This window comes from Methylobacterium ajmalii (assembly GCF_036448855.1).
Lineage (GTDB): Bacteria > Pseudomonadota > Alphaproteobacteria > Rhizobiales > Beijerinckiaceae > Methylobacterium > Methylobacterium ajmalii.
The window spans coordinates 56,567-112,617 of record NZ_JAZFXT010000021.1 but is presented as its reverse complement, the minus strand read 5'-3'; the positions used below and the strand labels follow the sequence as shown (position 1 = coordinate 112,617).

General features: G+C 71.9%; 51 protein-coding genes and 1 pseudogene (2 of these 52 running past the window's edge). 11 read left to right on the top strand and 41 right to left on the bottom strand.

The features are described 5' to 3' along the window. The 4 genes in view from V3T34_RS08185 to V3T34_RS08170 are tightly spaced (at most 14 nt apart) and all read right to left on the bottom strand, a layout consistent with a single transcriptional unit that may run on beyond the window. A protein-coding gene (locus V3T34_RS08185; RefSeq protein ID WP_305076609.1) for a dihydrodipicolinate synthase family protein crosses the window boundary here: on the bottom strand, positions 1-706 show its 5' portion. 212 nt of this gene lie to the left of the window's left edge; 706 of the gene's 918 nt are visible here — the first part of the coding sequence; it begins with the start codon at positions 704-706; its stop codon lies beyond the left edge, outside the window. Between the two features lie 14 nt (positions 707-720). Continuing rightward, positions 721-1,848 (bottom strand): iron-containing alcohol dehydrogenase, encoded by a 1,128-nt coding sequence (locus V3T34_RS08180; RefSeq protein WP_060850145.1) that lies wholly within the window; start codon positions 1,846-1,848, stop codon positions 721-723. After that, the gene (gene pdxA, locus V3T34_RS08175) at positions 1,845-2,885 is read right to left on the bottom strand and encodes a 4-hydroxythreonine-4-phosphate dehydrogenase PdxA (protein ID WP_305076608.1); all 1,041 of its coding nucleotides are present in this window, start codon (positions 2,883-2,885) and stop codon (positions 1,845-1,847) included. The genes V3T34_RS08180 and pdxA overlap by 4 nt, the downstream gene beginning before the upstream one ends. Then, positions 2,882-3,973, bottom strand: coding sequence for a four-carbon acid sugar kinase family protein (locus tag V3T34_RS08170; RefSeq protein WP_305076680.1), 1,092 nt, complete (start codon positions 3,971-3,973; stop codon positions 2,882-2,884). The genes pdxA and V3T34_RS08170 overlap by 4 nt, the downstream gene beginning before the upstream one ends. Before the next feature lie 517 nt (positions 3,974-4,490). Here V3T34_RS08170 and V3T34_RS08165 point away from each other — a divergent pair. Further along, positions 4,491-4,973 (top strand): annotated as a pseudogene (locus tag V3T34_RS08165) (glyoxalase superfamily protein); the annotation flags it as partial. Between the two features lie 122 nt (positions 4,974-5,095). Here V3T34_RS08165 and V3T34_RS08160 read toward each other — a convergent pair. From V3T34_RS08160 to V3T34_RS08105, 12 genes are all read right to left on the bottom strand, one after another. Further along, positions 5,096-5,842, bottom strand: a complete 747-nt coding sequence (locus V3T34_RS08160) for a FadR/GntR family transcriptional regulator (RefSeq protein WP_091887358.1) — start codon at positions 5,840-5,842, stop codon at positions 5,096-5,098. A 122-nt stretch (positions 5,843-5,964) separates the two neighbouring features. Further along, entirely contained in the window at positions 5,965-6,543 is a 579-nt protein-coding gene (locus V3T34_RS08155) for an amino acid synthesis family protein (protein WP_305076607.1), read from the bottom strand. Next, complete coding sequence (locus tag V3T34_RS08150; RefSeq protein WP_305076606.1) at positions 6,540-7,394, bottom strand: UPF0280 family protein; 855 nt, start codon at positions 7,392-7,394, stop codon at positions 6,540-6,542. The genes V3T34_RS08155 and V3T34_RS08150 overlap by 4 nt, the downstream gene beginning before the upstream one ends. Before the next feature lie 3 nt (positions 7,395-7,397). Then, positions 7,398-7,865, bottom strand: coding sequence for a MarR family winged helix-turn-helix transcriptional regulator (locus V3T34_RS08145; RefSeq protein WP_305076604.1), 468 nt, complete (start codon positions 7,863-7,865; stop codon positions 7,398-7,400). Further along, positions 7,862-9,364, bottom strand: a complete 1,503-nt coding sequence (locus V3T34_RS08140; RefSeq protein ID WP_305076603.1) for a 6-hydroxynicotinate reductase — start codon at positions 9,362-9,364, stop codon at positions 7,862-7,864. The genes V3T34_RS08145 and V3T34_RS08140 overlap by 4 nt, the downstream gene beginning before the upstream one ends. Further along, entirely contained in the window at positions 9,361-11,049 is a 1,689-nt protein-coding gene (locus tag V3T34_RS08135; protein WP_305076602.1) for a hydantoinase B/oxoprolinase family protein, read from the bottom strand. The genes V3T34_RS08140 and V3T34_RS08135 overlap by 4 nt, the downstream gene beginning before the upstream one ends. Beyond that, positions 11,046-13,082, bottom strand: a complete 2,037-nt coding sequence (locus V3T34_RS08130) for a hydantoinase/oxoprolinase family protein (protein ID WP_060850152.1) — start codon at positions 13,080-13,082, stop codon at positions 11,046-11,048. Before V3T34_RS08130 ends, V3T34_RS08135 begins: the two co-directional genes overlap by 4 nt. 237 nt (positions 13,083-13,319) lie before the next feature. Then, complete coding sequence (locus V3T34_RS08125) at positions 13,320-14,033, bottom strand: ABC transporter ATP-binding protein (protein ID WP_060850153.1); 714 nt, start codon at positions 14,031-14,033, stop codon at positions 13,320-13,322. Continuing rightward, a complete protein-coding gene (locus V3T34_RS08120) occupies positions 14,033-14,815 on the bottom strand; it encodes an ABC transporter ATP-binding protein (RefSeq protein ID WP_305076601.1) in 783 nt (260 codons plus the stop codon). Before V3T34_RS08120 ends, V3T34_RS08125 begins: the two co-directional genes overlap by 1 nt. Next, entirely contained in the window at positions 14,812-16,701 is a 1,890-nt protein-coding gene (locus tag V3T34_RS08115; protein WP_305076600.1) for an ABC transporter permease, read from the bottom strand. The genes V3T34_RS08120 and V3T34_RS08115 overlap by 4 nt, the downstream gene beginning before the upstream one ends. Before the next feature lie 40 nt (positions 16,702-16,741). Then, positions 16,742-17,995, bottom strand: a complete 1,254-nt coding sequence (locus tag V3T34_RS08110) for an ABC transporter substrate-binding protein (RefSeq protein ID WP_305076599.1) — start codon at positions 17,993-17,995, stop codon at positions 16,742-16,744. Between the two features lie 161 nt (positions 17,996-18,156). Beyond that, the gene (locus V3T34_RS08105) at positions 18,157-18,294 is read right to left on the bottom strand and encodes a hypothetical protein (protein ID WP_305076598.1); all 138 of its coding nucleotides are present in this window, start codon (positions 18,292-18,294) and stop codon (positions 18,157-18,159) included. 165 nt (positions 18,295-18,459) lie between these two features. On the opposite strand from V3T34_RS08105, the gene V3T34_RS08100 reads away from it, so the two are divergent. Next, entirely contained in the window at positions 18,460-18,735 is a 276-nt protein-coding gene (locus V3T34_RS08100; RefSeq protein ID WP_091887344.1) for a hypothetical protein, read from the top strand. A gap of 110 nt (positions 18,736-18,845) precedes the next feature. Here V3T34_RS08100 and V3T34_RS08095 read toward each other — a convergent pair whose 3' ends face one another. The 19 genes from V3T34_RS08095 to V3T34_RS08005 all read right to left on the bottom strand — a co-directional run bounded on the left by V3T34_RS08095 (position 18,846) and on the right by V3T34_RS08005 (position 41,331). Continuing rightward, complete coding sequence (locus V3T34_RS08095) at positions 18,846-19,388, bottom strand: helix-turn-helix domain-containing protein (RefSeq protein ID WP_305076597.1); 543 nt, start codon at positions 19,386-19,388, stop codon at positions 18,846-18,848. Further along, positions 19,334-19,975, bottom strand: coding sequence for a PAS domain-containing protein (locus V3T34_RS08090; RefSeq protein WP_305076596.1), 642 nt, complete (start codon positions 19,973-19,975; stop codon positions 19,334-19,336). Before V3T34_RS08090 ends, V3T34_RS08095 begins: the two co-directional genes overlap by 55 nt. Positions 19,976-20,719: 744 nt before the next feature. After that, complete coding sequence (locus V3T34_RS08085; RefSeq protein ID WP_305076595.1) at positions 20,720-21,715, bottom strand: PAS domain-containing protein; 996 nt, start codon at positions 21,713-21,715, stop codon at positions 20,720-20,722. Positions 21,716-21,872: 157 nt separating this feature from the next. Further along, the gene (locus V3T34_RS08080) at positions 21,873-25,127 is read right to left on the bottom strand and encodes an ATP-binding protein (RefSeq protein ID WP_305076594.1); all 3,255 of its coding nucleotides are present in this window, start codon (positions 25,125-25,127) and stop codon (positions 21,873-21,875) included. Further along, entirely contained in the window at positions 25,124-25,804 is a 681-nt protein-coding gene (locus V3T34_RS08075) for a hypothetical protein (protein WP_305076593.1), read from the bottom strand. Before V3T34_RS08075 ends, V3T34_RS08080 begins: the two co-directional genes overlap by 4 nt. A gap of 16 nt (positions 25,805-25,820) precedes the next feature. Next, positions 25,821-26,807 carry an endonuclease domain-containing protein gene (locus tag V3T34_RS08070; protein ID WP_305076592.1) on the bottom strand — a complete coding sequence of 329 codons (987 nt, stop codon included), beginning with the start codon at positions 26,805-26,807 and terminating at the stop codon, positions 25,821-25,823. 140 nt (positions 26,808-26,947) lie between these two features. After that, positions 26,948-28,132 carry an L-dopachrome tautomerase-related protein gene (locus V3T34_RS08065; RefSeq protein WP_305076591.1) on the bottom strand — a complete coding sequence of 395 codons (1,185 nt, stop codon included), beginning with the start codon at positions 28,130-28,132 and terminating at the stop codon, positions 26,948-26,950. 76 nt (positions 28,133-28,208) lie between these two features. Further along, positions 28,209-29,537, bottom strand: a complete 1,329-nt coding sequence (locus V3T34_RS08060) for an LLM class flavin-dependent oxidoreductase (protein WP_305076590.1) — start codon at positions 29,535-29,537, stop codon at positions 28,209-28,211. Between the two features lie 80 nt (positions 29,538-29,617). Continuing rightward, positions 29,618-30,853 carry a cystathionine gamma-synthase gene (gene metB, locus V3T34_RS08055; RefSeq protein ID WP_407942683.1) on the bottom strand — a complete coding sequence of 412 codons (1,236 nt, stop codon included), beginning with the start codon at positions 30,851-30,853 and terminating at the stop codon, positions 29,618-29,620. A 152-nt stretch (positions 30,854-31,005) separates the two neighbouring features. Next, on the bottom strand, positions 31,006-31,854 hold the full coding sequence (locus V3T34_RS08050; protein WP_305076589.1) for an NADPH-dependent oxidoreductase: 849 nt from the start codon (positions 31,852-31,854) through the stop codon (positions 31,006-31,008). A gap of 35 nt (positions 31,855-31,889) precedes the next feature. Continuing rightward, positions 31,890-32,834 carry a type II secretion system F family protein gene (locus tag V3T34_RS08045; protein WP_305076678.1) on the bottom strand — a complete coding sequence of 315 codons (945 nt, stop codon included), beginning with the start codon at positions 32,832-32,834 and terminating at the stop codon, positions 31,890-31,892. A gap of 103 nt (positions 32,835-32,937) precedes the next feature. Further along, complete coding sequence (locus V3T34_RS08040) at positions 32,938-33,906, bottom strand: type II secretion system F family protein (protein ID WP_060850165.1); 969 nt, start codon at positions 33,904-33,906, stop codon at positions 32,938-32,940. A gap of 61 nt (positions 33,907-33,967) precedes the next feature. Further along, positions 33,968-35,428: a CpaF family protein gene (locus V3T34_RS08035; RefSeq protein WP_060850166.1), complete on the bottom strand. Its 1,461-nt coding sequence runs from the start codon at positions 35,426-35,428 to the stop codon at positions 33,968-33,970. 149 nt (positions 35,429-35,577) lie between these two features. Then, positions 35,578-36,822 carry an AAA family ATPase gene (locus V3T34_RS08030; protein WP_060850167.1) on the bottom strand — a complete coding sequence of 415 codons (1,245 nt, stop codon included), beginning with the start codon at positions 36,820-36,822 and terminating at the stop codon, positions 35,578-35,580. Positions 36,823-36,969: 147 nt separating this feature from the next. Beyond that, positions 36,970-37,689, bottom strand: a complete 720-nt coding sequence (locus V3T34_RS08025) for a CpaD family pilus assembly protein (protein WP_060850168.1) — start codon at positions 37,687-37,689, stop codon at positions 36,970-36,972. Between the two features lie 110 nt (positions 37,690-37,799). Beyond that, positions 37,800-39,302 (bottom strand): type II and III secretion system protein family protein, encoded by a 1,503-nt coding sequence (locus V3T34_RS08020; RefSeq protein ID WP_091887321.1) that lies wholly within the window; start codon positions 39,300-39,302, stop codon positions 37,800-37,802. A gap of 59 nt (positions 39,303-39,361) precedes the next feature. Beyond that, positions 39,362-40,174, bottom strand: coding sequence for a Flp pilus assembly protein CpaB (gene cpaB, locus V3T34_RS08015; RefSeq protein WP_091887319.1), 813 nt, complete (start codon positions 40,172-40,174; stop codon positions 39,362-39,364). Between the two features lie 238 nt (positions 40,175-40,412). Continuing rightward, the gene (locus V3T34_RS08010) at positions 40,413-40,919 is read right to left on the bottom strand and encodes an A24 family peptidase (protein WP_305076588.1); all 507 of its coding nucleotides are present in this window, start codon (positions 40,917-40,919) and stop codon (positions 40,413-40,415) included. Between the two features lie 247 nt (positions 40,920-41,166). After that, positions 41,167-41,331, bottom strand: coding sequence for a Flp family type IVb pilin (locus tag V3T34_RS08005; RefSeq protein WP_060850171.1), 165 nt, complete (start codon positions 41,329-41,331; stop codon positions 41,167-41,169). A 267-nt stretch (positions 41,332-41,598) separates the two neighbouring features. Here V3T34_RS08005 and V3T34_RS08000 point away from each other — a divergent pair, with 267 nt between their 5' ends. The 3 genes from V3T34_RS08000 to V3T34_RS07990 all read left to right on the top strand — a co-directional run bounded on the left by V3T34_RS08000 (position 41,599) and on the right by V3T34_RS07990 (position 43,490). Then, positions 41,599-42,102 (top strand): pilus assembly protein N-terminal domain-containing protein, encoded by a 504-nt coding sequence (locus V3T34_RS08000; protein ID WP_082742895.1) that lies wholly within the window; start codon positions 41,599-41,601, stop codon positions 42,100-42,102. Positions 42,103-42,186: 84 nt separating this feature from the next. After that, positions 42,187-42,819 (top strand): TadE/TadG family type IV pilus assembly protein, encoded by a 633-nt coding sequence (locus tag V3T34_RS07995; protein ID WP_082742896.1) that lies wholly within the window; start codon positions 42,187-42,189, stop codon positions 42,817-42,819. Then, on the top strand, positions 42,816-43,490 hold the full coding sequence (locus V3T34_RS07990; RefSeq protein WP_305076587.1) for a TadE/TadG family type IV pilus assembly protein: 675 nt from the start codon (positions 42,816-42,818) through the stop codon (positions 43,488-43,490). The genes V3T34_RS07995 and V3T34_RS07990 overlap by 4 nt, the downstream gene beginning before the upstream one ends. A gap of 34 nt (positions 43,491-43,524) precedes the next feature. Here V3T34_RS07990 and V3T34_RS07985 read toward each other — a convergent pair whose 3' ends face one another. After that, positions 43,525-44,055: a retropepsin-like aspartic protease family protein gene (locus V3T34_RS07985; protein WP_091887310.1), complete on the bottom strand. Its 531-nt coding sequence runs from the start codon at positions 44,053-44,055 to the stop codon at positions 43,525-43,527. 301 nt (positions 44,056-44,356) lie between these two features. Here V3T34_RS07985 and V3T34_RS07980 point away from each other — a divergent pair, with 301 nt between their 5' ends. From V3T34_RS07980 to V3T34_RS07955, 6 genes are all read left to right on the top strand, one after another. After that, the gene (locus tag V3T34_RS07980) at positions 44,357-45,049 is read left to right on the top strand and encodes a 50S ribosomal protein L25/general stress protein Ctc (RefSeq protein ID WP_060850175.1); all 693 of its coding nucleotides are present in this window, start codon (positions 44,357-44,359) and stop codon (positions 45,047-45,049) included. A 90-nt stretch (positions 45,050-45,139) separates the two neighbouring features. Further along, positions 45,140-45,751 carry an aminoacyl-tRNA hydrolase gene (gene pth / locus V3T34_RS07975; RefSeq protein ID WP_305076585.1) on the top strand — a complete coding sequence of 204 codons (612 nt, stop codon included), beginning with the start codon at positions 45,140-45,142 and terminating at the stop codon, positions 45,749-45,751. 79 nt (positions 45,752-45,830) lie between these two features. Further along, entirely contained in the window at positions 45,831-46,928 is a 1,098-nt protein-coding gene (ychF, locus tag V3T34_RS07970; protein WP_091749321.1) for a redox-regulated ATPase YchF, read from the top strand. Next, complete coding sequence (nfi, locus tag V3T34_RS07965; protein WP_060850178.1) at positions 46,928-47,593, top strand: deoxyribonuclease V; 666 nt, start codon at positions 46,928-46,930, stop codon at positions 47,591-47,593. Before ychF ends, nfi begins: the two co-directional genes overlap by 1 nt. 52 nt (positions 47,594-47,645) lie before the next feature. Further along, positions 47,646-48,644, top strand: coding sequence for a MaoC family dehydratase (locus V3T34_RS07960; protein ID WP_305076584.1), 999 nt, complete (start codon positions 47,646-47,648; stop codon positions 48,642-48,644). 796 nt (positions 48,645-49,440) lie between these two features. Continuing rightward, positions 49,441-49,560: an enoyl-CoA hydratase-related protein gene (locus V3T34_RS07955; RefSeq protein WP_305076583.1), complete on the top strand. Its 120-nt coding sequence runs from the start codon at positions 49,441-49,443 to the stop codon at positions 49,558-49,560. 417 nt (positions 49,561-49,977) lie between these two features. On the opposite strand, the gene V3T34_RS07950 is transcribed toward V3T34_RS07955, so the two are convergent. The 5 genes from V3T34_RS07950 to V3T34_RS07930 form a co-directional block, all read right to left on the bottom strand. Continuing rightward, positions 49,978-50,427, bottom strand: a complete 450-nt coding sequence (locus V3T34_RS07950) for a Zn-ribbon domain-containing OB-fold protein (protein ID WP_305076582.1) — start codon at positions 50,425-50,427, stop codon at positions 49,978-49,980. A 4-nt stretch (positions 50,428-50,431) separates the two neighbouring features. Then, positions 50,432-51,598 (bottom strand): thiolase domain-containing protein, encoded by a 1,167-nt coding sequence (locus tag V3T34_RS07945; protein ID WP_305076581.1) that lies wholly within the window; start codon positions 51,596-51,598, stop codon positions 50,432-50,434. Between the two features lie 2 nt (positions 51,599-51,600). Beyond that, positions 51,601-52,515, bottom strand: a complete 915-nt coding sequence (locus V3T34_RS07940) for an SDR family oxidoreductase (protein WP_060850181.1) — start codon at positions 52,513-52,515, stop codon at positions 51,601-51,603. A 265-nt stretch (positions 52,516-52,780) separates the two neighbouring features. Next, positions 52,781-54,229 carry an acetyl-CoA acetyltransferase gene (locus V3T34_RS07935; protein WP_305076580.1) on the bottom strand — a complete coding sequence of 483 codons (1,449 nt, stop codon included), beginning with the start codon at positions 54,227-54,229 and terminating at the stop codon, positions 52,781-52,783. 519 nt (positions 54,230-54,748) lie between these two features. Beyond that, positions 54,749-56,051, bottom strand: partial view of a long-chain-fatty-acid--CoA ligase gene (locus V3T34_RS07930; protein ID WP_060850183.1) — the 3' portion only. The gene runs 326 nt beyond the window's last position; only the last 1,303 of its 1,629 coding nucleotides appear in the window; its start codon lies beyond the right edge, outside the window; the stop codon is at positions 54,749-54,751.

The window sequence follows — 56,051 nt, the reverse complement described above, 5'->3', positions numbered from 1 at the left end:
TGGCCGGATCGGCGTGGTGGTCGAAGACGAAGCGCAGGTCGCGGGCGCAGAGGTTGGTGGTGGCGGTGATCGCGCCGGCGCCGCCGACCTTCAGGAGCGGCAGCATCAGCGGGTCGGCCCCGGCCAGCACCGAGAAGCCCGGGAAGCGCTCGATCAGCGCCGTCATGTGGGCGAGGTCGCCGGACGAATCCTTGATGCCGGTGACGATGCCGGGAAAGCGCTCGCGCAGGGCCGCGATGACCCCGTGCGGGATCGCCACGCCGGACATCTGCGGGATGTGGTAGAGCACCACCCGCAGACGATCGTCGCCGACGCCCTCGATGATCCGCGAATAGGCCGCGACCAGGCCGTCCTCGGAGATGCCCTTGTAGTAGAACGGTGGCAGCAGCACGACCGTGGCGACGCCGACCGACAGCGCGTGGCGGGTGAGCGCCACGCTCTCGGGGATCGCCGCGACGCCGGTGCCGGGCATCAGCTGATCGGGCGCGACGCCGCCGGCGAGCGCGGCCTCGAGCAGGCGCATCCGCTCGTCGGACGAGAACGAGTTCGCCTCGCCGGTGGTGCCGAGCAGCGCGACGCCGGTGCAGCCCTCGTCGACCAGGTAGCGGCAATGGGCGGCGAAGGCCGAATAATTCGGGTTGAGATCGGAATCGAGGGGCGTGAGGGCGGCGCAGAAGACGCCGCGCGGGAAGACGGGATCGGTCATGGGATCGGCGCTCCTCAGCCGGCGGCGTGGTAGAGGGCGAGGATCTGCTCTTGGCTGATCTCGCGCGGGTTGTTGTCGAGGAGCCGGCGGATGGCGTGGGCCTCCGCCGCCATGGCGGGCAGATCGCCGGCAGGCACCCCGTGGGCCGACAGGCGCATGGCGATGCCGAGATCGGCGCACCAGCGCGTCGTCGCCTCCACCACTGCCGCCTCGTCGTCGCTCTCCGGCAGGCCGAGGGCCGCCATCACCTGGCGGGTCTTTTCCGGCACCGCCGGCGCGTTGAAGGCCAGCGTGTGCGGGAAGATCACCGCGCAGGCGAGCCCGTGCGGGATGTGGTGGCGGGTGCCGAGCGGATAGGCGACGGCGTGGCCCGCCGTGGTGTTGACCGGCCCGAGGCAGAACCCGCCGTAGAGCGAGGCGAGCGCCAGCCCGGCCCGGGCCTCGCGGTCGCCCCCGTCGCGTACCGCGCGGGGCAGGAAGCGGCCGACGAGGCGGATGCCCTCGAGCGCATAGAGGTCGATCAGCGGGTGGGCCTTCCTGCTGGTGAAGGCCTCGACGCAATGCGCCATGGCGTCGACGCCGGTGGCGGCGGTGACCGCGGCCGGCACCGTCATGGTGAGGTCGGGATCGATGACCGCGGCGTCGGCCAGCATGAAGCGGCTCTGCACCGCGAGCTTGTTCTGCGTCGCCGGATCGGTGACCAGTGCCCGGGTGCCGCCCTCGCTGCCGGTGCCGGCGGTGGTGGGCACCTGGATCAGGCCGATGCGGCGGCCCCGCACCTTCTCGGGGCCGACGACCTCGTGCAGGGTCTGGCCGCTGCCCGGCAGCACCGCCACGAGCTTGGCGAGATCCATGGCGCTCCCGCCGCCGAAGCCGACGACGAGGTCCGGGTTGATCTCCTCGGCGAGCGCCAGCGCCCGCTCCAGGTTCGGGATGTCGGGCTCGGGCTTCACCTCGCCGAACACCCGCACCTCGCCGGGCAGGTCGAGAAGGTCGACCCGGGTGGCGTTGAAGGCGTCGGCGACGACTAGGATGGTGCGGGCGCCCATCGCGCGGGCGCGGCGGCCGACCTCCGCGACGGTGCCGGAGCCGAAGGCGATGTCCGGGCGGACGATCTCGATGGGGGTGGAGAGAGGGTTCACGCGGCGTTCCTCTGGGTGATCGCGCCGTTGGCGGCGAGGCGCTCGGCGTATTCGATGGCCTCGATCAGGCTGCGCTCGTTGGCGATGCCGCGCCCGGCGATGTCGAAGGCGGTGCCGTGATCGACCGAGGTGCGGATGATCGGCAGGCCGAGCGTGATGTTGACGCCCGACAGGTCGACCCAGCGGCCGGTCTCGGGGTCGACCTCGAAGCCGAGCAGCTTGACCGGGATGTGCCCCTGGTCGTGGTACATCGCGACCACCGCGTCGTACTGGCCGGCCCGGAGCTTGACGAACACCGTGTCGCCCGGGACCGGGCCGACGATGTCGAGGCCGTCGGCCACCTTGCCGGCGATCACCGGCGCGCTGACGTCGATGTCCTCGCGGCCGAACAGGCCGCCCTCGCCGGCATGCGGGTTGAGCGCCGCGATGGCGATGCGGGGCTTCTCCAGCCCGATCCCCTTCAGCGCCGCATGGGTGAGGTCGATGACGAGGCGCAGCCGCTCGGGCGTCAGGCGCTTGGGCACGTCCTGGAGCGCGACGTGGGTGGTGACGTGGCTCACCCGCATGTTGCCGTGGGCGAGCATCATCACCGAGCCACGCACGCCGGTGAGGTCGGCCAGCATCTCAGTGTGGCCGGCGTAATGGTAGCCGGCGAGGTTCAGCGCCTCCTTGTTGAGCGGCGCCGTCACGATGCCGCCGATCGTGCCGGCGAGCGCGAGATGCACCGCCCGCTCGATCGCCTTGAAGGCGAAGCGGCCGCCATCGGCGCTGAGCCGGCCCGGCTCGATCGGCGCCCCTTCCGCGTCGGCCTGGAGGCAGCAGAGCGCCGGCCACTCGCCGTCGCCGGAGACCTCCGGGATCTCGACGCCGAGGCCGAGCGCGGTCTCCGCCCGCTTGAGCGCCGGGTTGCTGCCGATGACGACGAGCTTCAGATCGCCGGAGGCCAGGCGGTCGCGCAGCTTGTGCGCGGCCTTGACGATGATCTCGGGGCCGATCCCGGCGGGATCGCCCATGGTGATGGCGAGGTGACGGGTCACGCGACGGTCCTTTCGTGAATGAAGCCGTTCTCGCGCAGCAGGTCGCGCCAGACGGCGGGCGTGCCGAACGCCCCGGATTTCGAGATGATGGCGGTACCGTCCCACAGGCCGCCCCGCATCCGCGAGCGCGGCAGGCCCGGGGCGACCTGGCCGGTGACGACCAGGGCCTCGGTCCGCAGCGCGAGGCAGAGCGCCTTCAGCGTCTCGCCCCCGGCGACGATCAGGGTGCCGGGCGGCGGCAGGGCGCGGGCGAGGCACCCGAAGGCGGCGGCGATGCGGGAGGCGGCCTCGTCCCGGGCGGTACCCGGGGCGAGCGCGAGGCTGACGAGGGCGACGCCTCCCGCGCCGAGCCGGTCGGCGACGGCGCCGGCATGGTCGCCGTCCGCGCCCAGGACCAGCCGGTGCTCTGGGCAGGCCGCGAGCTGGCCCTCGGTCTCCGGCCGGTCCGAGCCGAACAGACCGAGGACCGGGCCGTGCAGGCCTCCGCCGGCGGGCGCGGGCGTGGAGCGCGCGAGCGCCCCGGCGAGACCGCCGCTGCCGCACCACAGGACCGGCGCGCCTTTCCCGAGCGCGGCGATCCGGTCGAGATCGTCCTCCTGCGCCGCGTCGTAGACGGCGACGCCCTCGACGAGCCCGTCCGCGACCACGGCGCGGCGGGCCGGCACGCCGACCGCCCGCAGGGCCTCGGCGATGTCGCCCGAGACCGCCTCCCACCCCTCGCCCCGGCGGGCGAGCTGGCGGCCGTCCAGGGTACGGCGGCCCTGGTAGGGGAAGGCCGGGGCCACGATCGCGTGACGCCATCCGCCGAGGCAGGCGGCGAGCTCCGCCGCCCAGGGCCCGCGCAGCAGGCTGTCGAGCTTCTTGAAGGCGAGGTCGGCGCCTGCCAGCATCGGGGCCGCTCCGGCGGCGATCCGGGCTGCCGCGGCCGCGTCGCGCTCGCGAGTGCCGGTGTCGAGGGCGAGGCTGCCGCTCGAGGGGAGGGCGGCGCCGACCCATGCGACCTCCACCGGCCCGACGAGCCCGGTGAAGCCTGCCGCCGTGTCGAGGGTGCCGGTGAGGTCGTCGGCGAGGAGACGCAGGATCGGCATCGGGCTCATGCGCGGCCGACCGCCCCTGACAACCTGACAACATCGGCGAGCACCCCGATCGAGCCGGGCCGCACCAAAAGGCGGGCGGCGCCGACGTGGCGACCGAACCGATCGACGGCCGAGGACGATCGGGCGTCACCTGGAAGCAGGACGTGAGCGCGTCCAGCCGGGGCGATGAGCCGATCCGCCAAGCCGCCAGCCTCCTGCATGCCCGTCCCTCCCGTTCGGCGCCCAGACAGGCACTCGATTTGTTGTAAACTTGTAATGCGGTACGGGAGTCGGGGTGGGGTTGTCAAGCGGGACTCCCGCGGCGGGTCGCGAGCGCTCCCGATTGCCACGGCGGCGCGGCCCTGGCAGATTCGGCGGCGGCAGGTGCCGCCAGCCGTTCGCGTCCCTCGGGGATACGGTGAAGGCACCACGTTCGGATTCTCTCCGGCAGTCCTTCTCGGGACGCTCAGCCCGGCGACGGATCGGCAATGCGAGCCCCGATGACCCGTCGCCGGCGCAGGAGACGGCCATGCCGACAGGCGACCCACCGACCCGCGACCAAGCGAAGACGATGGCCAGGCGACTGCGATCCGCCCTGGCGAGCCGCCGGATCGACCTCTCGCACGCCGACAGCCTCGAACTCGTCGCGGCTTCTCTCGGCCTGCGCGACTGGAAACCCGCCGCGGGCCTCCTCGACGACGACCGGCCGGACCGCATCGCCTTCCATCGGACGAGTCCGATCCTGCGCATCTTCGACGTGGCGAAGGCCCGGGAGTTCTACCGCGATTTCCTGGGCTTCGCGGTGACGCTCGAGCACCGTCACGAGCCCGGCCCGCCCCTGTACATGGCCGTCGCGCGGGCCGGCCTGGAACTCCATCTCAGCGAGCATCACGGCGATGCCAGCCCCGGCTCGACGGCGTTCGTCCGGATGACGGGATTACGGGATTTCCACGCGGAACTGATCGCGAAGAACGACGGCTACGGCCGGCCCGGGCTCGAGCGCCTGCCCTGGGGCGACCAGATGGAGGTGCACGACCCGTTCGGGAACCGGATCCGGATCTGCCAGCAGCACGGACAGGCGACAGGATGGCGGCCGCGGCAGTGCCCTCGGCGGCCCGGCCGCGCCTGCTCCGCCTACAGCGACAGGTCGAGCATCCGCCCCTCGAACAGCCGGTCGCGCGAGGAGCAGATGTGGCGGTGCATCCGGTCGCGGGCGGTCTCGGAATCGCCGTCGCGGATTGCCGCGAAGATGGCGCGGTGCTCGTCGAGCACGCCCTGCAGGCCGGAATTGGGGCCGAGCAGCGCGAGGCCGTGGATCTTCATGCCGACCGCGATGTGGGATTGCAGCGCCTGGAGCGAGGCGCCGTAATAGTGGTTGTTCGAGGCCTCGGCGATGGCGAGGTGAAAGGCGAAATCGGCGTCGTCGCGGTGCTGCTGCTGGCGCGTCGCGGTGTTCATCAGGTCGAGGGCGGCGAGGATGCGCTCCAGCGCCGGACCGTTGCGGCGCAAGGCGGCGTAGCGGGCCGCCTCCGGCTCGATGGTGAGGCGGAACTCGTAGCAGCGCTGGATGTCGGCGATGCTCTCGACGGGGGCGTAGCCCAGAGCCGGGGCCCGGCCCTGGCTGCGCACGAAGCTGCCCGCGCCCTGGCGCGAGACGATGACGTTCTCCTGCCGCAGCCGCTCGAGCGCGGCGCGGACCACCGGGCGCGAGACCTTGTAGCGGGCCGCCAGCTCGTTCTCGCTCGGCAGCTTCTGGTTCTCGCCGTAGGTGCCGCCGGCGATCTCGGACAGGATGCCGTGATAGACCCCCTCGGCGAGGCCCGACGCCCTCGCCTGGCCCTGCGGCTCGGCCCCGACGGCCTCCTGCACTGCCGATTCCATCGCGCCCGCGCCCTCCTCACCCGTTCCTGACAACCTGTATGCCGCCCTTCGCGGCGCGGGCGCAAGCTTGTTAAATGTTGTCAGGGGCGCGGAGGGCGCCGGGGGTCAGCGCTGCCCGTCCCTCAGCGCTGCCCGTCCCATTTTGTGATGGCCTCCTTGGCGAGCCCGCCGACCCGGGCATGCGGGCGCCCGCCGGTGGTCATGGCGAGCGCGAACAGGATCTCGTCGGCGCGCGGCCCGTCCGCCAAAGCCACGGTGACGCCGTCGAAGTGGGAACGGACATAGGCCGCGTCCTTGTGATGGATCGGCACGTCGAGGGACGCGCCCATGCCGCCGACCTTCGTCATCGACGGCACGATGGCGAGCGCCTGGCCGAGCAGCTCGCGCATCGCGTAGCCGCCGGGGACGTGCCAGAGCGCGCCGTGCTCGAGCTCGCCGGACGCGCCGACGAGCGAGCCCTTGCCGTAGGCCTCGATGCGAGCGGGATCGCCGCCGAGCGCGTCGAGGAGCTTGCGGGCGCACTCGACGCCGAGGGGCTTGAGCGCATCCATCATCGGGGTGATCTCGGCCTCGTAGCGGCCGGCGAAGGGGTTCCGCACCAGGCAGGCGACGGACCCTTTCAGGATCGGGGTGTCGAGGGCGGGGCCGCCGTCGTGGCGGACCTCCTCGACGGTGACGACGATCTTGCGGACCTCGATCATGGGCGGATCTCCCTCGGTTCTTCGAGAAGCACGGACTGGCCCTGCAGCATCAGGGCGGCGGAACGGATCAGGCCGGCGGCGCGCATCGCCGCGGCGCGGGCCCGGCCGGCCTCGAGGGCGGCGGCGATCTCGTCCGGGGACAGGGCCGGCACCGCCACGGTGACGAGGCGGGGCCCGAGGTCGGAATCGGGGTCGAGGTCGCGGGCCGGCGCGCGCTCCACGCCCGGATGCCCGGGCAGGTCGACCGCGTTGGCGATCAGCGTCGCGGCGGCATCCGCCGTGGCGGCGTCGCGGGCGAGCACCGTCACCGAATCGGCGAGCCCGAGGGAGAAGGACCGGCCCTGCCGCCCCGAAGTGGCGATGCCGCCGATGCCATCCCGATGGCGCAGGATCACCCGCCCGTTCACCGCCGGCACCGGGCCGCGGGAAAAATCCGCCGCGACGCCGATCGCCAGGGTCTCGTCCTCGGTGAGGTGGAGCGCGATGTCGCCGCCGTCGTTGACGAAGGCCTTGTCGAGGGGCGCGGCCTCGCACATCGCCGCGAGGATCTCGTCGGCGACCGCGCCCGCCACCGCGGCCATCGGGGTGATGAAGCCTCTATGCGGCCGGCAGGCCGCGACCATCCGGCGGGCGATCGCGCCCTCGACCCGCGGCCGATCGCTCATGGACTTGCGCAATTCCGGCAACTCGCCGACGAGCTCGCCCAGCACCGTCGCGAAGCGATCGACGGCGGCGCGGTGCGCCTCGGCCACCGCAAAATCCGCCCCGAAGGCGCGCAGCACCAAGTCGATCGGGCCGTGCTGCAGATGCAGCCGGCCATCCGCCAGGAGCTGGTGTGCCGGGCCGTCCATCCTTCAGCCGAGCCGGGCGAGGAGGCGGACGAGGTCTGCGGCCTCGTCGGGGGAGAGGGGATCGAGGGTGCGGGCCGTCACCTCGCCGCCGCGGCTCTTCATCGCCTCGATCACCCCGATCCCCTCGTCGGTGAGCGCCAGCACCACCAGGCGGGCGTCGGATTCATCCGCCTTCGGCTGCACGAAGCCGCGGGCGGCGAGCCGCCGGGCGACGCCGAACATCGTCGCCGGATCGACCCCGACATGGCGCCCGACCTGGTTCTGCGAGGTCGGCCCGAGATCGTGGAGCTTGCACAGCACGGCGTACTGCACCGGCGTGACGCCGAAATCGCGCATCACGGTCTCGAAGATCGCGGAGGCGCGCTGGTGCGCCCGCCGGATCAGGTAGCCGATCTGATCCTCGACCCGGTAGGTGCGGATCGCCTCCGCGTCGATCGTCGGGGGGGCCTCGCGCCGTCGGGGGGCGGTCATGCGACCGCTCCGGCCGGCCAGGGATGATCGGGATTCCACGGATCGATCCGGGCGGCGGGTCCGACCTCGCGCAGGATGTCCGTCATCGCCACCACGTCCCCATCATGCCCCCCGAGCCTCGTATAGAGATCGCGCGGCAGGGTGAACTCGATCGGCGCGACGATCGCCGGGGTCGGCACCGAGCCGAAGGCGTTCTTCGGCAGCCGCGTCACGTCGGCCATCACCGTGATCCCGCCGCCGGGCCAGACCGTGACCGGCGCGCCGCCCATCGTCACCCGCGTCTCGCCGGCGGCGACCGAGCGGGTGAGCAGCACCGGATTCTCGGTGACCCCGGCCCGCAAGGACCCGCCGGCCCCGGCCATGAACAGGACCGTGCAGAGCGAGGGCTCGCAATTCTCGCCGATCCGGTCGACCACCTGGCGCACCGGCGCCGGCATCTCGGCCGGGACGGGCTTGAGATCGTCGTCGAGGACGACCCAGAGGGCGTGCTCGCCGGTGGTCGAGGTCATCAGGAGCCGCAGGCCCGGCCAGGCGGTGGCGGGATCGATCGCCTGGATGATGGCGAGCGGGTCGGCGATGTCGGTCCCGCCCCAGCCGATGCCGGGATTGGCGACCTGGAAGTAGCGCCCCGGCGTCGAGCGCCGGCCCTTCACCCGGATGCCGGCCGGGCGCATCCCCAGCACCTTGCCGGCCTGGTGCTCGGTCAGCACGCCGGTGATGTGATCGTCGACGACGATCACCTCGTCGGCGTGGCCGAGCCATTGCCGGGCGAAGATGCCGACCGTCGCCGAGCCGCAGCCGACCCGCATGCGCTGCTCCGGCGCGCCGTCGACGATCGGCGCGCGGCCGGCCTGGACCACGACCTCGTGGCCACCCTCGATCGTCATCGTGACGGCGTCGCCCGAGCAGAGGCGCAAGAGCGTGTCGCAGGTGACGGTGCCCTCCTTCTTCGAGCCGCCGGTGAGATGGCGCACCCCGCCGACCGAGAGCATCTGCGAGCCGTACTCGGCGGTGGTGACGTGGCCGACCTCCTCGCCGGCGACGCGGATCGCGGCGCGCTCGGGTCCGAGATGGCGGTCGGTGTCGATCTTCACCTTCACGCCGCAATAGCTGAAGATGCCCTCGGTCACGACCGTGACGGTCTCGACGCCCGCGTGCTCGCTCGCCACGATGAAGGGGGCGGGCTTGTAGTCCGGGTAGGTGGTGCCGGCGCCGATGCCGGTGACGAAGGTGCGCGAGGGATCGAGCACCCGCCCGTCCCACTCCGCCGCGCCGAACGGGACGAGCTTCTGGCCGGCTTCCGCCGCGTCGTGCAGCAGCACGACCGGATCGGTGCGGACCAGATGACCGTTTTCGTTGGCGTAGCGCGAGCAGGCGCCGGAGCGGCCGGGCCGGATCCGGCACAGGACCGGGCAGGCATCGCAGCGCACGATGCCGTCGGCCTCCGCCGCGCCGAATTTCTTGGACCTCGCTTCGGTGGAGAGGCTGTCGGCGCTCATGATCGGCTCCCCCACAGATCCCTCGCCTCGTCGTCCCGGTAGTAGCCCCGGCGCAGGTCGCGGGCGACGAGCGCGGGGTCGCGGGTGGCGGGCGCGCCGTAGCCGCCGCCGCCCGGCGTCATCACCTCGACCCGGTCGCCGGCTTTGATGGCGATGTTCTGGTCCTTGGAGAGGTGGAGCGGCGTGATCGTCTCCCCGTCGCGGTGGATGCGCACCACGTTGGGCGACCCGTCGCCACCGCCGAGCACGCCCGGCGGGCCGAACCGGCCGTGATCCATCACGAAGGAGGCCCGGGCCTCGCCGCGCAACAACTCCACCTCGTAATGGACGCCGAAGCCGCCGCGATGGGCGCCGGCTCCCCCCGACCCCTCGCGCAGGGCGAACCGGCGGAACAGGACCGGATAATACTGTTCCATCACCTCGACCGGCGCCGTCTTCGAGATGCCGATGGTCGAGCAGCCGTTCGAGAGACCGTCATGGGCGGCGTTGCCGCCATAGCCGCCGCCGGTGATCTGGTACATCACGTAGGGCGCGTTCTTGGCCGGATCGAAGCCGCCGAGCGCGAAGTTGCCCGAGGTGCCGGCGGGTGCCGCGGTCACCTTGTCGGGGATCGCCTGGACGAGGGCCAGGAACACGGCCTCCGCGATGCGCTGGCTGACTTCCGCGGCGCAGCCCGAGACGGGCCGCGGATAGCGCGCGTCGAGGAAGGTGCCCTCCGGCCGATGGATCGTCAGCGGCTCGAAGGTGCCGGCATTGATCGGCACGTCCGGGAAGACGTGCTTCACCGCGAGGTAGACAGAGGAATAGGTCGTTGCCACCACCGAGTTCATCGGGCCGCGGCAGGGCGGTGACGAGCCGGAAAAATCGAAGGTGAGGCCGTCCCCGGCCTTGGTCATCGCGAGCGCGATGCGCAGGGGCTCGTTCACCACGCCGTCGGAATCGACGAAGGCTTCCGAGGTGTAGGTCCCGTCCGGGATCTGGCGGATTTCGGCCCGCATCCGTTCGGCCGAGCGGGCGCGGATCTCCTTGATCGCCGCATCCAGGGTTTCGGGCCCGTACTTGGCGAGGAGGTCGGAGAGCCGGCTCTCGCCGATCAGCAGCGCCGCGGCCTGGGCCTTGATGTCGCCGATGCGCTGGTCGGCGACGCGGATGTTCGAGCAGATGATCGAGAAGATCTCCGGATCCATCGTGCCGCGCTTGAACAGCTTGACCGGCGGCAGGCGCAGGCCCTCCTGCTCGACCTCGGTGGCATGCGCCGAGAATCCGCCCGGCACCATGCCGCCGATATCGGGCCAGTGACCGGTGTTCTGGAGCCAGCAGAACAGCGCGCCGTCGACGAAGACCGGCTTGACGAACCGCACGTCCATCAGGTGCGTGCCGCCGAGATACGGGTCGTTGACGATGTAGATGTCGCCGGGCTCCGGCGCCCCGACCCGTCCCTCGCGGATCAGGCGGATCAATTCGCCTGTCGAGTACTGCATCGTGCCGACGAAGACCGGCAGGCCGTACTCCCCTTGCGAGATCAGCGCGCCGGTGTCGCGGTCGTAGATTCCGTCCGAGCGGTCGTCGGCCTCGGCGATGACCGGCGAGAAGGCCGAGCGCGAGAAGGCGATGTCCATCTCGTTGCAGACCTGCTGCAACCCGGCCTGGATCACCGCCAGGGTGAGGGCATCGAGCTGGGTCATACGCGAATCCTCAGGTTGCCGATGGCGTCGACCTGCGCCGTGGCGCCGGGCTCGATCACGGTCGTGGCGTCGATCTGCTGGATCACCGCCGGCCCGGCGATCTCGGCCCCGAGCGGCAGGGCCTCGCGGGTGTATATCGCCGCCTCGTGCCAGGCGCCGTCGGCATAGACCGGGCGCGTGCCGAGGCGGGCGCCGACGAGATCGGTGCGTCCCGCCTCGTCGATCAGCGCCGCGAGCGGGAACGGCTTGCGCCGTCCGATCACCGAGGTGACGAGGTTGACCACCACCGCCCGGATCTCCGGCAGCCGGACCTGGAAGCGACGGAAATACGCCGCCTCGAACAGCTCCTGGAGCGTCGCGCGGTCGATGTCCGGGGCGGGCAGGGCGACGCGGATCAGGTGGGTCTGGCCGCGGAACTGCATGTCGGCACCGTAGGTGACCGTGGTCTCCTCGATCTCCGACTGCTCCTCGGCGACCATCGCCAGGGCATCCGCCGCCTGCTCCTCCAGAACGGTGCGCAGATCCGCCATGTCGAGCCCGTCGAGGGGGCGGTTGAGGGTCCGCACCCGGTCCTGGCGCAGATCGGCGACGAGGCAGCCGAGCGCGTTGGTGAGGCCGGGGCGCGCCGGCACCAGCACCTCCGGGATGCCGAGCTCGCGGGCGAGCGCCACGGCGTGGAGCGGCCCCGCGCCGCCGAAGGCGAAGAGCACGAAGTCGCGCGGGTCGTAGCCGCGCGACAGCGACACCATGCGGATCGCGCCGGTCATGTGGACGTTGCCGAGCCGGATCACCGCCTCGGCGGCCTCCTCGACGCTCATGCCGAGGGGACCTGCGAGGTCGCGGGCGAAGGCGTCTCGGATGGCGTCGATCGAGACGCCGGCCCGCACGGCGGTGAGCCGGGCCGGATCGAGGCGGCCGAGGACCAGGTTGGCATCGGTGATGGTCGGCCGGGTGCCGCCGCGGCCGTAGCCGATCGGGCCGGGCTCGGAGCCGGCGCTCTCGGGGCCGACCTGGAGCATCCCGGCCCGGTTCACGGAGGCGATCGAGCCGCCGCCGGCTCCGACCGTGTGCACGTCGACCATCGGCAGGTGGATCGGCAGGCCGTAATCGATGGTGAGTTCACCTGAGACCTCCGGCACGCCGCCGGCGATCAGCGCCACGTCGGTCGAGGTGCCGCCCATGTCGTACGTGATGGCGTTCTTCAGCCCCGACTGGGCGAGGGTCGCGGCCGCCGCCATCACGCCCGAGGCGGGGCCCGACATCACGGTCTTGGCCGCGGCCTCGACCACCAGTCCCGCCGGCACGGTGCCGCCGTTGCCGTTCATCACCAGAAGGTCGCGGGCGAAGCCTTGCGCCCGCAACTCGTCCTGGAGGCGGCGGATGTAGCGGTCGAGGATCGGCTGCACCGCGGCGTTGACCGAGGCGGTGGTGCCGCGCTCGTATTCGCGGAACTCCGACAGGAGCGCGTGGCCGAGGGTGACGTACGGATTCGGCCAGAGCTCGCGGGCGATGGCGCCGGCGCGCAGCTCGTGCTCCGGGTTGGCATAGGCGTGCAGGAAGTGGATCACCAGGGCCTCGCAGCCCTCCGCCAGCAGATCGCGCACGGCTTGCGCCACAGCAGCCTCGTCGAGGGGCGTGCGTACCGCGCCGTCGGCCATCACGCGCTCGGGGACCTCGCGGCGCCACTCGCGCGGGATCAGCGGCTCGAAGGTGCCGAACAGCCCGTAGGGCTTGGGCCGGGTGCGGCGCCCGAGTTCGAGCACGTCGCGAAAGCCCTCGGTGGTGATAAGGCCGACCTTGGCGGTCTTGCGCTCCAGCACCGCGTTGGTGGTGGCGGTGGTGCCGTGGATCACGAGGTCGAGGTCGGCGGGCGCCACCTCGGCGGCGGCGATGGCCGCCAGCACGCCCTCGGCCTGGTTGCGGACCGTCGTCGGCACCTTGGCGAGGCGCACGCGCACGCCGGACTGGTCCGCCTCCGTCAGGAGAAGGTCGGTGAAGGTGCCGCCGACATCGATGCCTGCCACGCGTCTCACGTCACACCTCGATCATTCGCCTACGAACGGTTTCGTTGGGGGACCGGCGGGGGCCGGCGCCGTTTCGACGCTCTACGCTTTGAAGTCAGAGCGCCTCTCCTCCCCCCTGTGGGGAGGAGCTGGAGGTGGGGGTGGTGCAGAAGGCACCGCTGAGGTCCATTCGGCACCACCCCCACCCCTGGCCCCTCCCCACAAGGGGGAGGGGAAAACCCGCGCCATACTCGGGCTTCTCGCTCCTCACACCGTCAGGTACGCTTCCCTCACCGCCTCGTCCGCTTCGAGCGCCGCCATCGTCCCCTCGAAGTGGATCGCGCCCTTCTCGATCACGTAGGCCCGGTCCGAGACCGCGCCGGCAAAGCTCAGGTTCTGCTCCGAGAGCAGGACCGCGATGCCCTCGCGTTTCATGCGGAGCACCCCGTCGGCCATCTGCTCGACGATGACCGGCGCCAGGCCCTCCGACGGCTCGTCGAGCAGCACCGCGTGCGGGTTGCCCATCAGGGTGCGGGCGATGGTGAGCATCTGCTGCTCGCCGCCCGACATCGCAGCGGCGCGGCGCCCGCGCATCTCGGCGAGGTTGGGAAAGATCGAGAAGAGTCTCTCGGGGGTCCAGGCGGCGCGCCCGTCGGCCGGTACCTTGCGGCCGACCTCCAGGTTCTCCATCACCGTGAGATCGGTGAAGATGCGCCGCTCCTCCGGCACGTAGCCGAGGCCGAGGCGGGCGACCCGAAACGGTTCCCATCCGGTCACCGCCCGGCCCTCGAACCACACCGTGCCGCCGGTCGGCGGCAGCACCCCCATGATGGCCTTCAGCGTCGTCGACTTGCCGGCGCCGTTGCGGCCCATCAGGGCCACGACCTCGCCGGGACGCAGCCGCAGCGTCACGCCGAACAGCACCTGGGCCCGGCCGTAGGCCGCGGTCAGACCCGAGACGTCGAGGAGGGGCTTGTCCATCACGCCACCGCCTTCCGGCGGGCGCGCATCGCCGCCTCGGTGCCGGCCTCGCCGAGATAGACCTGCTTGACCCGCGGATTGGTCCGGATCTCCTCCGGCGTGCCGGCGGCGATGATCTCGCCGCGCACCAGGACCAGCACCCGGTCGGCATGGGCGAAGACCGCCTCCATGTCGTGCTCGGTGTAGAGGACCCCGATGCTCCGTGTCCTCGCCACCTCGGCGGTGAGCGCCATCAGGCTCGATCGCTCCCGCGGCGCCATGCCGGCGGTGGGCTCGTCCATCAGCAGGAGCTTCGGCCGCGAGGCCAGCGCCACCGCGAGTTCCACCCGCTTCACGTCGCCGTAGGCCAGTTCCGAGACCGGGCGCTCGGCGTCGGCCCGCATCCCGACCCCGGCGAGGAGCGCCAGCGCCTCGTCGCGGTAGAGGGCGCGGGCATCCCGGAACAGGCCGCGCGAGCGGCCGTGATGCGAGAGAAGCGCCATCTGGACGTTCTCGGCCACCGTCATCGACACGAAGGTCTGGGCGACCTGGAAGGTGCGCCCGACGCCGGCCTTCCAGATCGCGCGGGCCGGCAGGCCGGCGATCGAGGCGCCCTCAAGGGTGATGGAGCCCGAATCGGGCCTGAGCTGCCCGCCCACCATGTTGAAGGTGGTTGACTTGCCGGCGCCGTTCGGCCCGATGATCGCCAGCATCTCGCCGGCGTCGAGCGTGAACGATACGTCCTTGGCGGCGGCGACGCCGCCGAAGCGCTTGGTCAGGCCCGCGACGACGAGAAGCGTCATGCCGAGGCCTCCACGGTCTTGGGCGCCGTCGCGCGGCGGCCCCGCAGCGCCTCGGCGGCCCCGGCGAGCCCGCGCGGGAAGGCCAGCACGGTGGCGATGATGGCGAGGCCGAGCAGCAGGCGCCAGAACTCGGTCAGCGGCATCACCGCGTCCTTCAGCGCGTGGAAGAAGGCGGCGCCAACGAGCGGTCCCATGACGGTCTGGATGCCGCCGACCAGAACCATCACCAGGAAGTCGATCGAGAGCGGGATGCCGGTGAGCGTCGGGTCGATCGAGCCCTTCATGAAGGCGTAGAGCCCGCCCGCGAGCCCGGCCGCGGCGCCCGCCAGCGTGAAGGCGAGCCAGCGATGGGTGCGCACGTCGAGCCCGATCGCCTCGGCGCGGGTGGCCGAATCGCGCGCCGCCCGCAAGGTGTAGCCGAAGGGGGTGTAGATCACCCGGCGCAAGAGGACGATCGCGGTGAGCGACAGGGCGGCGACGAGGTAGAAGTAGGTGTTGCGGCCCGCCGCCCAGGCCGACGGCCAGACCCCGACGACGCCGTTGTCGCCCCCCGTCACCTCGACCCACTGGAAGCAGACCGCGTAGACGATCTGCCCGAAGGCCAGCGTCAGCATGGCGAGGTAGATGCCCGACAGCCGGACGATGAAGAAGCCGAACAGGGCCGCGCCGAGGCCCGCGACGAGGGGGGCGGCGACGAGGGCCAGCTCCATCGGCGCCTTGAACGGCCCGGTGACCAGCAGCCCGGCCGCGTAGGCCCCCAAGCCGAAATAGGCGGCGTGCCCGAACGAGACGAGGCCCCCGACCCCGACCAGGAATTGCAGCGAGAAGGCGGCCAGCGCGAAGACCAGGATCTCGGTCGCGACCTTGACCTTGTAGGCGTCGCCGACGAGCGGCACCGCCAAGAGCGCGAGGATGGCGAGGCCGGCCAGCGCGGTTTCGCCTGGGCGGAAGCGGCGCAAGGCGGGAATCCCCTCCGGCGGCATCACCCGGCCGGACGCGGCCTCGGGCCGGCCGAACAGGCCCCAGGGCTTGACCACCAGCACCACCGCCATCAGGGCGAAGACCAGGACCAGGGTCACCTTCGGGAAGATCAGGATGCCGAAGGCCTGGAGCTGGCCTATGATCAGGGCGGCCACGAAGGCGCCCGGCACCGAGCCCATGCCGCCGATCACCGTGACCACGAAGGCATCGGTGATGACCGAGAGGTCCATGTGCGCATTGGCGGGGATGCGCGGGATCTGGAGCGCGCCGCCCAACCCCGCGAGGCTGGCGCCGAGGAACAGGGTCAGGGTGAAGAGCCGGGCCTGGTTGACGCCGAGCGCGCCGACCATCTCGCGGTCCTGGGTCGCCGCCCGGATCAGCACGCCGAACCGGGTGCGGTGCATGAGGAGCCAGAGGAGACCCAGCACCAGTGGCCCGACCGCGATCAGCACCAGCTCGTAAGCCGGGAAGCGCTGCCCCAGGATCTCGACGCCGTGGCGCAGCGAGGGCGCGCGGGGACCGGCGATGTCGACCGGGCCCCAGACCTTGAGCACCAGATCCTCGACGATCAGCACGACACCGAAGGTGGCGAGCAGCTGGAAGAGTTCCGGCACCCGGTAGATGCGGCGCAGCAGCAGCACCTCGACCGCGACGCCGATCAGCCCGACGAGGAGGGCCGAGAGCAGCACCCCGAGGAAGAAGGTGGCCGGCGAGTACGACAGGTCGAGGAGCCGCGGCACGATCGTGACCGCGATGTAGGCCCCCAGCATGTAGAACGAGCCGTGGGCGAAGTTCACGATCCGGGTGACGCCGAAGACGATCGTCAGCCCGGAGGCGATCACGAACAGCGACGAGGCGCTGGCGAGACCGGAGAGGGCCTGGAGGACGAGGAAGGACGGGTCCATGGGGCCTCCGCGCCGGCGCCGGGGATAGAGCTCTCGGGGGTCAGGCCTTGCGGGCCGCCTTCACCTCGGCCTCTGGGAACATGTAGTTCGCCCCGTCGGCGTAGCGCACGTTCTTCATGGTGCCCAGGCGGCCGTTGAGCGCCGTCTCGCCGATCCAGGCGCCCAAGGTCGACTGGTGGTCGAGCGCCCGCATCGTCACCGGGCCGGCGATGGTCTGGGAGGTCAGGCCCTCGAGCGCCGTGATCATCGCCTCCGTCTCGGTCGACCCGGCCTTTTCCAGCATGTCGCGGATCATGCCGACGACGACGTAGCCGAGGAGCGAGCCCAGCCGCGGCGTGTCGTTGAACCGGGCCCGGTAGGCGGCGACGAACTCCTTGTGGCCGTTGCCCTCGATCGTCTCCCACGGGTAGCCGGTGGTGACCCAGCCCTCCGGCGTCTCGTCGCCGAGCGGGATCATGTATTCCGGCTCGCCGGTGAGCAGGCTCGCCACCGTGCGCTTCTCGAACAGCCCGCGGGTGTTGCCCTCGCGCACGAAGGCGGTGAGGTCGGCGCCGAACAGCACGTTGAACAGCCCGTCGGCCTTCATCTGCGACAGGGCGCCGACGGTGGCGCCGGCATCGACCTTGCCGAGAGCCGGGAACTGCTCGCCCACCACCTCGAAGCCCGGCACCGCTGCGGCCATCAGCTTCTTGAAGTTGGCGGCGGCGGACTGGCCGTACTCGTAGTTCGGTGCCACGATCGCCCAGCGCTTGACGCCGCGGTCCTTCACGGCATCCACCAGCATGCGGGTCTGCATGTAGGTGTTGGGCCGCACCCGGAAGGTATAGCGGTTGCCGCTGCCCATGGTGAGGGCGTCGGTCAGCGGCTCGGTGGCGAGGAACAGCGCCTTGCGCTGGTTGGCGAAATCCGCCACCGCGAGGCCGACGTTCGACAGGAAGGTGCCGCACAGGAAAGCGACGTTCTCGCGGGTCAGAAGCTCCTCGGCGACCCGGGTCGCGTCGCCCGGGGTCGAGCCGTCGTCGCGAAACACGATCTCGATCGGCCGGCCGCCGAGCGCCTTGATGCCGCCGGCCTTGTTGACGGCGTCCTGCGCGAGCTGCATGGCGTTGCGGTAGGGCACCGCGAAGGCCGCCATGCGGCCGTAGGAGTTCAGCTCGCCGATGCGGATCGGCCCGGAGGCTTGTTGCCCTTGCGCGACCGCCCGCGAGGCCGCGAGACCGAGCGGCGCCGCGGCGAGCCCGCCGAGCAGCGTGCGGCGGGACAGGGGACGGAACGTCTCGTCGCGGGTCGACATCGGTGCGAACCTCCGGCGGATCCCGCCGCGACTTCACGCGAGCGGGATGCAAACTCGTTCGTAGGCGAACGATACTGTGCCTGAGCCTGGAGGCAAGAGCGAAATCTGCGGAAAATCAGGGCGGCATCTGCCCTCGGGCCGGGCAGGCCGAGGGCGCCGTGTCAGAAGCCGGCCTCGCGGGCGAGGCAGGCGTCGAGCGCGCGTTCGCGCTCGGCCTCGATCATCGCGGCGATCCAGGCCGCCTGCTCGATGCGGGCGGTCTCCACCGTATCCTCGTCGCGCTCGTGGCTCGGCTGCATCCTGTCCTCCTCTGTCGGTCGGTGCCGGGGCGATCGTCCCGTGATTAGAACAAAATAGGAACAAACGCCGGGATCGGCAAGCCGACGAAACGGTGGAAAACGGGGGACCTTGGCCGGTGGTCCGCGCGTTGCCGCCTCACGATACCTCGGAAAAGGACAATCCCCATGCGGACCGCCCTCATCGCCCTCGCCACGACCCTCGCCCTCACCGGCGCCGCGCTCGCCCAGACCGGTGCTCCCGGCTCGGCGGAGAACAACCTGAACAACCCGGCCAGCGTGAAGAGCAACGCCGAGAAGGGCATGCCCGAGCGCGACCTGACCACTGGGACCGTCGCGCCGACGGCGCCCGGCACGATGGCCCCCGCCGCCCGCGCCGACGACCTGCCGAGCCACAGCGGCGGCAACGCCGCGGCGACGAGCCCGGCCAACCGCGCCCGCTGAGCGTCGATCCGACGTCCGGGCCGGCCTCCTCGCGGGGCCGGCCCGTTCGCCTTGCAATCGCACTGTCCTTACATCCGCGACGACCGAAGCCGGCAGCTGCTGGCCCCCGCTTAAGCCTTGGTCACCGCGATCTGGCCGCCATCCATCATCATGAACCGGATCCCGGCGGCCCGCAGGGCGGCGATCGCCTTGACGCGGGAGCGCGCACCCCGGATCTCGGACCCGTCCTCGAGACGCTTCACCGTCGAGAGCGACACGCCGCTGGCGGCGGCGAGCTGCGCCATCGACCAGTCGAGCAGGCCGCGGGCCGCCCGCAGGTGGGAGGCCTCCACCCCGTCCTCCAGGCCGCGGCGGATCGCGCCGTCCAACGGAGGGGCGGTGCCGGACGAGGGCGCGCCCGAGTCGTGGATCGGGTATTTCATTCCGGCCCGGCCGAGATAGCGCCCGGCCGGATCCCAGAGCGGGACCCCGATGATCCGGAAGCGCCGGACCTCGCCATCGGCGAGGCGCTCGCGGGCCGTTTCCTGAAACCGGGCCACGTGCGAGCGGACCGCCATCGCCGCGTCGCGGAATGCCGGCCGCTCCCACGGCACGACCATCAGGAACGGGTCGCTCCTGATGGCGGCGAGGTCCAATCCGTGGGCCGTCGCCATCTCGGGCGGGAAATCGTAGGTAGGTTCGGCTCCACCGTGTAGGTGATCGCGTGGGTGGCTTGGTAGAGCGCTCGCCGCCGCAGCTGCTCCCGTTGCAGCATCAGGCTCAGCCGCGCCCGATCGGTAACATCGAGGGCGATCCCGCTCAGGCCGGTCGGGCGCCCGTCCGGCGCGAACCTGAGCTCGGATCGGACCGAGAGATTGCGCAGCTCCCCGCTCGGCCGGATCACCCGGAGGAGGGCGCAGGGCAGGACATGGCCGGCCAGCACGTCGGCCGGACTGGCGATCCGCCGCCGATCCGCCGGGCACACGAGGTCGACGAAGAGGGCGTAGCTCGGCGCGACGGAATGCACCGGCAGGCCGAGGAGCCGCACGAAGCCCGGCGACCAGCGCTGCTCGCCCGATGCGAACGACCAGTGCCACGTCCCCACCAGGCCGGTATCCTCGATGGCCTTCAGGAAGGCGTCCGACCGGACCTTCAGGTCGTCGGCATGCATGGAGCAGTCTCGCATCCAACTGTCTTGAATCACGCGCTTCCCGGCCGCTCGCTCGGCGCTTGCCGCGCAGTCGCTGCGCGATACCGACATCGGCTTCGCCCAGTCGCCGCGGAGGCAGGCCCGGTCACCTCCTCGGCCCGCCGCACCTGGGCTGTCCCAGCCGCCTTTGCAACGATGTCTCATCTTGAGCGGTGCCGTTGATGCACGTTTCCGGGTGCCGTTGCGTTTCTACATCATTTCTCTACGGCATTCACGTTACAACTCATGAGGGTAATATCCCGGACGATCCCCCATTGGTCGCCGCGACGGCGGCATTTTCCGAAAGTCAGCACAAGTTTTTGAATGTAGATTTATTTCTCCTATTATATTTGTCGATTTCAAAAAAAATACCTCACATCTAATTTAATATGCTCAAATATTTATCAAAATATATTATTTTTATGTTTCGTATAAACAATTGATAATAAAATGATTGCTATGCCGTCGCGTGTCCTCCCGAGGCAACTGGCTCGGATATCTAACCCCCGCCCTCGGTAGATCATGTGAGATAATATTAATTTATTTCCAGTTTAGATTGTAAATTTTCTCAATTTATGCGCTGGCTGACAATGCACGGCCTTGCAACTACCTTCCTGACACAGCATCCATCAAAGCCTCTTTGAGTAAATTTTTTTCTACGAGACGATTTATTTTCGTGAAATTATCCTACCATATTTCCTAATTATTCGATATCAGTCGATTTTTTATCGAAAAATTACTCAATAAGAGGTATGACAGTAGGACGTCTCAATGTCGATATCGATATTCGACAGCCATCATTAATCAGAAAGAATCTCAGATCTTCGCCACCGCGATGGCGCCGTCGTCCATCGCGATGAACCGGATGCCGGCCCGGCGCAGGGCGGCCACCGCCTTGTGGCGGGAGCGCGAGCCCTCGCCCTCCGCGTTGTCCTCCAGGCGCCGCACCGACGAGAGCGACAGGCCCGCGGCCTCGGCCAGGGTCGTCATCGACCAGTCGAGCAGGCCGCGGGCGGCCCGCAGGTGACGGCCGCGCACCGCCTGTTCGAGGCTGCGCCGCATCTCCGCATCCCCGGGGGCGAGGGCGCCGTGCACCGGCGCGCCGGATTCGTGCACCGGGTACTTCATGCCGATCCAGCCGAGGGCGTCGCCGGCCGCGTTCCAGGCGGGCACTCCGACGAGGCGGAACCGCCACACCTCGCCGTTGGCGAGGCGCTCGTGCGCGATCGCCTGGAAATGCAGGTGGCGGTCGTGCCTCTCCCAGCCGCGGTCGCGCAATGCGGTCCGCTCCTCCGGCACGACCATCAGGAACGGGTCGACCTGGATCTCCTCCAGGGCCAGGCCGTGCACCTGCGCCACCTCGTCGGGGAAGCGGTGCACGAGGTCGTGGCCGAGGGTGTAGGTCGTCGTGTAGGAGGTGAGGTAGAGGGCCCGGCGCCGGCGCTGCTCGGCCTCCTGCAGCTGCCGGAGCCGCTCGCGGTCGGTGACGTCGAGGGCGACGCCGCCGAGGGAGAGCGGCCGTCCTTCCGGCGAGACGCGCAGCTCCGACAGGACCGACAGGATGCGCAGATCCCCGCTCGGCCGGATCAGCCGGACGATCGCCTCCGGCACGACCTCGCCCCGGCGGATCCGGGCCGGGCTCGCCAGGCGCGCCCGGTCGTCCGGATGCAGGAGGTCGAGGAAGAGGTCGTAGCGGGCGACCGCGAATGCCGGATCCAGTCCCAGGAGACGGAAGAAACCGGGCGACCAGCGCTGTTCGTCCGCGGCGAGCGACCAGTGCCAGCGCCCCGCGACCCCGTATTCCTCGATCATGCGCAAGAACACGTCCGAGCACGACGTGAGGTCGCCAGCATCCATGCGCGTCGGCCAGCCCGCAATCACTACCGCCCGGGATGCGAAAACCCCACGACATAGGGTCGAGGGCGCCGGTTCGTGTCAAGGGCGGCCGCGCCCGGCCGGCATGCGGCCGTCACGTCCGGGGCGGGCGCGACGCCGACGCGGCCGATCGGCGGGCGCGGTCGATCACCTGCTCGGGGGTCGGCGGGTTGGCGGGGTGATGGCTGAGGCAGAGCGGCGTGCGCAGCTTCGCGGGCTTCCCCGAGCCCTCGGTGGCGAAGTAGAACTCGCCCGCCCCGAGCCGGCCGATATCGGGGGCCGCCCCGCCGCTCGCCGCCATGATCTCCTGGGCTGCCGCGATGGTGGCCGGCGCGCTCTGGCGGCCGAAGAACTGGGTGGTGCAGTTCGACACGACCTGGTTGTGGATGCCCTTGGGCACCTGCGTCGCCACAATCATCCCGAGCCCGTACTTGCGGCCCTGCGCCACGAGCTTGATGCCGCTGCCGAGGCTCGGCGGCGTCCGGCCCGAGGGAAGGAAGGTCTGCGCCTCGTCCAGCACGTAGAGCCGGCCCCGGGGCGAGGGGTTGGCCTTGATCCATCCGAACAGCGCCATCTGCAGCCGGTTGACGAAATCCTCCCGGGCGGCCTCCGAGGCGAGGCCCGACAGGTTGACGATCGAGATCCGGGTGCGGGCCGGATCGGGGCCGTGGAACAGCCGCGCGGGATCGAGCACCGCCCCCTCGACCCGCAGCAGCGGGTTCGTGGCCACCGCCGCCAGCAGCTGGTTCGCCATGTCGGCGGCGAGCCTTGGGGCGTTGCCGATCTGGCTGGTGCCGTCGGGCAGGTCGGCCAGCAGGTCGGTGAAGGCCGCGAGCGTGCCGCCGCCCCGGGCCGCGAAGCCCCGGAGCGCGTCGGCCAGTACCCCGCGCTGGAGTGTCTTTCCCGCGCCCGCGAGCGGTCCGAGGGTCTCGGCCGCCATCTCGACCGCCTGGGCGCGCTCGTCGCGGTCCTCGCTCGCGGCGAGGTCGGGCATCACCGAGAGGAAGAGCGGGTTGCCGGCATGCACGCCCGGCGTCCACACCACCACCTCGGCCCGCGCGGCGTAGAGCGCGGCCTTGCGGTCGTCCTCGGGACCGAACCGGTCGGGCCGCTCCGGCCAGGAATCGCCGAGGCGCGACAGGTCGTTGTTGGGATCGACGACGATCGCCGGGATGCCGGCGAGCGCCGCCTCCTCGACGAGGCGGCGCAGCAGCACGGTCTTGCCGGAGCCGGAACCGGCGATGATCGCGATGTGGCGCGGCAGGAGCCGCAGCGGCAGGGCGACGGGCGGCGCGTCGGGGGTGAGGCGGTGGCCGACCGGGATGGCATCGGTCGGGGCGGCATCGCGCGGGGCACCATCGGGCACCGGGGCCACGCCCGGCGCGGGGTCGGGCGCCCGGCGCGGCGGCGCGACCGGATCCGGCGCCCGGACGGGATCCGCCGCCGGAGGCGTGACGGCGGCCTCCTCCGCTGGGTCGGGGTCGCGCCGCGGCCGCCGGGGCGGCAGCGGGGGCGGGGGCGCGCGGCCGGTGCGGGGCGCCGGCGCGGGCTCCCGGGGAACGCCTGCGTTGCCCGCCAGGCCGATCGCCCGGAAGAACCCGGTGGCGCGCACCGGCAGGGTCTCGCGCATCCAGCCGGCGAAGCGGTCGATCTCGCCGTCGCGCACCGCCCGGTCGCGCAGGGTGCGCAGGGCGACGAAGGTGCGCAGGTCGTCGTCGGTCGGGTCGATCAGCCGGCCCCCGGCCGCGAGGAACCGGTCGACCAGAGCGTTGGTCTTGGCGCCGGGCGGCACCGGACCGCGGCGCACCAGCACTAGGTCCCGGCCCGGGATCCTGGTCGAGATGCCCGAGGCGGTCAGCGCCGCCCGCAGCCGGGCCTGGAAGGCGATCGGATGGGTCTGCAGCAGGGCGCGGTAGCAGACGTGCCGCTCGCGGTCGTTCTCGTCGCGGTGCAGGAAGGTCAGCCGGCCGTGCAGCGGCGGCAGCCTCTGCTCGGGCTCGCCCTTGCTGACCACGTCGATCGCGTCGTGGGGATCGTCCTCCAGGGCGTAGAGGTCGAAGGCGGCGCGCAGCAGCTCGCCGAGGCCGGCCTCCTCGTCGTCGAGGATGCCCGAGAGGTCGGCCGCGCGCCGGGCGGCGTCGAGCTCGAAGGGCGGGGCGGCGGGCTCGTGCCGTTCGGGCGCCTGGCCCGTGAGGTCGCGGCAGGGGACCACCGCCCCTTCCGCCAGGCAGGCGCGCCGGAAGGCGTCGCAGCGCATCAGCAGGGTCCGGGGCCGTATCGCGCTCGCGGCGGCCCGCGCGATCGCCGCCTCCTCGAACGGCCAGGTCGGGGCGGGCGGGACGAAGCCGGCCTCGGCATAGGCCGGGGCGAGACGGCCGCGGATCAGCGCCGCCGCGGCGTCCGGCCGGTTCAGGCCCTCGAGCATCACCGGCGGATCGAACCGGTCGAAGGCGGATTTGAGCCCCCGCGCCTCGAGCCGCTGCCAGGATTCGGGAAGGCAGGCGACCAGCGTCATGCCGTGCCCGCCGCCCTCGTGCAGCTCCATCAGGCCGGCGGCCAGCATCTCGGCGAGGCCCGGACCGGGCTCGAAATCGTCCTGCGCGGCGAGCCGGCTCGCATCGACCACGCCGTCGATCTGGTCGACGGCGACGAGGGTCGGCCCGCTGAGACCCATGATCCAGGCCATCCCGCGCACGAGCTCGATCGGCGAGGGCGGCGGCGTGGTGAAGCCCAGCGCGGTGCGGGCGGCCGGGTCGGCCTCGTAGCCCTGCAGCCAGGCATGGGCGAGGCCGACCGCCGCGAGGTCCTGGGCCCGCAGCAGGCAGAGGGCCCGAAACACGTCCTGGTGCTTGAGCGCCCGCCCGGTATCGACGTGCATCAGGGCGCGCACCAGGAGGTCGACGATCCGGCGGGCGTCGATGTTGGGGGTGTTGAACGCCTGCTCGACCTGCGCCTCGACCCGGAACCGGCGGGCGATGCCGGCCAGCACCGCGTCGGACTGGCGCCGCCCGTCGGGCATCGGCTGCATCAGGGCGGTGAGGTAGCTCAGCGCCGCACTGCGCCAGAAATCCGTCAGGCCGAGCACGTCGAGGAGCACGAACCAGCCGCCCGAGGCCCAGACCGCGCGGCGGATCTGCCCGACGAGGTGCGTCTTGCCGATGCCGGCCTCGCCGACGAGCACCCGGCCGCGCGGGCGCGGCCCCGCCCCTTGCGCGTGCAGGTCGGCGACGAGGCCCGGCACCAGGGCCTCGTTGGGCGCGCCGGTCGGCTCGGCGTCGAGCCAGACGCTGTCGAGGGTGCGGACCCAGTCGAAGTTGACGCGGCGCAGGGCGTCGAGGGCGTCGCTCATGCCTGGATCCAGATCTCGTGGAAGGGCTCGCCGGCCGGTGCGAAGGCCGCCGCGCGCTCGGCGGCGTCGAGGGCCTTCGGATCGCCGATCCGGGTGAGCCGGATCGCCGGATCGCCCGACAGGATCGCCGCCAGCCCGGCATCGAGGGTCGCGCGGTCGAGATCGGCGAGCGCCGCCCGCAGGGCGCTGAGGCGGACGGCGGTGGCCTTCCGGCCCCCGGTGCAGGCGAGGTAGGCCCGTTCGATCCGGGTGCGGACCTCGCCCGGGTCGGGCACGCGCGCGGCACCGGATGCCGGCCGTGTCTTGGACCGTGTCTCGGGCCGCGCCTTGCGGACTTTCGGCGCCGGCGGCGCCCGCTCGGGGGCGGGGCCGACGAACTCGGCCAGCGTCGCCCCCGTCGTCGCGAGGTGGTGGTGGAGCCGCGTCAGCCAGTCCTGCAGCACCCGCATGGTCGGCGGCAGGGGGTCACGCAGGTGCCCGCCGGCCCAGTTCCAGCCCTTGTCGGTCACGGTCAGGCGCGAGGAGCGGCCCTCTCTCTCGACCGCCAGGAAGCCGGACCGCTGCAGCGCGTCGCGCTCGGCCTTCTTCGGGGCGATCTCGCTGTTGAGCGCGGTGCCCTGCCGGCCGAGCAGGCGCCAGAGGATCATCGCCTGGGCGGGGGTCGGAGTCTCGCTCATCGCGTCGGTGTCCGGGTCATCGGGGGGCCTCTCCTGGTCCGGAGCCGGTGCGCCGCAGCCGCACGACGGCGCGGATCTTTTCGATCGCCCGCTGCAGGTCGTCGGTCACCTGCGCGTTGGTCAGGCGCAGCACGAGGTAGCCGGCGACCGTCAGCTCGTAGTCGCGGTGGCGGTCCTCGCCGAACTTGGGCTCGGCCTGATGCTCGGGCCCGTCGAGCTCGACGACGATCCGGTGCGTGCGGCACAGGAAGTCGACCCGGGGATGGCGACCGTCTCCCGCCACCCGGACGGTCTCGTTGCCGGAGAACAGGCCGGCGAGGTCCGGATCGGCCGCGAGCGCCGCCTCGACCCGCCGCTCGACCGCACTCGCCGGGTGGGCGCGCGAGCGCGCGGGAATGAAGCGGGAGGCGGCCGGGGTGGCCGGATGGCAGACCGTGCAGGCGCCGTAGAGGATGCGGTCGTAGGGCGGCGTGTCGGGCGGCACGACCGGCAGGGCGGCGATGCAGGCGGCGCCGTGCCCGGCGCACCATTCCAGCGCCTCGATCACCGGCGCCGCCCGCGCGGCCGAGGCCGGATCGACCTCCGCCACCAGGATCACGCTGCCGGGATCGACCGCCCGCAGCAGCTGGCCGAATTCGAGCGCCCGCGCCGCCCGCCGGAACCGGGGCGGGCGCCCAGAGGCCACGAGCGCAGCGGCCGCCTTGAGCCACGGGCCCGAGACCTCCGGCGCCGAGCCGTCCGGCCAGTCCGGCCAGCGGGCGAGGGCGAGATCCGCGAGGTCGTCGAGCACGCCGTCGACCACGGCCGTCGCACTCCGGGGCTCCCCGGCGGCGACGAGCAGCGCCCCACGACCGATGCCCGCTCCCGCCAGCACCTGCCCGACGCCGTCGCGGGTGAGGCCGAGGACGGCGAGCCGCGCGCCGTCCGCGAGCCCCGCCACGCGCCCGGCGAGTTCGACCGGCGTCAGGAGCGGCGAACCGGTCGTCTCTCGGGACCTGTGCAAGGCCAAGCCGGCACCCCTGGACCGGCCGACGACGCCCCTCGCGTCGTCCGGCTGTCCCGGGGCGATATCCAGCACAGGTTGCCGTGCCTTGCCAAGGGGTTGTGGCGAGGCGCGCGGGATGCCGGAGCCCCCCGCTCCCGTCACCGCACCGGCGCGGCCCCCGCCGGTGCCGCCGCCCCGGTGCGGATCGCCCACAATTCGGTCGGCAGGCTGATCGGTGCGCCGGGCTTGTAGTCGGCCGAATCCTGGATGTGCGAGGTCGTGACGTAGATCGTGCCGTCCGGTCCCTCGCCGAAGGTGTCGGGCCAGCGCAGCTGCGGATCCTGGACCAGGGTGGTCAGACCGGCGCCGTTATTGGCGAGGTCGCGGACCTTCACGGCGTTGTCCTGGGGCGAGGTGACGTACATCCGCCCGTCCTTGCGGCCGATCAGCAGGCCGTCCGCCGGCCCGTTCTCGCCGACCGTGACGATCTTGGCGCCCAGCGTCCGGTCGGTGAGCATCTCGGGCACCACCGTGGCCGTCGCCCAGCCGATCAGGGCGTCCGTCGGCAGGCTGTAGAGCGTCTTGCCCTTGATCGCCTGCCAGTAGAGCGTCCTGCCGTCGGGCGAGAGCGCGATGCCGTCGGCGGAGAAGTCGACGCCGCGGCCGTCCGGGCGGCGCAGGGGCTGGCCGTCGGCCGTCACGGTCACGCCCTTGTCCGGCATGGTCGAGGGGTGGCCCGATAGCACCCGCCGGGCCGAGCCGCTGTCGAGGTCGACGACGACCAAGGCACCCTCGGCGCCGGAATCGGTGAGGTAGGCGGTCTTGCCGTCGGGCGAGATCCGGACGTCGTTGAGGTAGGAGGCCTGCAGGATGGTGGGCGCGTCGAACGGGATCGTCTTGATCACCTGGTTGGTCTTGAGGTCGATGCCGACGAGCTTCGGTCCGTCCTTGACCACCGCGCCCATCGCGGGCGCGCCGGCATCCACCACCCAGAGCCGGTCCTGGGCATCCGCCACCACGCTCTGCACGCAGACGAAATGGGTCTTCGGGTCGATCTCGTCCTTCTTGGCGTTGCGCCAGGAATTCCAGCCGGCATCCGGGTAGGGCACCGGCTTGCCGTCCTTGAGCTCCGCCACCGAGACCGGGGCGTCCTCGCTCCAGCGCGGGAAGTTGACGAAGATCCGCCCGTCCCGGGCGACCGTGACGCCGGTGACCTGGTGGTCGAAGCTCGCGACCTTTTCGAGGCGGGGAGAGGCGCCCTGCTGCGCGAGCGCCGGGGCCGGCGCGGCGCCGGCGAGGAGAAGGCAGGCGAGCGCGAGGCGGGCGCCGTGGTGATGCGTCATGGGGAAAACTCTCGGTCCGGGCACGCGCCCGGACGGAGAACGCAACGGCACCTGGCAAAGGTCCCTGGGAGTATCCTTAGCGGGCCGGCCCGTAACCGCCGGGCGGGCGCGAGCCGAGATGGGAGCGCAGGGTGGTCCCCTCGTACTCGGTGCGAAAGAGGCCGCGCCGGCGCAGCTCGGGCAGGACGAGTTCGATGAAGTCGTCGAGACCGCCCGGCAGGGTCGGCGGCATGATGTTGAAGCCGTCCGCACCCCCGGCCCGGAACCGCGCCTCCATCTCGTCGACGATCTGGGCCGGCGTGCCGACGATCTGCGAGTGGCCTCGCGCCCCGGCGATGCGCAGGTAGAGCCTGCGCAGGCTCAAGCCCTCGCGGCGGGCGAGGTCCAGCATCAGCCGCTGGCGCGACTTGAGCCCTTCGCTCTCCGGCAGTTCCGGCACCGGCCCGTCGGGATCGTGCCCCGAGAGGTCGTGGCCGACCATGCGGCTGAGCAGCGCCAGCCCCACCACCGGGTCGATCAGCGCCTGCAACTCCTCGAACTTGTCGCGCGCCTCCGATTCGGTGCGGCCGACGACGGGAAACAGCCCCGGCATCACCTTGAGGTCGTCGGGCTGGCGGCCGAACCGGGCCATCCGTCCCTTGAGGTCGCGGGCGAAATCCACCGCCTCCTCGAGGGTCTGGCTGGCCGTGAACACGATCTCGGCGGTGCGCGCCGCCAGGTCCTTGCCCGGCCCCGACGAGCCGGCCTGGACCAGCACCGGCTGGCCTTGCGGCGTGCGCGACAGGTTGAGGGGGCCGCGGACCTCGAAATGCTTGCCCTTGTGGTCGAGGGGCCGGAACCCGTCGGGCTTCGAGAACTGGCCCGACGCCTTGTCGATCACCACAGCGTCGTCGTCCCAGGTGTTCCAGAGACCCAGGACCACGTCGACGAACTCCTCCGCCCGCTCGTAGCGGTCGGCGTGGCGGGCGATCGTGTCGTTGCCGAAATTCGCCGCCTCGAGGTCGGTGGCGGAGGTCACGAGGTTCCAGCCGGCCCGGCCGCCGCTGAGGTGGTCGAGGGAGGCGAAGCGGCGGGCGACGTTGTAGGGCTCGTTGAAGCTCGTCGAGGTGGTGGCGACGAGGCCGATCCGGCTGGTGACGGCGGCCAGCGCCGACAGCAGGGTGACGGGCTCGAAATGCGTCGAGCGGGCGGTGCGCTCGCTGGAGCGCAGGTCGGCGTCGCGGATGCCGGTGCCGTCCTCGAGGAAGATCAGGTCGAACTTGGCGGCCTCGGCGCGCTTGGCCCAGCCGACGTAGCGCTCGAGGGTGATGCCGCCATCGGCCTCGCTCGACGGGTGGCGCCACCCGGCGACGTGGTGGCCGGTGGCGTAGAAGAAGGCGCCGAGGCGCATCGTCGCTGTCGTCATCGCGTCCTCGCTCGACGGTCATCCGGGCCTGCCCTCGGCGCCGGCCCGATCGGATCTAGGGCACGGGCGCCGCGCGGCTGTCAGCCCTTCGCGACGATGTCGAGGGCCTGCGCCAAATCGGCCAGCAGGTCGGTCTCCGCCTCCAGGCCGACCGAGAGCCGCACCAGCCCGTCGCCGACGCCCGCCCGCTCGCGGGCCTCGGGGTCCATCGCGGCGTGGGTCATAGTCACCGGGTGGGCGATCAGGCTCTCGACCCCGCCGAGGGATTCCGCCAGGCTGAAGATCGTGAGCGCCCCGACGAGCCGGCGCACCGCCTCGCGCCCGCCCGCGAGTTCGGCGCTCAGCATCGCCCCGAACCCCGCCTGCTGCGCACGGGCGAGGGCGTGGCCCGGATGGGCGGGCAGGCCCGGATAGTGGACGCGGGCCACCGCCGGATGACGGTCGAGGAAGGTCGCGACCGCGGCGGCGTTGCGCTCCTGGCGCTCGATGCGGGCAAACAGCGTGCGCACGCCGCGCAGGGTGAGGTAGGCGTCGAAGGGCGAGCCGGTGACCCCGACGGTGTTGGCCCAGGCGGCGAGCTCGTCGCCCAGCGCCGCGTCCGCGGCGATCACCGCGCCGCCGATCACGTCGGAATGGCCGTTGAGGAACTTGGTGGTCGAGTGGACGACGAGGTCGGCCCCGAGGGAGAGCGGCCGCTGCAGGGCCGGCGACAGGAAGGTGTTGTCGACGACGAACAGGGCGCCGGCCGCCTTGGCGAGCGCCGCGACCCGGCGGATGTCGGTGATCCGCATCAGGGGGTTGCTCGGCGTCTCGGTGAGCACGATCCGGGCGCCCTCGGCGAGGGCGGCCGCGAGCGCCGCCTCGTCGCCCTGGTCGACGAAGGCGACCCGGTAATGGCCGCGGGCCGCGCGCATCGACAGCAGCCGGTGGGTGCCGCCGTAACAATCGTGCGGCGCCACCAGGAGGTCGCCGGGGCGCAGCGGCGACAGGGCGAGGTCGAGGGCCGCCATGCCGCTCGACACCACGACGGCGCGGGCGCCGCCCTCGAGCTTGGCCAGGGTGTCGGCGAGCTGGTCGCGGGTCGGGTTGCCGAGGCGGGCGTAATCGTAGGCCCGCGGCTGCTCGAACTCGGCGAAGGTGTAGGTTGTCGAGAGGTAGAGCGGCGGCGTCACCGCGCCGAAGGCGGTGTCCGTGCCGATCCCGTTCGCGGCGGCGATCGTCTCCGCCCGCCGCTGCTCGCGCACCACGCTCTCGTCCGACACGTCGCTCTCCCGTTCCAGCCCGCGGGACCGGTCCCGCGCATCGCCTTGGCCCATGCGGGACGTTGTCCCGCTCCACCTTGGCCGATGCGGGACCTTGTCCCGCTCCGTCCTGGACCATGCAGCGTCCGGTTCCGCCCGTCGTTCTGTATGACGAACGAAACGGGCGATCAACGGGATATCGTTCTGTGCGGCGTACGGCGCAGGCTTTATTTCAGGCCGAAGCCCCGCCGCTCCAGGATCTCCCGCAGCCGGTCGCGGCCGCTCAGGGAGCCGGGGCCCCGCACCCGGTCGAGGGCGGCATCGCTCCAGCCGGCCTGCGGCATCCCCTGGCCGGCCTGGAAGTCGCGCATCGCCGCGTCGTAGGCGGCCACCGCCCGGCCGGCCTGCGCGGGCTCGTAGCGGCTGCGATGCAGCACCACGTCCTGCGGCAGGCGCGGCTTCACCGCTGCCGGCCGGGCCGGGTCGGGATGGCCGACGCAGAGGCCGAACACCGCCAGCACGTTCGGCGGCAGGCCGAGTAGCTCGGCCACCGCCTCGGGGTCGTTGCGCAGCGCCCCGATATAGACCGTGCCGAGGCCGAGGGATTCGAGCGCCACCGTCGCGTTCTGGGCGGCGAGCGCGGCGTCGACCACGCCGACCATCAGCATCTCGAGGTAGTCGAGCCCGTCGGTCGCCTTGGCGCGGTCGCGCCCGAGCGCCTCGAGGCGCGAGAGGTCGGCGAGCCAGACCAGAACCAGGGGCGCCTCGGCGACGTGGCGCTGCCCGCGCGCCACCTCGGACAGGCGCGTCTTGGCGGCCGGGTCCTCGACCGCGACGACGCTCCAGGTCTGGAGGTTGGAGGAGGAGGCGGCCGATTGCGCGGCGGCGACCAGCGTCTCCAGGGTGCCGGCGGGCAGGGGATCGGGCCGGAACGCCCGCACGGTGCGGTGGGCGAGGAGCCCCGCGACCGTGGCGTTCCAGGCCACGTCGAGGGCCGGATCGGCGCCGTAGCGCGCCCGGAGGGCGGCCGCCTGGGCCTGCAGCGTCGCGGCGGCGTGGTGGTCGGTCTCGCTCATCCGGTTCCCGTTTCCCGTCGGTCCTGGCCTGCGGCTTACTTCATGCTGAAGACCTGCACCATGGCGGGGGTGAGGATCACCACGAACAGCACCGGCAGGAAGAACAGGATCATCGGCACGGTGAGCTTGGGCGGCAGGGCGGCGGCCTTCTTCTCGGCCTCGTTCATGCGCTGGTCGCGGCTCTCCTGGGACAGCACCCGCAGCGCCTGGCCGACCGGGGTGCCGTAGCGCTCGGCCTGGATCAGCGCGGTGGTGATGTTCTTCACCGATTCGAGGCCGGTGCGCAGGGCGAGGTTCTCGTAGGCCATGCGCCGGTCGGAGAGGTAGGACAGCTCGGCGGTGGTGAGCGCCATCTCCTCGGCGAGCGTCATCGACTGGTTGGCGATCTCGACGCCGACGCGCCGGAACGCCCCCTCGATCGCCATGCCGGACTCGACACAGATCAGCAGCAGGTCGAGGGCGTCCGGCCAGTTGCGGGTGATCTCGGCCTGGCGCTTGGCGGTCTTGTTGCGCAGGAACAGCTCCGGCGCCTTGATGCCGAGATAGAGCGCCACGACCACGATGCCGAAGCGCACCAGCACCGGCTGGTCGAGCACCTCGAGCACGAACAGGTAGAACACCGCCACGAAGAAGAACGCGATCGGCGTCACCAGGCGGAAGAACAGGAACGCCACCTCGGCCTGCGGGCCGCGGTAGCCCGCCATGGTCAGGCTGTTCTTGGCGTTCTCGGCGCCGAGCCAGTCGCCCAGATGCAGGCGCTCGACGACCCGCTTCATGTAGGCCTTGGGCTCCTGGCGCAGGGACGCCTTCTGGTTCAGCCGCTCGCGCTCGCGCAGGCGGATGCGGTCGCGCTCCTTGCCGACGCTCTTCATGCGCCCGGCGAGCCGGTCGGGCTCGATGAGCGGTTGGACCAGGGTGAAGACCGTGGCCGCCGCCGCCACCGCGGCGAGGAGCGCGCCGGCGAAGTGGGGGTTGATCATCTGGGACAGGAACTGCACGCGCCGTCTCCCGGGAGCGGTGGCGCCGGCCGCGCGGGGGCCGGGCGAGGAACGGGGCGGCGGGGCCGCGAGGACCCCGGCGCCGTCAGATGTCGAAGCGGATCATCCGGCTCATCACCACCACGCCGAGGATCATCCACAGGGCCGAGCCGACCAGGGCGACGTGACCGATCGAGGTGGTCCAGAGCAGCGAGATGTAGTCGGGGCTGGTGAGGTAGGCGAGCGAGGCGACGACGAAGGGCAGGGAGGCGATGATCGCCGCGGAAGCCTTGGCCTCCATGCTCATCGCCTTGACCTTCTCGGCCATCTTGCGCCGGTCGCGCAGCACCTTCGACAGGTTCCCGAGCGCCTCGGAGAGGTTGCCGCCCGACTTCTGCTGGATGCCGACCACGATGGCGAAGAAGTTCGCCTCCGACACCGGCATGCGCTCGTAGAGCCGCGCGACGGCCTCGGTGAGCGAGATGCCGAGGGCCTGGGCCTCGATCATCGCCTTGAACTCGCTCTTGACCGGCTCCTGCGCCTCCCGGGCGATGATGCGCAGGCAGTCGCCGACCGGCAGGCCCGAGCGGATGCCGCGCACGATCACGTCCATGGCGTTGGGCAGTTCGAGGATGAAGCGGGCCATCCGGCGCTTGCGCAGGTAGCTCAGGACCCAGCGCGGCAGGCCGAACCCCGCCGCGAAGGCCATCCCGAGCGCGATGAGCGGATCGCCGCCGAACAGGAAGCCGAACGCGCCGACGACGGCGCCGGCGATCGCGCTGAAGACGTAGAACTGGCGCGTGCCGATCGCGAGGCCCGCCTGGGTCAGCCGCATCTCGAGGCTGATCCGGGACTTCTTCTCCTTGTCCTCGATCTCCTTGAGGCTCTTGGCGACCTGCTCGCGGCGGCTGACCGCCTGGACCCGCTCGACGACCCGGCGTTGGCCGACCAGCGCCTGCTGGCGCTTGGCCGCCCGCGCTTCGCCGGGCAGCAGCGGCACCACCACGGCGGAGGCGATGCAGACCGCGCAGACCACGAGCAGGCCCGCCCCGAGGGTGCTGTCGATCGCGATCACGGGCGGGCTCCGGCGCCCGGACGTGGGCCGGGGGGCGTGCGGGTTCGCATGGAGGCGGTCGTCATGCCGTCTCCTCCACGCGGACCTCTGCGGCGTCGAGGGCGGCGGCGAGCGCCCGGTCCTCGCCATAGTAGCGCGCCCGTTCCCAGAACCGCGGCCGGCCGACCCCGGTCGAGCGGTGGCGACCGATCAGCTTGCCGTTCGGATCCTCGCCGACCACGTCGTAGACAAACAGGTCCTGGGTGGTGATGACGTCGCCCTCCATCCCCATCACCTCGGTGATGTGGGTGATGCGCCGCGAGCCGTCGCGCAGGCGCGCGGCCTGGACCACGACGTCGATCGAGCCGGCGATCATCTCGCGCAGGGTCTTCGAGGGCAGGCTGAAGCCGCCCATCGCGATCATCGATTCGATACGCGCCAGGCACTCGCGCGGCGAGTTGGCGTGCAGCGTTCCCATCGAGCCGTCGTGGCCGGTGTTCATCGCCTGGAGGAGATCGAAGGCCTCCGGGCCGCGGACCTCGCCGACGATGATCCGCTCGGGCCGCATGCGCAGGCAGTTCTTGATCAGGTCGCGCATCGTGACCTGGCCCTGGCCCTCGAGGTTGGGCGGCCGCGTCTCCAGGCGCACGACGTGCGGCTGCTGCAACTGCAGCTCGGCCGCGTCCTCGCAGGTGATGACGCGCTCGTCGTCGTCGATGTAGCGGGTGAGGCAGTTGAGCAGCGTGGTCTTGCCCGAGCCGGTGCCGCCCGACACCACCACGTTGCAGCGCACCCGCCCGATGATCTGCAGGATCTTGGCACCCTCGGGCGAGATCGAGCCGAAGCGGGTGAGCTGGTCGAGGGTGAGCTTGTCCTTCTTGAACTTGCGGATGGTGAGCGCCGGTCCGTCGATGGCGAGCGGCGGGGCGATCACGTTGACGCGCGAGCCGTCGGGCAGGCGCGCGTCGCAGATCGGGGAGGCCTCGTCGACCCGGCGTCCGACCTGGCTGACGATCCGCTGGCAGATGTTCATCAACTGCTGGTTGTCGCGGAAGCGGACGTTGGTCAGCTGGATCTTGCCGCCGACCTCGATGTAGGTCCGGTTGGCGCCGTTGACCATCACGTCAGCGATGTCGTCGCGGGCGAGCAGCGGCTCGAGCGGGCCGTAGCCGAGCACGTCGTTGCAGATGTCGTCGAGCAGCTCTTCCTGCTCGGCGATCGACATCACGACGTTCTTGAGGCCGATGATCTCGATGACAATGTCGCGGATCTCCTCGCGCGCCGCATCCGGCTCGAGGCGGGCGAGCTGGGTGAGGTCGATCGCCTCGATCAGCGCGCCGAAGATCATGCTCTTCGTGCGGTAGTAGTCGTCCGAGCGGGCGGTCTCGACCGGGACGGCGATCTCGCGGGGCGGGGCCTCGGCCCGCCGGCCGTCCTGGAAGACCGGCGCGATCGGCTCCGGCGAGACCGGCACCGGTGCGGGGCCGGCCGGGCGCGGGGCCGGACTCTTCTGCGCCGTCGCTCCGGGTCTCCTGCCGAACATGGGATCAGCGGCCTTCTCGAGAAAACGGGCCCCGTCGCGCGGCGCTCCGCCGACGGGGGATTCAGGGACGAGGGGACCCGGGGCGGCGGAACGGGGTGGACCCGTCGCGGTTTCGCGGGAGCGGCGCCCTCACGCCGCGGCCCGCCCGATCACGACGCCTTGCGGCGGGCGAGCCGGGCAAGCAGCGGCTCGAGAAGGTTCGCCCGGCCGCGGCGCGTCTCGGCGCGGCCGGTCAGGCTGCCGGCGAGCTCGGTCAGGATCTCGGTGACCTTGGACCCGGCCTGCACCTCGGCCAGCATCTGGCCGTTGTTGGCGGCGGTGCCGAACAGGGCGGGGTCGAACGGCACCGCGGCGGCGACCGGCGCGTCGAGGGCCTTGGCGAATTCCGTGGTGGCGATCTCCGGGCGCTTGGGCATCCCGACGCCGTTGAGGACGAGGCGGGGCATCCGGTCGTGCGGGCGGGCGCTCTTCAGGACCTCGAACAGGTTGCGGGCATTGCGCAGGGAGGCGAGGTCGGGGGCGGCCACGACCACGATCTCGTCGGCGCCGATCAGCATGCGGCGGCACCAGGACGACCAGGTGTGGGGCACGTCGAGCACGATGCAGGGCACGCTCGCCCGCAGCACGTCGATCACGCCGTCGAACGATCCCTCGGCGAAATCGGTCGGACGGTCGAGGGTCGCCGGGGCGGCGAGAAGGCTGAGCTTGTCGGTGCACTTCGACAGCAGCCGGTCGACGAAGTTCGCATCCACCCGTTCGGGCGCGAACACCGCCTCGGCCACGCCCTGCGGCGGATCCTGGTTGAAGTTGAGGCCGGCGGTGCCGAAGGCCACGTCGAGGTCGGCGATGACGGTGGCGGTGCCGAAGTCGCGGGCCACCGACCAGGCGATGTTGTGGGCGAGCGTCGAGGCGCCGACGCCGCCCTTGGCTCCGACCACCGCGATCGTCCGGCCGAGGGGCTCGGCCGCGGGGTCGCAGAACAGGTCCGAGATCGCCGCGATCACCGCGACCGGGTCGATCGGCGCGATCAGGTACTCGCTGACGCCCCGGCGGATGAACTCGCGGTAGAGCACGACGTCGTTGACGTGGCCGACCACCACCACCTTGGTGCCGGCGTCGCAGACCTCGGCCAGGCCGTCGAGTGCGGCGAGCGGGCTGCCCTTGGCGGCGCCGATCTCCACGATGATGACGTTCGGGGTCGGGGCGTTGCGGAAGGCCTCGACGGCGGCGGGCGCGCCGCCCATCTGGACGCGGGCATGGGCCTTCTGCATCCGCCGGTCGGCGGCGGCGGCCTCGATCACCGCGGCGACGTCCGGGCTCTCGCAGAAGGCCTGGACGGTGATGCGGGGAACCGGGGCGATGACCCGGTCGGTCGGCGAGGTCGCATCAGACATGACGGGGCGCCTGCGGGACGGGGGCCGGTCGCCGGGCCCGCATCGGAGCCGGCCGGGGCCGGGAGGAGGAGGGTCGGGAGCGGATCCGGGTGGCGCCGGCGCGTCTCGCCGCGGGCGCGGCCGCGTCTGTCGTCCGGCGCGTCGTCATCACTGGTTCACCTGGTTCTTCACGCTCGCGCGGCCATCCTGCTTCCAACTGGTTGATGGATCCTTTCCGGTGCGCAGGTCGGTGAGGTTCTGGGTCCGGATCGCCGTGTCGATCCGGCCCTCCTGGCGGCCGCGCACGAGGTCGACGGGATCGGCGATCTGGCTCGCGACGTTCGACTGCATGGCGCAGCCGAGGTTCCAGTACGGCTCGTTGCGGGTGTTGAAGCCGGCATTCGACGAGCCGAGATCCTGCGGCCACAGCCCGCAGGCGCCCGCGACCTTGGCCTGCATGCGCTGGAAGCTCAGGCGCACCGGGGCGCTGACCGCGACGTTGGCGACCGGATAGGGCGCGACCACGATCTCCCGCACGGCGACGCCGCGCTCCAGCGCCCGGGCGCGCACCCGCTGCAGGGTGCGCTCCACCGCGACGCCCGAGACCTGCGAGCCGCGCGGCACCTCGAACACCAGGACCCCGCGCCCGTAGCGGCGGTACTCGGTGAGGAAGCCATCGACGTCGTCGGCCTGGCGCGGGTCGATGTGGCCCGTCCCGGTCACGAACACGTCGAGGTTGCGCGACGAATCCGCCAGCACGATCGGGTGCCGCTCGGGGACCGTCATCGGGTAGGTCGAGCCGGTGGTCAGCGGCGGGCGGGTGCTGGTGCACGCCGCGAGGCCGGCCGTGGCGGCGAGGAGCGTCAGGCGGAAGGCGATGCGGATCATGGGGGCGTATGCCTCGACGGGCCAAGTCGTGATGGCTGAGGTCGTGATGGCTGAGGTCTCGATCGGTGAGGTCTCGACCGGTGAAGGCTCGGCGGAGGCTCGGGGGCGGGTCAGTCCGTGATGAAGCCGACCCGGCCGCGGTAGCGGGCGCCCAGCGGCGCGGCGCCGACCACGCCGTAGAGGCGGTTGAAGCGGCCGAGCAGGACCGACTGGCTGTCGCTGACCTCGGTGAAGCCGTCGTCGGGCTTCTTGACCTGGCCAGGATCCATCGGCTTGGCGATGAAGGGGGTCACCATGATCATCAGCTCCGTCTCCTGGCGCTGGTAGTCGCGGGAGCGGAACAGGGCACCGAGGACCGGCAGGTTGAGCATGCCCGGCAGGCCGCTGATCGCCTGGCGGTTGCGCTGCTGGATCAGGCCGGCGATCATCATCGTGCCGCCGGAGGGCAGCTCGATCGTCGTCTCGGACTTGCGCACCGTGAGGCCCGGCACCGAGATCGTGTTGTTGCCGTTCGAGACCGGGATCGCCGCCTGGGGGTCGATCTCGGTGACGTTGGTGCCGACCCGGATCGAGATCCGGTTCTCCGACTGCACCACCGGGGTGAAGTTGAGCGCGACGCCGTAGGGCTTGTACTCGATGCCGACCGAGCAGTTCGACGAGTTCGAGGCGAGCACCGCCGAGCAGCTCTGGCTCGTCGGCACCGGGATCTCGCCGCCGGCGGTGAAGTTCGCCGCCTCGCCGGAGATCGCCGTCAGGGTCGGCTCGGCCAGCACCCGAGACACGCCGGCCTGCTCGAAGGCGCGAAGGGTGGCCTGCAGCGAGAACCCGCCGGCCTTGATCGAGCCCGAGATGTCGTTGCCGGCCGGGTAGGAGCCGCCGGTCAGCGGGAACGGCACGCCGTTCACGAAGTTCATCGCGCTCCAGTTGGCGTTCAGGTTGACGCCGAACTGCTTGAGCACCTGGCGCGACACCTCGACCACGGTGACGCGCAGCATCACCTGGTCCTTGCCGCGGATCGTCAGGTTGTTGATCACCGCGCCGCGGGCGCCGACCGCCGCCCCGCCGACGCCCACGAAGGCGTTGGCGATGTCGATGGCCTGCTGGGCCTCGCCGGCGGAGGCGACCGTGCCGGTGAGCAGCACCGAATCGCCCGCCGGGCGCACATCGAGCCGCGCGCCGGGGAGGCTGGTGGCGAGCGTCTGGCGCAGGACGTTGAGGTCGCGCCCGACCGTGACGTCGAGGGCGGCGATCTGGCGGCCCTCGCCGTCCATCACGAAGATCGAGGTGGCGCCGTTCTCGATCCCGATCACGAACACCTTGCGGGTCGAGCGTACGACCGCGTTCGCCACCTTGGGGTTGGCGACGAACACCTCCTTGGCGTCCCGCGGCAGGTCGATCACCAGCGAGCGGCCGATGGTCAGGTCGAGGCGGCGCGAGACGTCGGCCTCGTTGGCGCCGACATTCACCACCGGCGCGGGCGCGATGCCGCCGCGCATCCCGCCCTGGGCGAGGGCCGGGGCGGCGAGCGACGCCACGGCGCCGGCGACGAGGACGGCGCGCAGCGTGGCGGCCGCCGGGAGGATCTGGGACAGGCTGTTCCTGGACGGGTTCATGGGACGGGGACTCGCGGCGCGCAGGCCGGTCGCGCGGAATGGGCCGGGGGCGGGCGCGCTCATCGGCGGGGCATCTGCTTGGCGACGCCGTAGCGCACGACCGTGAGGCCGCCCTCGGCCGGCGGCTGCTCCGCCGTCGCCGGGGCGACCTGGCCGGCATCGGCGAGGCTGCGCAGGGTGAGGGAGAGCTGGCCGACCTTCTGGGCGAGGGTGATGGCCTCGGCCTGGGACGGGGTCAGCTCCAGGGTCGCGGTGTCGCCGGTGACGACCCGCTCGCCGTTGCGCTCCTGCACGGTCTGGCCGACCGCCAGGACCCGGATGTTGGTGAGGATCGTCTCGGCGGTCTGGACGTCGCCGCCGCCGGAGCGGGCCGCGTCCTCGTCGCGGGAGGTGCGCAGCACGTCGACCCGGTCGTTCGGCAGGATGAAGCCGCCGGCGGTGTTCGAGCCGCGGGCGTCGATCGAGATCGCGACGGCGCGCATGCCGGAGGGCAGGATCGCCGACAGGAACCCGCTGCCGTTGGCCTTGATCAGCTTCTCGCGCCGGATCGGCTCGCCGGACAGGAACGGGCTGCGCACGATCGAGCCCACCGTGTCCTCGAGGGCCGAGGGGGCGGCGGCGCGCTGCAGGAAGCCGTCGCCGGCGGCGCTCTTCGGCCAGGACTGCCAGCGCAGGTCCGGCATCTTCACGGTCTGCCCCATCGGCAGCTCGGCGGCGGCGACCAGCACCTCCACGGTCTCCATCGCGGGCGCCGGCGCGGCGACCGGCGCGACCTGCGGGGGCGGGGGCGGCTCGCGGCCGCTCATCATGACGAAGGCCCCGGCCCCGGTCACGACGGCGACGCTGATGAGAAGCAAGCGCGATGACTTCATGGGGCGCCAAACAGAGGAGACGGCAGGGGACGACGCGGTGCCGCCCCTGACCGGACTTCATCAGGCAATCCTCAAATTAAGGTTAACCGCCCTTAGGGTTAATGATCTTCGCCATGCCCGTGCGGCCGTTCGTGCCGGATGCGGGACAGGCCGACGCACCCCGCCCGACCGGGGCCGGGCGCGGTGCGCGACGGGATGGGAGAGGCGAAGGGAGCGTCGAAACGGGCCGGGCCGGCGCTCAGCCCGCCAGCGCGATGCGCCAGAGCGGCGCCGACGGGCAGGTGATCAGCGCGGAGGCCGAGAGGGCGACGCCGTAGGGCATGCCGACGCAGCGGTCGTGCAGGCGCAGCGCGAAGGGCCAGGCGATCACGAAGCCGGGGAGGGGCTGGCCGCGGACGTACAGGATGGCGAGGGCGAGCAGGCCACCGAGCAGCGAGAAGTTGACGACGTAGTCGAGCAGCGGCTCGAACCCGAGCCACAGCGCGGTCGCCGCGGCGAGCTTGGCGTCGCCGCCGCCGATCACCCCGAAGGCGAACAGCGCGAAGCCGACCGTCAGCACCAGCCCGAAGGTGCCGGCGTGCCAGGCGATCTCGGACCAGCCGAGCCCGGCCGTGGCGGCGAGCACCGCGAAAGCGGCGACGAGGATCAGGCTCACCCGGTTGGGAATCGTCATCGTGAGGACGTCGCTCATGGCCGCGTAGGCCATCAGGAACGGGAACACGACGAGGAGGCAGAGGCTGGCCATGCGGGCTCGCGGAAGACGTATCGACGAGCGCGGATCGACGGAAGACGCCTCGATACGCGCGGAATCGAGAAAGGCGGCATGTGACCCGACCGGTCTCCGTGGAGAGGTCGCGCGCCTTGCCGCCGTTTTGCAGGCCGTCCGGTCGCCGCAGGGACGACCCGGATCTGAACCCGCCTCGGGACGCGGCCTTTACGGCCGTGCCGCCGTCGCGCGCCGGCCCGCTGCGGCGGGCCGGCCCTGCGGAGGCTTACTTGAGGTTACCGGCGATCGAGTTGAACTGGGCTCCGAGGTTCTGGCCGACCGTGCGGGCCGCCACGATCACCGCCAGGGCGATCAGGGTCGCGATCAGGCCGTACTCGATCGCGGTCGCACCGGACTCGTCGCTGACGAAACGCTTCAGCTTGGTGATCATAACTCTTGTTCCCGCCTGGATGATCTCGGTTAGTCCACCGACAATCGACTGGCGCCGATCGGGACTGACGGCAAGTTAGGCCCGACTGCGTTGCAGTTGGGTTAAAGCGATCGTCGATCCTGGCGGTCCGGCGCGGAAATCGGCCCGTGGTTAACGGATGCCTGATCCGATGACGGGCCCTGCCGGAGCAGCTTAGCGATTTGTCAACCCTCCGGACGCTTCACTGGTGCGAGCCCGAGGATTCCCGCCCGAAAGACCGCCCTGCCGATGATCCCGCCCCGCCGCCCCAGCCTCCCGCGCGCCGCGAGCCTCCTCCTGGCCGCAGCCCTGCTGGGCCCCGCCGCCGCGCAGGGCAGCGACGGAGCGATCGTCACCGTGATGGTCGACAACGCCAAGGTGATCCGCCTGCCGGAGCGCACCGCGACGGTGATCGTCGGCAACCCGATCATCGCCGACGTGTCGTTGCAGCGGAACGGCATCGTGGTCCTCACCGGCAAGAGCTTCGGCAGCACCAACCTGATCGCCCTCGATTCGGCCGGCACGATGCTGGCCGAATCCGCCATCAGCGTACGGGCGGGCAGCCCGTCGGTGGTCACGGTGCAGCGCGGGCTCGAGCGCGAATCGTATTCTTGCACGCCGGCCTGCCAGCCGGCGATGCAGCTCGGCGACGCCCAGCGCTACTTCTCCGAGGTGAGCGGGCAGGCCGGCCAGCGCAACTCCCTGGCGACGGCGGGCGCAGCGGCCGCGGGCGCGGCGGCGGGGATGCGCTGACGTCTCGGGAATTGCCGTAACGGATCCGCAATCTCCGTCCGGCATCGAACGCCCCGAGGCCCAGCACCGGACACGAACCGCACCATGCCCTGTCGTCGCGCGCTGCATGACCCCGGATCGCCGGCCCTCCGGGGCGCGACCGGTCGGCGGGCGGCCGCGGTCCGGCGCTTCTCCGCCTGCCGCGACGGGGCGACCGCGGTCGAGTTCGGGCTGATCGCGATGCCGTTCCTCTGCCTCATCGCGGCGATCGTCGAGACCGCGCTCGCCTTCTTCGCCGGCCAGGTCCTCGACAACGCGGTGTCGAGCGCGGCGCGCCAGCTCTATACCGGCCAGTTCCAGGCCGCCCGCGCCGCAGATCCGCCGCCGCCGGCGGACAAGACGACCCAGCAGGTCGCACTCGACAAGTTCAAGGACGCGATCTGCAACGGCCGTGTCACGATCTTCGCCTGCAGCAACGTCAAGGTCGACGTGCTGATGATGCCGGACGGCGGCAGCTACACGCCGGCGAGCCCGATCGATTCCTCCACCAAGTCGTGGCGCACCACGCCCACCGCCTTCGGCACGCAGTACCAGGACCCGGCCTCGAACCGGATCGTGATCGTGCAGGCCGCGGTGGAGTTCCCGGTCTTCTTCAGCTTCCTCAACCCCAACACCCTGGCCAACGGCAAGCGCGTGCTCCAGAGCACCGTGGCGTTCCGCACGGAGCCCTTCCAATGAGCGAGCGGGCCTGCGGCGCGGCGGGCCCCACGGCCCGGGGACGGGGCGTCCTCGCGCGGTTCGGACGGGCGCGGGACGGGCTCGCGGCGGTCGAGTTCGCGATGGTGCTGCCGCTCCTGCTGCTGCTCTATCTCGGCACCACCGACGTCGCCGGCTACGTCAGCAACTTCCGCAAGGTCACGCTGGCGGCCCGCACGGTCGCCGACCTGGTCTCGCGCGAGGCCGGCGACATCCCGTCGGCCCAGTTCGCCACCATCGCCAGGGCCGGACGGGCGGTGCTCGCGCCCTTCGACGGCGCCGGCGCGCGGATCTCCGCCAAGGCGATCGGGGTGTACGACACCGGCGGCACGGCCCGGGTCTGCTCCTACGCGGTCGATGCCGGCAATGCCGGCGTGGCCCAGCCGACCGGCCCGACGACGGTGCCGCCGCCGGTGCCGGACGCGTTCAAGACCGTGGGCGCCCGCTACGTCGTGGTCGAGCTGACGATGACCTACAAGCCCCTGTTCGGGGCGACGCTCGCCAACCGGTTCAACCTCAGCACCATGACCGAGACGGTGGTCTGGCCGGTGCGCAACGGCAAGGTCTACAACGTCGCCGTCACCGCCTCGCCCGAGGTGGTGCTGCCGACCGTGACCGACATCCGCAACGGCGGCGCCTGTCCGGCCTCCTGATCGCGCGGGATCGGCCGTGCGGGGGGAGGGCCTCTCATCCCCGCAGGATCATGCGCCCGCCCGCGACCTCGAAGCCGCGCAGGCGGCGCAGGAACGACATGCCGAGCAGGCTCGTCTCGAGCCGGCCGCTCGGCAGCACCAGGGCCTCGACGTCGCGCACCGCGATGCCGCCGACCCGCATCTCGCGCACCCGCACCGGGGCCGCCGGCACGGTGCCGTTGGCGGTGCCGACCTTCGCGGTGAAGTCCCGCTCCGCGACCCGGAGGCCGATCCGGTCCGCATCCTCGCGGGTGAACACGCAGAGCGTCGCGCCGGTATCGACCAGCATGCGCAGCACGCGGCCCTCGACCTGGGGGTGGGCCCGGTAGTGCCCCGACAGGTCCTGGGCCAGGGTCACGCTCGCCTCCGTCCCGGGCGGGGCGGGCACGGGCGCGGCGGCGGAGGCCTGCGCGGCGGCGGGCGCCGGGCGGGACAGGCCGATCTTGGCGATGCGCTCGGTGAGGGACCCGCCGGTGAGGACGGCCCCGGCGAGCACGCCGAGAGCCCAGAGGATCGGGCGCGTCACGGATCGGACCTCCGGGTCATGGGGCGGGGCGCTGCCTAGAGCGACGCCGCGCAGGGTCGCGACGCAGCGGTTAAGGATTCATCCGGAACTTCGGGCGAAAACCGCGCCGTCCCCGGTCCGGGGTGGATTCTTGCCATCCTGGGCGATGTCTGCTAGGGGCTCCCCGCCCGCCGGACACCCTTGGAGGCCGGATCTCCCCTCGCGGGGACGGGCGTGGCGACGTCGGTTCACAGGGCCGTCCTCGAGGGGGCGGCCTTCGGCGTTTGAGCCATCCGCAAACACCAGTTTTAAGGATCACGCCATGAGCGCCGTGAAGCCGCTTGAGGCCGTGGCACGCGACCGGGTCGGCAAGGGGGCCGCCCGGGCCGTTCGTCGCCAGGGCCAGGTGCCGGCCGTCATCTACGGGGGCAACCAGCCGCCGCAGGCCATCGCCATCGACCTCATCCGCACCCGCACCCTGATCTACGCCGGCGGTTTCCGGACCACCGTGTTCGAGATCAGCGCCGGCGGCCGCAAGGTCCGGGCGATCCCGCGCGACTTCCAGCTCGACCCGGTCACCGGCGTCCCGCTGCACATCGACTTCCTGCGCGTCGTCGCCGGCCAGTCGATCGAGGTCGAGGTGCCGGTGCACTTCACCAACGAGGACGCGGCCCCCGGCATCAAGCAGGAGGGCGGCACGCTCAACGTGGTGCACCACACCGTCACGGTCGAGGTGGCCCCCGAGTCGATCCCCGACGCGATCACCGTCGACCTGACCGGCAAGGCGATCGGCGACACCGTCCACGTCTCCGACCTGCCGGTCCCGGCCGGCGTCTCCGTCGTGCTCGGCGGTGACGAGGTCGTCGCCACGGTCGTGCCGCCGACGGTGCTGGGCGCCGAGGTCGAGGCCGAGGAGGCCGCGGTGGCCGAGGCCGCCCGCGCCGAGTCGGCCGCCGAGGCCGAGGCCGAGGCTGCCGAAGAGGCCGCCAAGGAAGACGAGGCCAAGGAGGACTGAGCCGGTCACGGCTCACCTCTCGACCGCATCGAAACGCCCCGGTCGCGAGACCCGGGGCGTTTCCCATTTCTCGGGGAGCCTCGTTTCGCCATGCGGCTGTTCGTCGGCCTCGGCAATCCCGGCACGCGCTACGCGGGCAACCGGCACAATATCGGCTTCATGGCGCTCGACGCGATCGCGCGCCGGCACCGCGCCGCGCCGTGGCGGCGCAAGTTCCAGGGCGACTGCACCGAGGCGGTGGTCGGCTCCGAGCGCGTGCTGCTCCTCAAGCCCCTGACCTTCATGAACGAATCGGGCCGGGCGGTCGCCGAGGCGCAGCGCTTCTACAAGATCCCGCTGGAGGGCGTCGTGGTGTTCCACGACGAGCTCGACCTGGCGCCCGCCAAGCTGCGGGTGAAGAAGGGCGGCGGCAATGCCGGCCATAACGGCCTGCGCTCGATCACCGCGCAATGCGGCAACGAGTACTGGCGCGCCCGCCTCGGCATCGGGCATCCGGGCGACAAGGCCCTCGTCCACGCCTACGTGCTCAACGATTTCGCCAAGGCCGAGATGCCGTGGGTCGAGGACCTGTGCGACGCGATGGCCGACGCCGCCGATCTCATGGCCGCCGGCGAGGATGCCCGCTTCCAGAACAAGGTCCACCTCGCCATGGCCGGACGCGGCTGGGACGAGGTGAAGCGCGTCGGCGAGAAGCCGGCTTGACCCGCGCGGCCCGACCCCTCAATGGCGACGCAACACGGCCGCGGGCCGGCGGTCTCCACGAATCGAACGGAACGATCTGATGGGCTTCAAATGCGGCATCGTCGGCCTGCCGAACGTCGGCAAGTCGACGCTCTTCAACGCGCTGACGCAGACCGCGGCGGCGCAGGCGGCGAACTACCCGTTCTGCACCATCGAGCCCAACGTGGGCGAGGTGGCGGTACCGGATAGCCGGCTCGACGACCTCGCGCGGATCGCCTCCTCGAAGGAGATCATCCCGACCCGCCTGACCTTCGTCGACATCGCCGGGCTCGTGCGCGGCGCCTCGAAGGGGGAGGGGCTCGGCAACCAGTTCCTCGCCAACATCCGCGAGGTCGACGCGATCGCGCACGTCGTGCGCTGCTTCGAGGACGGCGACGTCACCCACGTCGAGGGCAAGGTCGACCCGATCGCCGACATCGAGACGATCGAGACCGAGCTGATGCTCGCCGACCTCGACAGCCTCGAGAAGCGCCTCACCGCCCTCGAGAAGAAGGCCAAGGGTGCCGACAAGGAGGCCAAGGAGGTGCTGGACCTCGTCCAGCGCGCGCTGCCGCTCCTGCGCGACGGCAAGCCGGCCCGCCTCGTCCAGCGCAAGGCCGACGAGGAGCGCCTGTTCTCCCAGCTCGGCCTGATGACGGCCAAGCCCGTCCTCTACGTCTGCAACGTCGAGGAAGGCGCGGCGGACGCCGGCAACGCCCATTCGGCCGCCGTCTTCGCCCGCGCGAAGGAGGAGGGCGCCAAGGCGGTCGTCGTCTCGGCGAAGATCGAGAGCGAGATCGCGGTGCTGCCACCGGCCGAGCAGGTCGAGTACCTGGAGGCGGTCGGCCTTGCCGAGCCGGGCCTCAACCGGGTGATCCGCGCCGGCTACGAGCTGCTCGGCCTCATCACCTACTTCACCGTGGGGCCGAAGGAGGCCCGGGCCTGGACCATCACCAAGGGCACCCGCGCGCCGGGCGCCGCCGGGGTGATCCACACCGACTTCGAGAAGGGCTTCATCCGGGCCGAGACCATCGCCTTCGCCGACTACACGGCGCTGAAGGGCGAGGCCGGCGCCCGCGAGGCCGGCAAGCTCCGGCTGGAAGGCAAGGAATACCTGGTGCAGGACGGCGACGTGCTGCACTTCCGCTTCAACACCTGATGGACCTCGTCCGGCGCCACGGCTGGGACCTGACGCCGGTGCAGGCCGTCGCGCTCCAGCGCCAGCTCGCCGGCGAGGTCGTGGCCGACCGGCCCCTGAACCTCGACGCCGTGCGGCTCGTCGCCGGCGTCGACGTCAGCGTGAAGAACGAACGCTCGCACGCCGCGATCGTGGTCGCGACCTTTCCCGATTTCCGGGTGGTCGAGACCGTGACCGCCGAGATGCCGACGCCGTTCCCCTACGTGCCGGGCCTCCTCAGCTTCCGCGAGGGCCCGGTGCTGGAGGAGGCATTCGGACGCTTGAGCGCCGAGCCGGACGTCTTCCTGTTCGACGGCATGGGCACCGCGCATCCGCGCCGCATCGGCATCGCCAGCCATATGGGCCTGTGGCTGCAGCGCCCGACGGTAGGCGTCGGCAAGACCCGTCTGTGCGGCCGCAACGCACCGCTCGACGACGAGAAGGGCGCCCATCAGCCGCTGATCGACAAGGGCGAGACGATCGGCGCGGTTCTGCGCACCCGCACGGGCAAGCACCCGCTCTTCATCTCGCCCGGCCACCTCTCCGACATCCCGTCGAGCGTCGCCCTCGTGCTCGCCTGCGCGCCGAAGTTCCGGCAGCCGGAGCCGATCCGGCTCGCCCACAAGGCCGCGGGCGCTTTCGGGTAGGCGCCTGCCCGTGCTAGCCCGGCGGCCCGACCCGCGCCGGACGCCGACAGCCATGCCCCGCTACTGCTTCGAGGACCTCAAGCCCGGCCTCCGGCTCGATTTCGGGCCGCTCGACGTCAGCCGCGACGACATCGTGGGGTTTGCCCGCGAGTTCGACCCGCAGGGCTTCCACGTCGACGAAGCTGCCGCGACGGATAGCTTCGTCGGTGGGCTGATCGCCTCGGGCTGGCATACCTGCGCGCTCGGCATGCGGCTCGTCGCCGACGGCTTCATCCTGCAATCGAGCTCGATGGGCTCGCCCGGCATCGAGGAGGTGCGCTGGCTGCGCCCGGTCCGCCCGGGCGATGCCCTGTCGATGCGCATGAGCGTCACCGAGAGCCGCCCCTCGGGCAGCAAGCCCGACCGCGGCTTCGTGCGCTTCCTCCTCGAGATCCAGAACGGCGCCGGCCAGGCGGTGATGACCCAGGATTTCTGGGCGATGTTCGGCCGCCGCGGCACGCCGCCCCTGCCACCCCGCCCGCGCCCGCCCGAAGAACCGGCCCCGAGCGACCTGCCGGAGGGCGAGGCGCTGCCCTCCGGCTACCTGGAGGACATGCCGCTCGACCGCACCTTCGACCTCGGCGCCCACCATTTCACCCGCGACGACATCCTGCGGTTTGCCCGCGCCTTCGACCCGCAGCCGTTCCACGTCGACGAGGCGGCGGCCGCCGAAACCCATTTCGGGGGCTTGTGCGCCTCGGGCTGGCACACCGCCGCGGCCTGGATGAAGCGGATGGTGGCCGGCCGCGACCGCGGCCGGGCGCTGGCTCTCCCGCGCGGCGAGCCCGTGGTCGAGGGCGGACCCTCGCCGGGCTTTCGCGACCTGCAGTGGCTGAAGCCCGTCTATGCCGGCGACACGATCCGCTACGACGTGACCCTGACCGAGGCGCGCGCCTCGCGCACCCGCCCGGGCTGGGGCGTCGTCAGCCACACGGCCACCGGCACCAACCAGCGCGGCGAGCCGGTGTTTCGCTTCGCGGGGGCCTGGCTGGCGCCGAGACGGACGGCATAAAGGCGAGGGAATTTGGCTTGCCCCGTCATCGACAACGAGGGGGCTTGGCTGCTCAGGGAGGCCCGGTTGCAGGCGTTGGGCAAGGCACCTGCTCGGAGACGAGGGGCGGGCGGGTAGCCGAGACGGGAGTATCGCTGCTGCACGGATCGTCCGACTCAGGGCAATCCCACGTCCGTTTCCCGATCCGCGCCAGATCCGTGCCCAAGGGACAGACCGGGACGACCCAAGCCGTTCCGTGCCGCACCCCGATCGCATAAGGTAGGTTATGGAACTGCCATATGGCCGGGCAGTAGCTGGCGCGTCGCCTCGGCAGCGGGACGCCTGCCTCATTCCCGGCCCAAGGCGACGAAGGCATCGGGGATCTCGGCTGCAGCTGTCTGCAGCGGCGCGACATTGCGCTGGGACGGCTCGAGGGGCAGCGCGTCGCCCTGCGGCGGAGTTCCCGCTCGGTTGCCGGCCTGCTGCAGGACGGGGCCGATCCTGCGCTCCAGGCCGCAATGATCGATGATTTCGGTGCCCTCGTCGAGCAGGCAATCCCAAAGTTCGCCCGCGACCTGATCACCGGGGGGCCGCCGACGCTTCAGGCCCGCGCGTGCTGGCCCTCACGACCCTGCAGGCGCCGTCCATCTCGCGCCGCCGCGGCACGCGCGAGATGCTGCGGTCAACGGACCGGCGATCGGGGCAGGCAGCGACCTCGCCTGCATGTGCGACCTGCGCATCTGCGCCGACACGGCGCGCTTCGCCGAGAGCTTCGTGAAGATCGGCATCATCCCGGGCAACGGCGGTGCCTGGCTGCTTGCCGCGGATCGTGGGCTGGTCGAAGGCCTGCGCGATGGCGCTGACCGGCGACGCCGTCTCGGCGCAGGAGGCGCTCGCCTGCGGGCTCGTCTCGCAGATCGTGCCCGGGCCCAGCTGATGGCGGCGAGCCGGCGGCTGGCGGAGCGGATCGCGTCGACCCGCCCCAGGCGGTCCGGGCGACGAAGCGCCTGCTGCGCGAGGGGCGCCAGGCCAGCCTGTCGACCCTCCTCCAGCTCTCGGCCACGGCGCAGGCCATCGCCCATACCAGCGAGGAGCACCGCGAGGCCCTGGCCCGGGCCCTGGCGCGGCCCTGAGCATCCCGGCGCCGACGTGGTCGTCGGTTCGGCAGGAAAGCCGGCGCGCAAGCGGCGGGGGCCTTCGCCGCGTGGGCACGGCGGGGGCTTCGATCGTCGAGCTGGCTTCAGGACGCCGCCGCTCGCGGCCCGCGTTTAGGCCGTCCGCATCGCCGTGATCTGCCCGCCGTCCTCCCCGGTCACCCGGGAGGCCCGGGCTACGCGATTCTTCGTCTCCGCCGTCACTCCCCTGCGGCCGGCTCCCGCAGATCGTCCATCGCGACAGGCCGAAAGCACGGCACCGGCGTGCCGTCGCGCGAGCGTACGAAGACGAGCTGCACCGGTCGTCCGACCGCCAGGGCGCCTGGCTCGCAATCGACGAGGCTCGTCAGCATCGTCGGCCCCTCCGCCAGGGTGACGTAGGCGATGGTGCGGGGCGGGTCCTCGCGGGCGAGCAGCGTGTAGCCGTAGATCGTGCCTTGCCCCGAGGCCTCCTCCCAGGCGGTCTCGCCGAGGCAGAACGGGCAGAGCGCGCGCGGGTACCAGTGCGCCTTGCCGCAGGCGATGCAGCGGCGCAGCAGAAACCGGCCCTCGCGCGCCGCCGCCACGAAGGGCGCGGATTCGGGGCTCGGCGGCGCGTCGGGCCAGTCGCCGTCTCGCAAGGGGATGCGGGTCGAGGAAGTCCCGGTCATCGTCTCACTCCCGTCCCAGCACCAGGGTCGCGGCGCCGTGGCGGCTGCCGAGCAGGCCGCCGATCCCGGTCGCGACGGCAAGCTCGCAGTTCCCCACCTGCACCGCCGGATGGGCTTCGCCCCGCAGCTGGCGCACCGCCTCGATCACCTTTGTGATCCCGCCCCGGTTGGCCGGGTGGTTGTTGCACAGGCCGCCGCCGTCGGTGTTGAACGGCAGCCGGCCCGTGCCGGAGATCAGGTTGCCGTCGGCGACGAAGCGACCGCCCTGCCCCTTCGCGCAGAAGCCCAGATCCTCGATCTGCATCAGGACCGTGATGGTGAAGCTGTCGTAGATCGAGGCGTACTTGATGTCCGCGGGGCTCACGCCGGCTTCCGCGAAGGCCGCCGGCCCCGACAGGCGGGCCGCCGTCCAGGTCAGGTCGACCTCGCCGCCGCGCTGGCCCTTGTACGCCTCCCCGGCCCCCATCACCCGCACCAGCGGGCGCTTCAGGCTGCGGGCGATCTCGGGCCGCGCCACCACCAGCGCCCCGCCGCCGTCGCTGACGACGCAGCAATCGAGCCGGTGCAGCGGATCGGCGACCATCGGCGAGGCCAGCACGTCCTCGACGCTCACCACGTCGCGCAGCATCGCGTGCGGATTGTGCTGCGCGTGATGCGAGGCCGCGACCTTGATCCAGGCAAGCTGCTCGGGCGTCGTCCCGAATTCGTGCCCGTGCCGCTGGGCGCACATCGCGTAGAGGTTGACCGTGGTCGGACCGAACGGCGTTTCCCACGGGCTGTCCGGCGCGTCGGCGATGACGGGACGCGCCGCGGTGCCGGAATGGCCGGCGCTGCGGGGCCGGCCGGCGAGCGTGATCAGCGCGACGCTGCACTTCCCCGTCGCGATGGCCTGCGCCGCATGCGCGACGTGGGCGATGTAGGAGGCGCCGCCGATGTCCGTGCTGTCGAGGTGGCGCAGCGTGAGGTTCAGGTAGTCGGCCATCGCCAGCGGCCCGAGGCCCGGCGCGTCCCCGGCGCAGAAATAGCCGTCGACGTCGTCCTTCGAGAGGCCGGCATCGGCGAGCGCGCCGGCGGCGGCCTCGGCGTGGAGCTGGGCCACGGACTTGTCCGGGGCCTTGCGGGTCGGGTGCTCGTAGGCCCCGACGATGTGGGCGCGTCCGTTGATCGTCATGGTCACACCGGGTCCCAGGAGAACACGTCGGGGCTGCGATCGAGGGGGGCGAAGTGGCCCGACAGCGCCGGCATCCCGTGCTCGGCGAGGGTCTCGGGCGTCCAGCCCTCGGAGCGATGCACCCCGCGCACCGGGCGGGGATGGTTGAAGACGAACACCTCGTTGTGGCGCGCGGCGAAGATCTGGCCGGTGACGTGGGCGGCCGCGTCCGAGGCGAGGAAGACCGCGAGCGGCGCGTTCTTCTCCGGCCCCATCGCCTGGAGCTTGGCGACGCGGGCCTTATGCGCGTCGGTCTCGGCCGGGATCGAGCTCGTCATCCGGCTCCAGGCGAAGGGCGCGATGCAGTTCGAGCGCACGCCGAACCGCCCCATGTCGAGGGCGATCGACTTCGACAGGGCGGCGATGCCGAGCTTGGCGGCCGAATAGTTCGCCTGGCCGAGATTGCCGATCAGGCCCGAGGTCGAGGTCATGTGGACGTAGGCGCCGGCACTCTGGCGCCGGAAGACGTCGGCGGCGGCGCGGGAGACGAAGAAGCTGCCGTTGAGGTGGACGTTGATGACCGAGAGCCACTCCTCCGGGGTCATCTTGTGGAAGATCTGGTCGCGCAGGATGCCGGCATTGTTGACCACGACGTCGAGGCGTCCGAAGGCGTCGAGCGCGGTCGCGACCATGCGCCGCGCGGCCTCCCAATCGGCCACGCTGTCCGTGCTGACCACCGCCCTGCCCCCGCGCTGCTCGATGATGGCGCGGGTCTGCTCGCCGGGCGTCGCCGAGGTCTCGCCGAGGCCGCTCAAAGACGCGCCGACGTCGTTGACCACCACCTGGGCACCGGCGAGCGCCATGGCGAGCGCGATCTCCCGCCCGATGCCGCCCCCCGCCCCGGTGACGAGCGCGACTTTTCCCTCCAGCATGCCCATGCGGTCTCTCCCTTGCCTATCGTCCGGTCCAGCGCGGCGGGCGCGTCTCGATGACGGCGCGGGGCCCTTCGCGACAATCCTCGGAGGTCTGCCCCCGGGCGCGCGGCGTGCAAGGCGGCCTCGCCGGCATCGGGGGTGAGGCGCGCGACCGCCGGGCTCTCGCGCATGGCGAGTGCCGGATCGACGGCGTTGCGCGCCGGCGGGCGGTTGAGGGTCACGACCGCGACGTGATCGCCGATGCGGTCGAGAAGGAAGGGATCCGGCATCAGGCGGCCTCCCATTCGAGGAGTCCGTCGCGCCCTCGGCGCAGGGGGCCGGCGAGGCCGACGGGCGAGCGGTCGAGATCGGTCAGCGCCGCCAGGGTGGCGCGGTCGGCGGCCGGCACCCGGGCGAGCAGGCGCGTTTGGTTCTGGCGCAGCACCACGACGCCCCGCTCGGGGGCGCCCTCGCGGTCGAACAGCACCGTATGGGTCTCGATCACGGCGCGGCCCGCGGCCTCTTCCGCCACCGGCGGCACCGGCCCGCGGCGGCGATCCGCCTCGTCCTGGACGGAGACCGGCGCGTCGTCGGGCCCGTCGAACCGGCCGCCCAGCACCAGGGCGTGGTGCTTGGTGACGAACTCGCCCTGGCCGTAGAGCAGTCCGGCGCGGCCGGGCGCGTCGCGCAGGCGGCGGACCATCGCGCAGGCGGCATGCGCCATGTAGCCGTTGAGCGGCGCGCCGAAGAAGGTCAGCCCGCCCGCCACCGTCGACACCGCGTCCGCGGGCAGGCCGAGACGGCGGCGCGCCATCTTGGGCACGCACGGAAAGCAGCTGTAGAGCTCGATCGCCGTGAGATCAGAGGCCGCGAGCCCGGCCCGGCGGAGCGTCGCCTCCAGCACCGCATCCTGCGCCGGGGCGTGGTCGAAGCGGTCGCGCGACAGCCAGTCCCGCGGCTCGCTCGCGGCGGCGCCGGGGCCGATCGGGACCAGACGGTGCTCCGGGATACCGGCGGCGCGGGCGAGGCCGAGACTCGTCACGATCAGGGCCGCGGCCTGGTTCACCACGGGGTTGGCGACCATCAGCTTGGTGTAGGGCCAGGCGATAGGCCGGTTGGCGGGCGTGGGCGTGGCGATCTCGTCGGGGGCGAAGGACCGGCGCAGCCAGCCGTGGGGGTTCTCGGCGGCGACCCGGGACATGCCGGCCCACAGAGCCGCCGATTCGTCGCGGCCCCGGCGCGGGGTCTGACCCCAGGCGGCCTGAAGCGCGATCTCGTACAGGGGGTAGACGACGACCGGTTGCGACAGGCCGTGGCACAGGGCCTGGGGATGGAGGTAGTCGCGCGCCCGCGGGTTGGTCCAGGCGGGGTCCGGCACGGTCCAGGATGGGGTGGCATCCCGGGCGGGATCGAGGCCGGCGCGCCGCGCCGCCTCGTGCAGGAAGCGCACAGGCGTCTCGCCGCCGACCGGGCCGTAGGCGAGGTGCGCCGGGCGGTGGTCGAGAAGCGCGGCGACGCGGGCCGGCAGGTCGGCATAGGGCCAGGACACCGCGTTGACGACGTCGAGGGAGGCGATCCGCGGGAGCCAGCCGCCGCCGGCATCGCCGTCTGCCCGGCGCAGGGCCTCGGCCATCAGGGCGGCGGGCTCGGCGCCGATCGGGCCGCGATCCGCCGCGTCGGCCCGGTCCGTGATCTCGCCGATGCCGACGATGACCGGGATGCGGGCCGGGTCGGTCATGGCGTGCCCGCCGGCCGAGAGCCGCGCCGGCCCAAACCCTCCGGTGCCGCGATCGGGGCTCCACGGGGGAACCGCCGGGGCGGAGGCGAGCCATGCCGTGCCGGAGAGGGTCCGGCCGGCGTCCGGTCGTCGACACGCGACCGACCGGTCGGGGCATGCAGCCCTGCGACATCTCCTTCGCCCGGCGGCTGGCAGGGCTCGATCGGCACGGAATCGCCCGGAGCACCGTCCGCCCCGGCGCCGACGCCTGCGGCACCCGCGTCTCGTCCTGCGATCACCCGCTCACCCCGATCTTCGCCCGGTTCACGCCGGACGCCGGCCTGCGCGACCCGATCCCGCGCACCGAGTCGCGGCGGTGTCGGACGACGCGCCGGCCAGCCCTCCCTGCGCGGGAGGGGCGGGATGGCACGAGACCCCGCGCATCGACGCCGCGAGGGCCGCGGTGGAGGCCGCGAGCGCCCTGCCTCCCGTCCTCCACCTGCACCCGCGAAAACCGGGCCGCGGGCGCCCGCCCCGCCCTCACGCCGCCCCGGGCAGCCGGTAATCCCGGAACTGGTCGCGGAGCGCCGTCTTCTGGATCTTGCCGGTGGCGGTGTGGGGGATGGCGTGCACCACCACCACGTCGTCGGGCATCCACCACTTGGCGATGCGCGGCGCCATGAAGGCCAGGATGTCGGCCTTGTCGGGGGTCCGGCCCTCCTTGGGCACCACGATGAGGAGCGGACGCTCGTCCCATTTCGGGTGCTGGACGCCGATCACCGCGGCCTCGGCCACGTCGGGATGGCCGACCGCCAGGTTCTCCAGGTCGATCGAGGAGATCCACTCGCCGCCGGACTTGATCACGTCCTTCGAGCGGTCGGTGATCGCCATGTAGCCGTGCTCGTCGATGGTGGCGACGTCGCCGGTGTCGAAGAAGCCGCGATCGTCGAGGATCGGTTCGTCGGAGCGGAAATAGGCCTTCGCCACCGCGAAGCCCGCCACCTTGAGGCGCCCGAAGGTGGTGCCGTCCCAGGGCAGGTCGCGATTGTCGTCGTCGGTCAGCCGGAACTCGACACCGAAGGGGGCGTAGCCCTGCTTCATCTTGAGGTCGAGGCGGGCCTCGCCCTGAAGGTGGGCCACCTCGGGCTTGAGCGAGCAGTACGAGCCGATCGGGCTCATCTCGGTCATGCCCCAGGCATGGTCGACGGTGACGCCGAAATCGCGCTCGAAACGCTCGGTCATCGCCCGCGGGCAGGCCGAGCCGCCGATCACGACGCGCTTGAGGTGGGTGAGGCGGCTGCCCGTCGCGTCGAGGTGCTGGAGCAGGCCGAGCCAGACGGTCGGCACCGCCGCCGTCACGGTGACGCCGGTGCTCTCCAGGATGTCGAGCACCGAGGCGCCGTCGAGCTTCGGGCCCGGCATGACGAGGCCGGCCCCCGACATCGGCGCCGCGAAGGTGAAGCCCCAGGCATTGGCGTGGAACAGCGGCACCACCGGCATCGCCATGTCGTTGGGCGAGAGCGCGATATAAGCCGGGTTGTTGACGGTGAGGGCGAGCAGCACGTTCGAGCGGTGCGAGTAGAGCACGCCCTTCGGCAGGCCGGTGGTGCCCGACGTGTAGCAGAGGCCGGCGGCCGTGTTCTCGTCGAAGGTCGCCCAGGCGAAGTCGTCGTCGGCCTCGGCGAGCCAGTCCTCGTAGGCGACTGCATTGCGCAAGGATGTCGGCGGCATGTGGGCGCCGTCGGTGAGCACGACGTAGCGCTCGATCGTCGGCAGCTTGTCGGCCAGACGCTCGACGAGGGGCAGGAAGGTCAGGTCGAGGAGGAGGATCCGGTCCTCGGCG

Excerpts from the sequence above, each read along its gene's own strand:
- V3T34_RS08170 (WP_305076680.1), bottom strand. The coding sequence starts at position 3,973 with ATGCCGATCCTGCGTCTCCTCGCCGACGACCTCACCGGCACCCTCGAC.
- V3T34_RS08160 (WP_091887358.1), bottom strand. The coding sequence starts at position 5,842 with ATGGAATCGGCAGTGCAGGAGGCCGTCGGGGCCGAGCCGCAGGGCCAG.
- V3T34_RS08155 (WP_305076607.1), bottom strand. The coding sequence starts at position 6,543 with ATGATCGAGGTCCGCAAGATCGTCGTCACCGTCGAGGAGGTCCGCCAC.
- V3T34_RS08150 (WP_305076606.1), bottom strand. The coding sequence starts at position 7,394 with ATGGACGGCCCGGCACACCAGCTCCTGGCGGATGGCCGGCTGCATCTG.
- V3T34_RS08145 (WP_305076604.1), bottom strand. The coding sequence starts at position 7,865 with ATGACCGCCCCCCGACGGCGCGAGGCCCCCCCGACGATCGACGCGGAG.
- V3T34_RS08140 (WP_305076603.1), bottom strand. The coding sequence starts at position 9,364 with ATGAGCGCCGACAGCCTCTCCACCGAAGCGAGGTCCAAGAAATTCGGC.
- V3T34_RS08135 (WP_305076602.1), bottom strand. The coding sequence starts at position 11,049 with ATGACCCAGCTCGATGCCCTCACCCTGGCGGTGATCCAGGCCGGGTTG.
- V3T34_RS08125 (WP_060850153.1), bottom strand. The coding sequence starts at position 14,033 with ATGGACAAGCCCCTCCTCGACGTCTCGGGTCTGACCGCGGCCTACGGC.
- V3T34_RS08120 (WP_305076601.1), bottom strand. The coding sequence starts at position 14,815 with ATGACGCTTCTCGTCGTCGCGGGCCTGACCAAGCGCTTCGGCGGCGTC.
- V3T34_RS08115 (WP_305076600.1), bottom strand. The coding sequence starts at position 16,701 with ATGGACCCGTCCTTCCTCGTCCTCCAGGCCCTCTCCGGTCTCGCCAGC.
- V3T34_RS08110 (WP_305076599.1), bottom strand. The coding sequence starts at position 17,995 with ATGTCGACCCGCGACGAGACGTTCCGTCCCCTGTCCCGCCGCACGCTG.
- V3T34_RS08105 (WP_305076598.1), bottom strand. The coding sequence starts at position 18,294 with ATGCAGCCGAGCCACGAGCGCGACGAGGATACGGTGGAGACCGCCCGC.
- V3T34_RS08100 (WP_091887344.1), top strand. The coding sequence starts at position 18,460 with ATGCGGACCGCCCTCATCGCCCTCGCCACGACCCTCGCCCTCACCGGC.
- V3T34_RS08095 (WP_305076597.1), bottom strand. The coding sequence starts at position 19,388 with ATGGCGACGGCCCACGGATTGGACCTCGCCGCCATCAGGAGCGACCCG.
- V3T34_RS08090 (WP_305076596.1), bottom strand. The coding sequence starts at position 19,975 with ATGTCGGTATCGCGCAGCGACTGCGCGGCAAGCGCCGAGCGAGCGGCC.
- V3T34_RS08085 (WP_305076595.1), bottom strand. The coding sequence starts at position 21,715 with ATGATCGAGGAATACGGGGTCGCGGGGCGCTGGCACTGGTCGCTCGCC.
- V3T34_RS08080 (WP_305076594.1), bottom strand. The coding sequence starts at position 25,127 with ATGAGCGACGCCCTCGACGCCCTGCGCCGCGTCAACTTCGACTGGGTC.
- V3T34_RS08075 (WP_305076593.1), bottom strand. The coding sequence starts at position 25,804 with ATGAGCGAGACTCCGACCCCCGCCCAGGCGATGATCCTCTGGCGCCTG.
- V3T34_RS08065 (WP_305076591.1), bottom strand. The coding sequence starts at position 28,132 with ATGACGCATCACCACGGCGCCCGCCTCGCGCTCGCCTGCCTTCTCCTC.
- V3T34_RS08060 (WP_305076590.1), bottom strand. The coding sequence starts at position 29,537 with ATGACGACAGCGACGATGCGCCTCGGCGCCTTCTTCTACGCCACCGGC.
- metB (WP_407942683.1), bottom strand. The coding sequence starts at position 30,853 with ATGGGCCAAGGCGATGCGCGGGACCGGTCCCGCGGGCTGGAACGGGAG.
- V3T34_RS08050 (WP_305076589.1), bottom strand. The coding sequence starts at position 31,854 with ATGAGCGAGACCGACCACCACGCCGCCGCGACGCTGCAGGCCCAGGCG.
- V3T34_RS08045 (WP_305076678.1), bottom strand. The coding sequence starts at position 32,834 with ATGATCAACCCCCACTTCGCCGGCGCGCTCCTCGCCGCGGTGGCGGCG.
- V3T34_RS08035 (WP_060850166.1), bottom strand. The coding sequence starts at position 35,428 with ATGTTCGGCAGGAGACCCGGAGCGACGGCGCAGAAGAGTCCGGCCCCG.
- V3T34_RS08030 (WP_060850167.1), bottom strand. The coding sequence starts at position 36,822 with ATGTCTGATGCGACCTCGCCGACCGACCGGGTCATCGCCCCGGTTCCC.
- V3T34_RS08025 (WP_060850168.1), bottom strand. The coding sequence starts at position 37,689 with ATGATCCGCATCGCCTTCCGCCTGACGCTCCTCGCCGCCACGGCCGGC.
- V3T34_RS08020 (WP_091887321.1), bottom strand. The coding sequence starts at position 39,302 with ATGAACCCGTCCAGGAACAGCCTGTCCCAGATCCTCCCGGCGGCCGCC.
- cpaB (WP_091887319.1), bottom strand. The coding sequence starts at position 40,174 with ATGAAGTCATCGCGCTTGCTTCTCATCAGCGTCGCCGTCGTGACCGGG.
- V3T34_RS08010 (WP_305076588.1), bottom strand. The coding sequence starts at position 40,919 with ATGGCCAGCCTCTGCCTCCTCGTCGTGTTCCCGTTCCTGATGGCCTAC.
- V3T34_RS08005 (WP_060850171.1), bottom strand. The coding sequence starts at position 41,331 with ATGATCACCAAGCTGAAGCGTTTCGTCAGCGACGAGTCCGGTGCGACC.
- V3T34_RS08000 (WP_082742895.1), top strand. The coding sequence starts at position 41,599 with ATGATCCCGCCCCGCCGCCCCAGCCTCCCGCGCGCCGCGAGCCTCCTC.
- V3T34_RS07995 (WP_082742896.1), top strand. The coding sequence starts at position 42,187 with ATGCCCTGTCGTCGCGCGCTGCATGACCCCGGATCGCCGGCCCTCCGG.
- V3T34_RS07990 (WP_305076587.1), top strand. The coding sequence starts at position 42,816 with ATGAGCGAGCGGGCCTGCGGCGCGGCGGGCCCCACGGCCCGGGGACGG.
- V3T34_RS07980 (WP_060850175.1), top strand. The coding sequence starts at position 44,357 with ATGAGCGCCGTGAAGCCGCTTGAGGCCGTGGCACGCGACCGGGTCGGC.
- pth (WP_305076585.1), top strand. The coding sequence starts at position 45,140 with ATGCGGCTGTTCGTCGGCCTCGGCAATCCCGGCACGCGCTACGCGGGC.
- ychF (WP_091749321.1), top strand. The coding sequence starts at position 45,831 with ATGGGCTTCAAATGCGGCATCGTCGGCCTGCCGAACGTCGGCAAGTCG.
- nfi (WP_060850178.1), top strand. The coding sequence starts at position 46,928 with ATGGACCTCGTCCGGCGCCACGGCTGGGACCTGACGCCGGTGCAGGCC.
- V3T34_RS07960 (WP_305076584.1), top strand. The coding sequence starts at position 47,646 with ATGCCCCGCTACTGCTTCGAGGACCTCAAGCCCGGCCTCCGGCTCGAT.
- V3T34_RS07950 (WP_305076582.1), bottom strand. The coding sequence starts at position 50,427 with ATGACCGGGACTTCCTCGACCCGCATCCCCTTGCGAGACGGCGACTGG.
- V3T34_RS07945 (WP_305076581.1), bottom strand. The coding sequence starts at position 51,598 with ATGACGATCAACGGACGCGCCCACATCGTCGGGGCCTACGAGCACCCG.
- V3T34_RS07940 (WP_060850181.1), bottom strand. The coding sequence starts at position 52,515 with ATGGGCATGCTGGAGGGAAAAGTCGCGCTCGTCACCGGGGCGGGGGGC.
- V3T34_RS07935 (WP_305076580.1), bottom strand. The coding sequence starts at position 54,229 with ATGACCGACCCGGCCCGCATCCCGGTCATCGTCGGCATCGGCGAGATC.